Source organism: Priestia veravalensis, assembly GCF_001457055.1.
GTDB lineage: Bacteria > Bacillota > Bacilli > Bacillales > Bacillaceae_H > Priestia > Priestia flexa.
In genome coordinates, this window is sequence record NZ_KQ758656.1 from 1 (window position 1) to 44,374 (window position 44,374).

The 44,374-nt window shown below is 38.0% G+C and carries 64 protein-coding genes and 2 pseudogenes; 53 read left to right on the forward strand and 13 right to left on the reverse strand.

Annotated elements, in window-relative coordinates:
• The 4 genes from AS180_RS12415 to AS180_RS12430 all read right to left on the reverse strand — a co-directional run.
• Window positions 1-197: DUF4372 domain-containing protein (locus AS180_RS12415; RefSeq protein ID WP_139109194.1), on the reverse strand; the 197-nt coding region annotated here is incomplete at its 3' end.
• 148 nt (window positions 198-345) lie between these two features.
• Window positions 346-792, reverse strand: coding sequence for an ASCH domain-containing protein (locus AS180_RS12420; protein WP_025908002.1), 447 nt, complete (start codon window positions 790-792; stop codon window positions 346-348).
• 9 nt (window positions 793-801) lie between these two features.
• A complete protein-coding gene (locus AS180_RS12425) occupies window positions 802-1,563 on the reverse strand; it encodes a GNAT family N-acetyltransferase (RefSeq protein WP_062686875.1) in 762 nt (253 codons plus the stop codon).
• 48 nt (window positions 1,564-1,611) lie between these two features.
• On the reverse strand, window positions 1,612-2,352 hold the full coding sequence (locus AS180_RS12430) for a VOC family protein (protein ID WP_025908000.1): 741 nt from the start codon (window positions 2,350-2,352) through the stop codon (window positions 1,612-1,614).
• A 172-nt stretch (window positions 2,353-2,524) separates the two neighbouring features.
• Here AS180_RS12430 and AS180_RS12435 point away from each other — a divergent pair, with 172 nt between their 5' ends.
• From AS180_RS12435 to AS180_RS12450, 4 genes are read left to right on the forward strand one after another with little or no spacing between them, the layout of a single operon-like run.
• Window positions 2,525-3,001, forward strand: coding sequence for a GNAT family N-acetyltransferase (locus AS180_RS12435; RefSeq protein WP_025907999.1), 477 nt, complete (start codon window positions 2,525-2,527; stop codon window positions 2,999-3,001).
• A gap of 21 nt (window positions 3,002-3,022) precedes the next feature.
• Window positions 3,023-3,442, forward strand: coding sequence for an NUDIX hydrolase (locus AS180_RS12440; protein ID WP_025907998.1), 420 nt, complete (start codon window positions 3,023-3,025; stop codon window positions 3,440-3,442).
• A gap of 15 nt (window positions 3,443-3,457) precedes the next feature.
• Window positions 3,458-3,838 (forward strand): DUF5412 domain-containing protein, encoded by a 381-nt coding sequence (locus tag AS180_RS12445; RefSeq protein WP_025907997.1) that lies wholly within the window; start codon window positions 3,458-3,460, stop codon window positions 3,836-3,838.
• Between the two features lie 52 nt (window positions 3,839-3,890).
• Window positions 3,891-4,436 carry a histidine phosphatase family protein gene (locus AS180_RS12450; protein ID WP_025907996.1) on the forward strand — a complete coding sequence of 182 codons (546 nt, stop codon included), beginning with the start codon at window positions 3,891-3,893 and terminating at the stop codon, window positions 4,434-4,436.
• A 40-nt stretch (window positions 4,437-4,476) separates the two neighbouring features.
• On the opposite strand, the gene AS180_RS12455 is transcribed toward AS180_RS12450, so the two are convergent.
• Window positions 4,477-5,319: an aldo/keto reductase gene (locus AS180_RS12455; RefSeq protein WP_062686876.1), complete on the reverse strand. Its 843-nt coding sequence runs from the start codon at window positions 5,317-5,319 to the stop codon at window positions 4,477-4,479.
• 107 nt (window positions 5,320-5,426) lie between these two features.
• Window positions 5,427-5,846, reverse strand: a complete 420-nt coding sequence (locus AS180_RS12460; RefSeq protein WP_062686877.1) for a hypothetical protein — start codon at window positions 5,844-5,846, stop codon at window positions 5,427-5,429.
• A 224-nt stretch (window positions 5,847-6,070) separates the two neighbouring features.
• Here AS180_RS12460 and AS180_RS12465 point away from each other — a divergent pair, with 224 nt between their 5' ends.
• Together AS180_RS12465 and AS180_RS12470 are read left to right on the forward strand one after the other, a co-directional pair.
• Window positions 6,071-6,955 carry an alpha/beta fold hydrolase gene (locus tag AS180_RS12465; protein ID WP_025907993.1) on the forward strand — a complete coding sequence of 295 codons (885 nt, stop codon included), beginning with the start codon at window positions 6,071-6,073 and terminating at the stop codon, window positions 6,953-6,955.
• Between the two features lie 17 nt (window positions 6,956-6,972).
• Entirely contained in the window at window positions 6,973-7,479 is a 507-nt protein-coding gene (locus AS180_RS12470) for a GNAT family N-acetyltransferase (RefSeq protein WP_025907992.1), read from the forward strand.
• 50 nt (window positions 7,480-7,529) lie between these two features.
• On the opposite strand, the gene AS180_RS12475 is transcribed toward AS180_RS12470, so the two are convergent.
• Together AS180_RS12475 and AS180_RS12480 are read right to left on the reverse strand one after the other, a co-directional pair.
• The gene (locus AS180_RS12475; RefSeq protein ID WP_025907991.1) at window positions 7,530-7,910 is read right to left on the reverse strand and encodes a hypothetical protein; all 381 of its coding nucleotides are present in this window, start codon (window positions 7,908-7,910) and stop codon (window positions 7,530-7,532) included.
• An 87-nt stretch (window positions 7,911-7,997) separates the two neighbouring features.
• Window positions 7,998-8,855, reverse strand: coding sequence for an aminoglycoside 6-adenylyltransferase (locus AS180_RS12480; protein ID WP_062686878.1), 858 nt, complete (start codon window positions 8,853-8,855; stop codon window positions 7,998-8,000).
• Between the two features lie 107 nt (window positions 8,856-8,962).
• Here AS180_RS12480 and AS180_RS12485 point away from each other — a divergent pair, with 107 nt between their 5' ends.
• Window positions 8,963-9,394, forward strand: coding sequence for a GNAT family N-acetyltransferase (locus AS180_RS12485; RefSeq protein ID WP_062686879.1), 432 nt, complete (start codon window positions 8,963-8,965; stop codon window positions 9,392-9,394).
• Here AS180_RS12485 and AS180_RS12490 read toward each other — a convergent pair.
• A complete protein-coding gene (locus AS180_RS12490) occupies window positions 9,391-9,831 on the reverse strand; it encodes a PH domain-containing protein (RefSeq protein ID WP_062686880.1) in 441 nt (146 codons plus the stop codon). The genes AS180_RS12485 and AS180_RS12490 overlap by 4 nt on opposite strands.
• A gap of 135 nt (window positions 9,832-9,966) precedes the next feature.
• On the opposite strand from AS180_RS12490, the gene AS180_RS12495 reads away from it, so the two are divergent.
• From AS180_RS12495 to AS180_RS12570, 17 genes and pseudogenes are all read left to right on the forward strand, one after another.
• On the forward strand, window positions 9,967-10,521 hold the full coding sequence (locus tag AS180_RS12495) for a GNAT family N-acetyltransferase (RefSeq protein WP_062686881.1): 555 nt from the start codon (window positions 9,967-9,969) through the stop codon (window positions 10,519-10,521).
• A 160-nt stretch (window positions 10,522-10,681) separates the two neighbouring features.
• Window positions 10,682-11,107 carry a YwqH-like family protein gene (locus tag AS180_RS12500; protein WP_025907986.1) on the forward strand — a complete coding sequence of 142 codons (426 nt, stop codon included), beginning with the start codon at window positions 10,682-10,684 and terminating at the stop codon, window positions 11,105-11,107.
• Entirely contained in the window at window positions 11,107-11,367 is a 261-nt protein-coding gene (locus AS180_RS12505) for a DUF5344 family protein (protein WP_025907985.1), read from the forward strand. The genes AS180_RS12500 and AS180_RS12505 overlap by 1 nt, the downstream gene beginning before the upstream one ends.
• Before the next feature lie 18 nt (window positions 11,368-11,385).
• Window positions 11,386-13,587, forward strand: a complete 2,202-nt coding sequence (locus AS180_RS12510; RefSeq protein WP_025907984.1) for a polymorphic toxin type 15 domain-containing protein — start codon at window positions 11,386-11,388, stop codon at window positions 13,585-13,587.
• 19 nt (window positions 13,588-13,606) lie between these two features.
• The gene (locus AS180_RS12515; protein WP_025907983.1) at window positions 13,607-14,152 is read left to right on the forward strand and encodes a T6SS immunity protein Tdi1 domain-containing protein; all 546 of its coding nucleotides are present in this window, start codon (window positions 13,607-13,609) and stop codon (window positions 14,150-14,152) included.
• 421 nt (window positions 14,153-14,573) lie between these two features.
• A complete protein-coding gene (locus AS180_RS12520) occupies window positions 14,574-15,350 on the forward strand; it encodes a recombinase family protein (RefSeq protein WP_062686882.1) in 777 nt (258 codons plus the stop codon).
• Window positions 15,351-15,507: 157 nt separating this feature from the next.
• Window positions 15,508-16,743, forward strand: a complete 1,236-nt coding sequence (locus AS180_RS12525) for an IS110 family RNA-guided transposase (protein ID WP_025907981.1) — start codon at window positions 15,508-15,510, stop codon at window positions 16,741-16,743.
• A 279-nt stretch (window positions 16,744-17,022) separates the two neighbouring features.
• Window positions 17,023-17,277 (forward strand): hypothetical protein, encoded by a 255-nt coding sequence (locus AS180_RS23545; RefSeq protein WP_025907980.1) that lies wholly within the window; start codon window positions 17,023-17,025, stop codon window positions 17,275-17,277.
• Window positions 17,278-17,283: 6 nt separating this feature from the next.
• Window positions 17,284-17,976, forward strand: a complete 693-nt coding sequence (locus AS180_RS12535) for an SMI1/KNR4 family protein (protein ID WP_025907979.1) — start codon at window positions 17,284-17,286, stop codon at window positions 17,974-17,976.
• 381 nt (window positions 17,977-18,357) lie between these two features.
• A complete protein-coding gene (locus tag AS180_RS12540; protein ID WP_226372961.1) occupies window positions 18,358-19,143 on the forward strand; it encodes a hypothetical protein in 786 nt (261 codons plus the stop codon).
• 18 nt (window positions 19,144-19,161) lie between these two features.
• Window positions 19,162-19,518 (forward strand): hypothetical protein, encoded by a 357-nt coding sequence (locus AS180_RS12545; RefSeq protein ID WP_000041340.1) that lies wholly within the window; start codon window positions 19,162-19,164, stop codon window positions 19,516-19,518.
• Between the two features lie 335 nt (window positions 19,519-19,853).
• Window positions 19,854-20,933: pseudogene (locus AS180_RS12550) on the forward strand (IS110 family transposase); the annotation flags it as partial.
• A gap of 155 nt (window positions 20,934-21,088) precedes the next feature.
• Window positions 21,089-21,439 carry a hypothetical protein gene (locus tag AS180_RS12555; RefSeq protein ID WP_025907975.1) on the forward strand — a complete coding sequence of 117 codons (351 nt, stop codon included), beginning with the start codon at window positions 21,089-21,091 and terminating at the stop codon, window positions 21,437-21,439.
• A gap of 13 nt (window positions 21,440-21,452) precedes the next feature.
• Window positions 21,453-21,830 (forward strand): immunity 22 family protein, encoded by a 378-nt coding sequence (locus AS180_RS12560; protein ID WP_025907974.1) that lies wholly within the window; start codon window positions 21,453-21,455, stop codon window positions 21,828-21,830.
• 259 nt (window positions 21,831-22,089) lie between these two features.
• Entirely contained in the window at window positions 22,090-23,205 is a 1,116-nt protein-coding gene (locus AS180_RS12565) for an IS4 family transposase (RefSeq protein WP_025907973.1), read from the forward strand.
• Window positions 23,206-23,423: 218 nt separating this feature from the next.
• A complete protein-coding gene (locus tag AS180_RS22575; protein WP_156413483.1) occupies window positions 23,424-23,600 on the forward strand; it encodes a hypothetical protein in 177 nt (58 codons plus the stop codon).
• Window positions 23,587-24,582: an ATP-binding protein gene (locus tag AS180_RS12570; protein WP_081801803.1), complete on the forward strand. Its 996-nt coding sequence runs from the start codon at window positions 23,587-23,589 to the stop codon at window positions 24,580-24,582. The genes AS180_RS22575 and AS180_RS12570 overlap by 14 nt, the downstream gene beginning before the upstream one ends.
• 36 nt (window positions 24,583-24,618) lie before the next feature.
• Here AS180_RS12570 and AS180_RS12575 read toward each other — a convergent pair whose 3' ends face one another.
• The 3 genes from AS180_RS12575 to AS180_RS23550 form a co-directional block, all read right to left on the reverse strand.
• Complete coding sequence (locus AS180_RS12575; protein WP_025907971.1) at window positions 24,619-24,993, reverse strand: putative periplasmic lipoprotein; 375 nt, start codon at window positions 24,991-24,993, stop codon at window positions 24,619-24,621.
• Between the two features lie 74 nt (window positions 24,994-25,067).
• Window positions 25,068-25,727 carry an EamA family transporter gene (locus tag AS180_RS12580; protein WP_258954127.1) on the reverse strand — a complete coding sequence of 220 codons (660 nt, stop codon included), beginning with the start codon at window positions 25,725-25,727 and terminating at the stop codon, window positions 25,068-25,070.
• Complete coding sequence (locus AS180_RS23550; RefSeq protein ID WP_226372962.1) at window positions 25,718-25,951, reverse strand: hypothetical protein; 234 nt, start codon at window positions 25,949-25,951, stop codon at window positions 25,718-25,720. Before AS180_RS23550 ends, AS180_RS12580 begins: the two co-directional genes overlap by 10 nt.
• Window positions 25,952-26,219: 268 nt before the next feature.
• Here AS180_RS23550 and AS180_RS12585 point away from each other — a divergent pair.
• From AS180_RS12585 to AS180_RS12710, 29 genes and pseudogenes are all read left to right on the forward strand, one after another.
• Window positions 26,220-26,737: pseudogene (locus AS180_RS12585) on the forward strand (GTP-binding protein); the annotation flags it as partial.
• A gap of 1 nt (window position 26,738) precedes the next feature.
• Window positions 26,739-26,939 (forward strand): hypothetical protein, encoded by a 201-nt coding sequence (locus tag AS180_RS23555; RefSeq protein ID WP_025907968.1) that lies wholly within the window; start codon window positions 26,739-26,741, stop codon window positions 26,937-26,939.
• 18 nt (window positions 26,940-26,957) lie between these two features.
• Window positions 26,958-27,221, forward strand: a complete 264-nt coding sequence (locus tag AS180_RS12590; RefSeq protein ID WP_139109196.1) for a hypothetical protein — start codon at window positions 26,958-26,960, stop codon at window positions 27,219-27,221.
• 410 nt (window positions 27,222-27,631) lie between these two features.
• Complete coding sequence (locus tag AS180_RS12595; protein WP_025907966.1) at window positions 27,632-27,892, forward strand: metal-sensitive transcriptional regulator; 261 nt, start codon at window positions 27,632-27,634, stop codon at window positions 27,890-27,892.
• Window positions 27,893-27,940: 48 nt separating this feature from the next.
• Complete coding sequence (locus AS180_RS12600) at window positions 27,941-28,168, forward strand: sulfurtransferase TusA family protein (RefSeq protein ID WP_025907965.1); 228 nt, start codon at window positions 27,941-27,943, stop codon at window positions 28,166-28,168.
• A 58-nt stretch (window positions 28,169-28,226) separates the two neighbouring features.
• A complete protein-coding gene (locus AS180_RS12605; protein ID WP_062686883.1) occupies window positions 28,227-28,703 on the forward strand; it encodes a DsrE/DsrF/DrsH-like family protein in 477 nt (158 codons plus the stop codon).
• A 15-nt stretch (window positions 28,704-28,718) separates the two neighbouring features.
• Window positions 28,719-29,006 carry a rhodanese-like domain-containing protein gene (locus AS180_RS12610; RefSeq protein WP_025907963.1) on the forward strand — a complete coding sequence of 96 codons (288 nt, stop codon included), beginning with the start codon at window positions 28,719-28,721 and terminating at the stop codon, window positions 29,004-29,006.
• 39 nt (window positions 29,007-29,045) lie between these two features.
• A complete protein-coding gene (locus tag AS180_RS12615; RefSeq protein WP_062686884.1) occupies window positions 29,046-29,609 on the forward strand; it encodes a sulfurtransferase TusA family protein in 564 nt (187 codons plus the stop codon).
• A 54-nt stretch (window positions 29,610-29,663) separates the two neighbouring features.
• Window positions 29,664-30,776 carry an MBL fold metallo-hydrolase gene (locus AS180_RS12620; RefSeq protein ID WP_175384200.1) on the forward strand — a complete coding sequence of 371 codons (1,113 nt, stop codon included), beginning with the start codon at window positions 29,664-29,666 and terminating at the stop codon, window positions 30,774-30,776.
• Between the two features lie 15 nt (window positions 30,777-30,791).
• On the forward strand, window positions 30,792-31,013 hold the full coding sequence (locus AS180_RS12625) for a sulfurtransferase TusA family protein (RefSeq protein WP_025907960.1): 222 nt from the start codon (window positions 30,792-30,794) through the stop codon (window positions 31,011-31,013).
• Between the two features lie 54 nt (window positions 31,014-31,067).
• A complete protein-coding gene (locus tag AS180_RS12630) occupies window positions 31,068-31,844 on the forward strand; it encodes a sulfite exporter TauE/SafE family protein (protein WP_025907959.1) in 777 nt (258 codons plus the stop codon).
• Window positions 31,845-32,193: 349 nt separating this feature from the next.
• A complete protein-coding gene (gene cyoE / locus AS180_RS12635; protein ID WP_025907958.1) occupies window positions 32,194-33,147 on the forward strand; it encodes a heme o synthase in 954 nt (317 codons plus the stop codon).
• A gap of 119 nt (window positions 33,148-33,266) precedes the next feature.
• Window positions 33,267-33,431 (forward strand): hypothetical protein, encoded by a 165-nt coding sequence (locus AS180_RS22585; RefSeq protein ID WP_156413484.1) that lies wholly within the window; start codon window positions 33,267-33,269, stop codon window positions 33,429-33,431.
• 120 nt (window positions 33,432-33,551) lie between these two features.
• Window positions 33,552-34,325: an SDR family oxidoreductase gene (locus AS180_RS12640; RefSeq protein WP_025907957.1), complete on the forward strand. Its 774-nt coding sequence runs from the start codon at window positions 33,552-33,554 to the stop codon at window positions 34,323-34,325.
• Between the two features lie 30 nt (window positions 34,326-34,355).
• Window positions 34,356-34,928: a TetR/AcrR family transcriptional regulator gene (locus AS180_RS12645; RefSeq protein WP_062686886.1), complete on the forward strand. Its 573-nt coding sequence runs from the start codon at window positions 34,356-34,358 to the stop codon at window positions 34,926-34,928.
• A gap of 4 nt (window positions 34,929-34,932) precedes the next feature.
• The gene (locus tag AS180_RS12650; protein ID WP_025907955.1) at window positions 34,933-35,808 is read left to right on the forward strand and encodes a 3-hydroxyacyl-CoA dehydrogenase family protein; all 876 of its coding nucleotides are present in this window, start codon (window positions 34,933-34,935) and stop codon (window positions 35,806-35,808) included.
• A 33-nt stretch (window positions 35,809-35,841) separates the two neighbouring features.
• Window positions 35,842-36,243 carry an acyl-CoA thioesterase gene (locus tag AS180_RS12655; RefSeq protein ID WP_025907954.1) on the forward strand — a complete coding sequence of 134 codons (402 nt, stop codon included), beginning with the start codon at window positions 35,842-35,844 and terminating at the stop codon, window positions 36,241-36,243.
• 17 nt (window positions 36,244-36,260) lie between these two features.
• On the forward strand, window positions 36,261-37,097 hold the full coding sequence (locus AS180_RS12660) for an acyl-CoA dehydrogenase family protein (RefSeq protein WP_062686887.1): 837 nt from the start codon (window positions 36,261-36,263) through the stop codon (window positions 37,095-37,097).
• Between the two features lie 19 nt (window positions 37,098-37,116).
• Entirely contained in the window at window positions 37,117-38,094 is a 978-nt protein-coding gene (locus AS180_RS12665; protein WP_025907952.1) for a quinone oxidoreductase family protein, read from the forward strand.
• Between the two features lie 155 nt (window positions 38,095-38,249).
• Entirely contained in the window at window positions 38,250-39,215 is a 966-nt protein-coding gene (gene trhO / locus AS180_RS12670; protein ID WP_025907951.1) for an oxygen-dependent tRNA uridine(34) hydroxylase TrhO, read from the forward strand.
• 153 nt (window positions 39,216-39,368) lie between these two features.
• Window positions 39,369-39,890 (forward strand): TcaA NTF2-like domain-containing protein, encoded by a 522-nt coding sequence (locus AS180_RS12675; RefSeq protein ID WP_139109197.1) that lies wholly within the window; start codon window positions 39,369-39,371, stop codon window positions 39,888-39,890.
• A gap of 194 nt (window positions 39,891-40,084) precedes the next feature.
• Window positions 40,085-40,621 (forward strand): helix-turn-helix domain-containing protein, encoded by a 537-nt coding sequence (locus AS180_RS12680; protein WP_025907949.1) that lies wholly within the window; start codon window positions 40,085-40,087, stop codon window positions 40,619-40,621.
• A gap of 1 nt (window position 40,622) precedes the next feature.
• On the forward strand, window positions 40,623-41,552 hold the full coding sequence (locus tag AS180_RS12685) for an alpha/beta hydrolase (RefSeq protein WP_025907948.1): 930 nt from the start codon (window positions 40,623-40,625) through the stop codon (window positions 41,550-41,552).
• On the forward strand, window positions 41,545-41,745 hold the full coding sequence (locus AS180_RS12690) for a hypothetical protein (protein WP_025907947.1): 201 nt from the start codon (window positions 41,545-41,547) through the stop codon (window positions 41,743-41,745). Before AS180_RS12685 ends, AS180_RS12690 begins: the two co-directional genes overlap by 8 nt.
• A complete protein-coding gene (locus tag AS180_RS12695; protein WP_025907946.1) occupies window positions 41,726-42,046 on the forward strand; it encodes a YbjQ family protein in 321 nt (106 codons plus the stop codon). Before AS180_RS12690 ends, AS180_RS12695 begins: the two co-directional genes overlap by 20 nt.
• Window positions 42,047-42,188: 142 nt before the next feature.
• Window positions 42,189-42,878: a hypothetical protein gene (locus AS180_RS12700; protein ID WP_025907945.1), complete on the forward strand. Its 690-nt coding sequence runs from the start codon at window positions 42,189-42,191 to the stop codon at window positions 42,876-42,878.
• 73 nt (window positions 42,879-42,951) lie between these two features.
• Window positions 42,952-43,152, forward strand: a complete 201-nt coding sequence (locus AS180_RS24045; protein ID WP_025907944.1) for a hypothetical protein — start codon at window positions 42,952-42,954, stop codon at window positions 43,150-43,152.
• 61 nt (window positions 43,153-43,213) lie between these two features.
• On the forward strand, window positions 43,214-43,414 hold the full coding sequence (locus AS180_RS24050; protein ID WP_374699994.1) for a hypothetical protein: 201 nt from the start codon (window positions 43,214-43,216) through the stop codon (window positions 43,412-43,414).
• 253 nt (window positions 43,415-43,667) lie between these two features.
• A complete protein-coding gene (locus AS180_RS12710) occupies window positions 43,668-43,865 on the forward strand; it encodes a hypothetical protein (protein WP_025907943.1) in 198 nt (65 codons plus the stop codon).
• Between the two features lie 277 nt (window positions 43,866-44,142).
• Here the strand turns inward: AS180_RS12710 and AS180_RS12715 are convergent.
• The coding region (locus tag AS180_RS12715; protein ID WP_139109198.1) for a transposase at window positions 44,143-44,374 on the reverse strand (232 nt) is incomplete at its 5' end.

Consider the following 44,374-nt stretch of genomic DNA (forward strand, 5'->3'; position numbering starts at 1 on the left):
AATAATGTCTCACTGACTGCACGCAGACTCTCGGTTTCGTTGAGTTGTGCGAATACGAGTAATTTCAAGAATGAAGCAATGTACAGCTTCTTTGTATAGGAATTTAATTGATAGCTTTCAACCAATTCCTCGAGTTTTGTGGAGAAAATCGGTGAAAACCATTGTTCAAATGATGTTTTTCGTGTAAACTTATCCATGCTTATTGTCCTTTATTTTGGATTTGGATGGTTTATTACCACCCAACCATTATAAAGGATTTTTTTGTGCATGAATAATATTGCAGAAAATTCAGATTTATAAAGGGCTTTGAATTATTTTAATGCGACGCTAGTGACTCTGAACATGTTAATAATTTTTTAAGCTCAGGTTTACAAAACGCTCACAAACGACCATTAAATCAGGAGAAAATGTTTTTCCATACGGCTTTAATTCGTTTGTGAAAAATTCTTCGTGAGCGCGCCACCAGAAGTTATAGTCACCTTCACCTTCAGCTAATGCGAATTCTTCTGATACCTCGTTCATCGGCAAAACGTCTACCGATTGAACTTGAATAACGGCAACTGGCTGATTGTTTTCGTCTAGCACAATCGAATAATCTCCTTTTTTTGGTAACTCTTCGTTTTCAAGTTCATAGAAAACATAGCCGGATGTGGTAGCTGTTTTTTTACCTTCAACAACTAAGGAAGCAAGCCAGCCAGAAGACGCGCCGAACTGAAATGCTTCTTTGTACGAGACGTTAGTAAGGTTGTTTTTTTTGCAAAAATCCTGCCAAAATTGATCGATTTCATTCATCTTTTTCACCTATTTCTTCAGAATACGATAATGATGAGAAGATACTGCTTTAAAACCAAGCTTTTCATACAAATCAACTGCTGGCTTATTTTCTTTCACAACCTGCAGGTAAACATAGTCAGCTTCTTGTCTTTGAGCACATTGAACGAGCGCGCTCACCAGCTCTTTGGCAATCCCTTTTCGGCGATGTTTAGCGTGTACAATTATGTTGCTGATGCATCCGTACCCTTGTTCAACTACCACGGATCCTAAACCCACCGTTTCTTTATTGCTTGATAAGCGCAGAAACGTCTTAGAAGCATGAATGCTGGAAAAGATATGAGTATAGGCGTCAAAGCGATCTTTTGAAAAGCCTTCTAACGTCAGAAACTCATCAATCCAAGCAGGAGTTGCTTCGCGTAAATAGTAGGCATCATACTGAATGTCCAGCTTGACATTTTGGAGCGTATCTTCACAGGCTGCCATCATCGTAAAGCATTCATCGCTTTTTTTATAACCTTTTGAACCCAGTGTTTCATCTAACTGTGCTGGTGAAAGCTGAGAGATATGAAAACATGACGCTGTGTTACGGCTTTCGTAAAAATTCTCAACCTTTTGAAGCCAGTTTAAATCAAAAGGAAGTGAGCCAACCGCGTGGACGCTATTGGCGCGCTTTGTATAACCAAACGTATAGCGCATCGTCCAATCACCGAGTTTTTCAGTTGTATGAGCTGGCCAAGCATTGGAAGCCAGTTGTTCAAGTAGGCGTAGTGTATCTGTTGTTGTTTGCATGCTGCGCCTCCTAGTCTATAAATCTTCTATAATTTTACAAGTATACACCTAATAGCAATCAGGTGGCAACCGTAAATCCTGAAGAAAACTGTGCTGGAATTCAGGTGTGTGTACTAAAGAGAATTGATAGCCGCTGTTTATAAAATTTTGCTGATTGGTTAGCGGAAGTGGAGTACCGAGCGTCACCTTTATGTTAGGAGGTAGTGCTTTCATGGCGATAGGAATCCATGGCCGCTTTTCTGAGACGACCACTGCATAAGCTGTTCCACCAATCACAAAGTTAAAGTAGTCATCATCTTCGTCTGTTTTCATGCTGAAAGTTTCTTTTAGCCAGCTTCGAAACTTTCCAACGTCTTTTACTGGAAATCCTACTTCTCTTATATATAATGCATTCAGCTTACCATAGCTCTTTAACTTATTTTCATGAATATAGTCATGTGCAATTAACTCAAGTAAGTTACCGTCACAATCGCGGAAATACACGTTTTTTCGACCGTTATGTTCATCGATAGGATTTCCTTCGTTTTGAGCTAACAAAAACACGCCAGATTTTTTTAAAAGTGTAACAGCATTAGTAAACAACTGATAAGACACTTGAATGGCAAAGTGTGCGGGCTTAATTGGTTCGTAGGATTCCTTGAAACTAAGCGTGCTATATGGAGTCAGTCTGAACTGAATAAACTCAGTTGTTTCGTTTGTTATTTCTAAATGTAGTGCTTTTTCATAAAATTGTTTGACACCTTGAATAGATACCGTAAGCAGTTCGAGATTTGCATAGTGGGTAATCATCATCATTCACTCCTTTACCATTAGTTTATGATGTAGTCCATAAAAACAGCCACGGTACAATGAATGAAAAGGAATACATCTTTAGTCGTAGAAAGGATAGATGTTATTTATTTACTTTTGTTATGTAAAAAAATAGAACAATAGTATAAAATGGGAACAGGGGTGTTGAAAAGTGGAAATTCGCCGCGTTGTTCTTGATGACAGAGAAGAAGTCAGTCGATTCTTAGAAAAGCATTGGGGAAGTACAAAAATGGTTACTTCTGTTGGTGCGTATGACTGTTCCTCTCTGTGTGGGTTTATCTTATATGACGAGCACAATAACATCATTGGGTTAGTCACCTATGAAATACGAGAAAAAGAATGTGAAATAATCTCGTTAGATAGCTTGCAGGAAAACAGCGGATATGGCACGGCCCTCATGAAAGCAGTGGAAGAGAAAGCAAAATCCGTAGGTTGCACGAAGGTAACGCTCATTACAACAAATGATAACGTAAAGGCTCTTCGGTTTTACCAAAGGCGTGGTTATCATTTAGCTTACCTATTTCCAAACGCAGTTCAAGAAGCAAGAAAACAAAAGCCAAGTATTCCTTTGGTTGGTTATGATGAAATTCCAATTCGAGATGAACTGTTGTTAATGAAGAAGCTATAACTGAATGGAGGAGGATTTTGCATGTCAAACTGGAAAGGCGCAGCAGCGATTTGCATCAATGAAAATAACGAATTATTAATGGTGGCGCAAGAAAAGCCAAATCACCCAGAGCTATGGTCTGTTCCGTCAGGTGGGCTAGAAGGCGGTGAAACGTTTGAAGAATGCTGCGTTCGTGAAGTTTTGGAAGAGACGGGATACGAGGTTGAAATCCTAGGTCAAGTCCATGAATACGATACGGTCACATACGGTGTTGATGTGCATATTAAATATTTTGCTGTTCAGTTAGTAGGTGGAGAAAAGAAGCTCCAAGATCCTGATAACCTCATTGTTGATGTAGCATGGAAGCCTGTAGCAAAAATGGATGATTTATTTATGCTGTTTGAAGAAGAGCGGAAAATTTTACTGAGATACATTGAAGATGGAGTTTTAAAAGTGAACTAAAGCGGAGGATGGAAGTTGTTAAAGGTCATTAAAACAAAAGAGAAGCTTACGAAGTGGTTATTAATCGGGTGCTGTGGTTGTATCAGTCTTTTGGGATACGGCATATATCGGACATTTTTTGATATGAGTCGTCTTCCTGAAGGAAAATATCTTACTGAATCCACATCACCCGATGGTGCCTATACGCTAAAAGCATACCTCTCGGACGGAGGCGCAACTACCGGCTATGCTGTTCGAGGGGAGCTTGTTTTTAATAAAGGAAATAAAGAAAAGAATATTTACTGGAACTATAAAGAAAGCAGTGCGGATATTCATTGGCAAGGTAAAGATACGGTCGAGATTAACGGACACTCGCTGCATGTTCCAAATGATGTTTATGATTTTAGGCGAGAGTAATGGACGAATAGTATGAATGTATGTGAGCTTAATAGGTTTTCAGGAGGAGAAAATGAAAACAATCTATTTACTACGGCACTGTAAAGCTGAAGGACAAGATTCTGATGCCCCTTTAACGAAGGAAGGGAAAAAAGATGCCCTATCGCTAGTAGAGTACTTAAAGCCCTTAGGTATTTCAACTATTATATCAAGTCCGTACATAAGAACGATTCATACGGCTGCACCTTTTGCAGCAGAGATTGGCGTTTCCATTAAGCAAGATGAGCGCTTAGCGGAACGTGTTCTAACAGGAAAACCCGTAGACAATTGGTTAGAGCTATTAAAGCAAACATTTCATGATGAAAATCTCCAATTGAAAGGTGGAGAGTCATCAAAAGAAGCAACTCAGCGTGCGCTAGCTGTTGTATATGAAGAGGTGGGTAATCTAAATGAAATCTCATTATTGGTTACGCATGGTAATTTAATGAGCTTGTTGTTACGACACTTTGATGCTAGTTTTGGATTTCAAGAATGGTCTAATTTATCGAATCCAGACTTATATCGAATAGATTTGTTTTCTACAAAAGGAGTTATGAAAAGGGTTTGGAATCAGAGGTAATGAAAAGAGGATAGACAATTTGTCTATCCTCTTTGTTTACTTAAAAATCAAAGTTGTCTGGATCTGGACCTACTCGGTGATTTTGGTTTAGTGCATCAATTTGTTTCATTTCGTCAGACGTTAGCTCGAAATCAAAAATATCAGCATTTTGGATAATACGGTGCTCTTTTGTTGATTTTGGAATCGTGATAACACCGTTTTGAACATCCCAGTGCAAGATTACTTGAGCCGTAGATTTATTGTGCTTAGAAGCAATCGCAGACAGTACATCGTTATCAAGCAGTTCGCCCTGCATAAGCGGAGACCAAGCTTCTAGCTGAATGTTTTGCTGTTCACAATAAGCACGAAGCTCTTTTTGCGTTAAGCGCGGATGATATTCGACTTGGTTGATGACTGGCTTCACCTCAGCATCTTGTAGTAAATCTTCTAAATGATGAATTTGGAAGTTGCTTACGCCAATTGCTTTTACCTTGCCGTCTTTATAAAGCGTTTCTAACGCACGCCATGCGTCCTTATATTTTCTTTCAACTGGCCAATGAATAAGGTAAAGATCTAAATAGTCTAATCCAAGCTTTTGAAGACTAGTTTCGTAGGCTTTAAGCGTTTCTTCATACCCTAAATCACTATTCCATACTTTTGACGTTACGAATAGCTCTTCACGTGAAAGACCCGTCTCTTGTAGACCTTGTCGAATTCCTTCACCAACGCCTTCTTCGTTTTCGTAGATGGCTGCTGTGTCAATACTGAGGTAGCCGTTTTTAATCGCAGCTTTTACAGCTTCAACTAACTCAGGTCCTTCTTCCACTTTAAATACGCCTAAACCAAACCCGGGCATCTTTACGCCGTTATTTAATGTTACTGTATCTTGTAAATGCGTAATCATGTTATCAACCTCCAATAGTAAGTACATGACTTATAATAAGAGAGAGTTAATAAAATGAAAAGTAAGCACTTTAAAGTGATATAGGTACTTCAAAGTGCCTATAGAGCTTATGAATAGACATGTACGTGCTCTTTAATAAAGTCTCTTAAGCTGTCAATCTCAAGCAATTCTTCTTTACAAAGCCGACCAAGATTCGTTAACTTTTCAATTTGCTTACTAGACACACGTTCGTAGTAAGCGTGCTGATGTGGCTTTTCTTGTGCAATTAGGTCATGCGAGACGTAGCCTCTTGCATCCAAATATTGATGATTTGGTAACACGCAGTATGCATGAATAAGCACCACTCTTGGTGCGCTTTCATCTTTAAACTTAAAGTCTGAATTCCACATAAACTCTATAGGATAGCCAAGCTCTTGGTGTAAGGCAATCGCAAATAGGTGAGGGCGAGTAGTTATGTAGTCGAAAAGTTGAAAAGATGTATTTAGAATAGTTGTTTTTAACTGAAGTGTTGTTTCAAAGTGAGACACGCTGCATTACCTACCTTTTCTAGCAATATACCAGTATATTGTAATTTTTTCTTCCTTTTTTCTAGTTTAACTTATTTGACCAATTTAGTGTAAAATGATACCTGGAAGTATAGGGGTATTTTAACAATTTTCTCCTGATCAGAAAAGGAGAAACAGAAGGATAAACGAATATTGAATAGTATTCTTGGCTATCTTGTAAAGAACAGAAAATGGAGGTGAAGCGGTTGGAGCGAATCATTTATCATATGGAAGTAGATGGGCACCTGCTTGAGTATTCAGTTGTTGGAACAGGAACTCCGATCTTACTATTTCACGGGGGGCACTCGAACTGCCGAGAAGAGTTAGGGTATGAACGTCTTGTAAAAAGCGGGTTTTCAATCATAACACCGTCAAGACCAGGATACGGAGCTACTTCAAAAGAACTTGGCGAAACATTCGAACTAGCTTCTCGTTGCTATGCGAAGATGTTAGATCAGTTAGACATTAAAAAAGTACATATCATTGCAGTCTCAGCGGGAGGTCCGAGCGGAATTAGCTTTGCGTCAATGTATCCAAACCGTACAAATAGCTTAATTCTACAAAGTGCCGTCACAAAAGAATGGCTGTCTAAAAAAAGTCTCAATTATAAGGTAGCGAAATTTGCATTTCATCCGCTTACTGAAAAGTGGACGTGGAAGCTCGTGGCTCGTCTGTCAAACCGCAACGTACAGTTTATGTTTAAGAAGTTTGTTCCATCTTTTAGTAAACTTCCGGCAGAAGAAGTCATGAAACAAATGAAAGATTCAGACCTGGAAGCATTTCAGCGTATGAATAATCGCTATCGTTCAGGAGAAGGATTTATCTTAGATCTTCAGCATACGTCCAAGAGGTTTAATCACTTGCTGACGACGGTCCAAAGCCCAACTCTGATTCTGCACAGCCTTAACGACCAAGCTGTCTCCCTGGAGCATGCACATCACGCAAAAAAATCAATTCCAACGTCAACGCTTTGCCTCCTTGATAATTGGGGACATTTGCTGTGGATTGGAAAAGATGCAGAAGATATTCATAATCAAGTTGAAGCGTTTATGAAAAAGCATGACCTTGTGAATGGGCATGTTACTTTATAATTTGGGAGAGAAAATGAATGACTAAAACGATTGATTTACAAGTAGTAGACAACGTAGCCGACTATATATCAAATCTGTCAGAGCTTTTAGTGACGTGCGTGGAAGGAGGGGCATCAATTGGCTTTTTGCCTCCTTTGTCTAACGACCAAGCAAATATGTACTGGAGTGGAGTCAATCAAAATGATACCGTCCTGCTTATCGCAGCTAGTGAAGGCAAAGTAGTGGGCACCGTTCAGCTATATTTAGAAAGAAAAGAAAACGGAAAGCACCGAGCTGAAGTTGGAAAGTTAATGACGCACCCTGGTTTTCGAAGAAAAGGAATTGGCCGCTTATTAATGGAGAAAGTTGAAGCCCAAGCGAAAAAGCATGGCATTTCACTGCTTGTATTAGATACAAGAGAAGGTGATCCATCAAACGAACTATACCAAGCAATGGGGTACACAAAAGCAGGGATAATTCCCAACTATGCATTGTCAGCCAACGGTAATCTGGATGCCACGGTGTTTTATTATAAGCTAGTGTAATAGAAAAGAATGATGAGCATGATAAAAGGAAAGAAGCATAAGTCCGATACCTATGCTTCTTTTTGTTTGACTTTCTTCCATCTTGAATAAATTTCAAACAGAGAAAGAGAGAGAACGCCCCAGAAAATCCAGTTGCTAAAAGAGACACCAGAAGTAGACTCACCGCCTAAAAGCGACAATATTGTCATCACTACAACAATGTAGACAGTAAGAATAAGTTGTCCTATTAAGCCTTCAGCTATTTTTTCTTCCGAGCGGATTCTAATTATGATACTCAGTATAAACAATAACCCAATCACGCTAACGAATAAAACAAAAGCAGCTTGTGGTAGGATTTTTGTAAACATTGGGTTAGGAAAATAATCAAAAACTAAAATAATAGTTAGAATCAGCATAAATAGTAAATCTGGCCACTTTATATATTTCACCAAAAAGCACCGCCACCTTGTTGCTTTATTATATCATTTTAGTAATTATTTTCTATAAAAACCATTGAATAATGTTTACCTGTGTTCTCATCACGCATACACTCTCTTATGTTCACGCGTATAGGTAAGACTATTAGCTACTTCCTGCTCATTGATTTGAAAATCAAGCGCTTTTGCCACTTTCGTAGACTCGCGAATAAACATCGTTTGACTGGCTTGGAGCGCATGCCAAACCTTTTTATTGGTCGATACGTCATAGGTGCTTTGAAGCTCAAGAAACTCGTGTTTTTCCAGGTAGTTTGGAAGGTACTTATTGTTTTTTCCTAAACTAAACGTAAATCCACGCTCAGTACCAATTCGCCAGGACATCATGCGCAGAAGTTCTGTTCTCGCTTGAATAGTCAGATGATCTACTGCATATAAAAATTCATTGCGGCAAAGGCCTTTGACAACGTACGTACAAACCCACCAAAATTCGTTGCAACAGTCTAGAAAGTTAGCTTCGGTTGGCATTCGAAGATGATACTGTTTATCGCTTAGAAGTTGTGGTGCCCTAAATAAATCATCTTTATCTAGCAATATGGTTGAAATACCTTCATCACCACGGTTCCAGTCTTCTTTAAGTGAAAGCGGACAAAGAGTTAAATCAATTCGCGTATAGTCTTGAAACAGCATGAGATAGCTGAACTTTCCTCCTAATGAAGGCGGAAATAACGTTGTTTGTTCCGGCATTTGGGTCAAAAAACGTTCTCCGAAATAGTCAACCCATGTCGGGTCACTTAAGAAGCCTTCCATCTCAGATACAATAAAAACAATATCGTAATCTTGAAAATGGTCACGAGGTGCCTTGGGATTGACACGTGAACCACACATCCCAACTGCTCGTACGCGGCCATCGTTTTTCGCATAGCTCAAAATAAGATTCATTACTTCTTCTTTACTGCGCACGTTCATTCTCCTTTCTTAAAAACGTTTATTTCCCATCCGCTTTTTTGATAAAATGGAATTATTAGGGTTTGGTTTTATTATTTCATAGTGTAAAAGGGAGTGCAAAGATGAAGGTGCGATCTCTACAAGACCATGATGTTAAAGAGCTAATTCCGCTTATGGAACAGCTTGGTTATCCAACGAATTTTGAAGATCTGCAAGTGAGGCTATCCGCTATTCAAGCTTCGTCAGATTATCATACGCTCATCGCAGAGATAGATGGTGAAGTAGCGGGAATGGCTGGCTTATGTAAAAGCTATTTTTATGAATACGATGGCTCTTATACTCGTATTGTTGCATTTGTTGTTCATGAGAAATTTAGAAGAAAAGCCGTCGGGAAAATGTTGATCAAAGAAGCAGAAAGGTGGGCGAAGAGTCAAGGCTGCATGGCAATTGGATTAAACAGCGGCAACCGAGATGAGCGGCTGGCTGCGCATCTTTTTTATCAAAAAATGGGCTACCAGCCGAAAAGCACTGGGTTTATAAAAGAGATACGTTAAAACTTAAAGGAGCTACTGTGGCAGCGTGCTTTCAACTCTGAAAGAAAAAGATCACGCTTAGCCGGTGAGATTTTTACGCTTCCTAAAAGAGAAGATGTATAAAAGATTTCAATAGCATCCTTTGAAGCGAGAACTTTATATCCCGTAAAAACATTACGAGTTGGGGCTACCTTTGTGATTTCTTCATATGGAATACGAATCTTCAATACGCCCCCTTTAACAATAAGATAATCAGAGTGAAGTTCATACGTCACAAAAAAACTAGACCATACCATGACGCCTCCACAAGCTAAAAATAATGCAATAGAAATAATAATATCAAGCAGAGTTGTTTCACTGTCTAAAAAAAGAGGAAGAAAAAATACTACGCCAAGGGTTGCTAAAGAAGTGGTTATTACCATACCAAAAAAGCGGTCGATATGAGATCGGAATTTCAAGAAAGCACCTCCGTTCATTTTTTGAAAACGAGTTAGTACTAGTTTATACGCTTAATGTAAGGAATTGGTTTCGCTTTTTACTAATGCGAAGTGAAAAAATAGATTTAGTATATTAGCTAAGAAAGGAAGAAACATATGAACATACCTACATTGGATACGAAGCGGCTCATTCTCCGTGAGTCAAAAGAAAGTGATGCCGTTCATATGCTAAGGTATTTATCTGACCCTGTAGTAATGAAGCATATGGGGTTAGAGCCTTTTCAAACGATTGATGATGTGAAAAGCGAGCTCAGCTGGTACAGAAATATAGTAAATGAAGGTACCGGGATGAGATGGGGCATTACATTAAAAGAAGAAGGCGTCATAATTGGAAGCTGTGGTTTTTTAGATTATGAATCTAGTCATGAAAGAGCGTCAGTTGGATACGAGCTTCATCAGGAATACTGGAGGCAAGGCATTGCAGCTGAAGCTATGAAAGCAGTCATCGAGTATGGATTTTCAAACTGGAAGCTACATCGCATCCAAGCCCTAATTGAACTAGAAAACATATCATCGCAGAAGCTTGTTGAAAAGCTTGGATTTCATCAAGAAGGATTGCTGAGAGAATATGAGCGCACGTGCGGGAAATTTGATGATTTGTATATGTACAGCTTACTAAAAAGGGAATGGAAAGAAAGAAGAGCCGACTAATGAGCGGCTTTTTTATTTATGATTCTTTATACCTATTATTTTGGCGGATTTAAGGGAACGTTGTCTTACTGTAGAAAAAAGAGAAAAATTTCCTATTTCTCTAATTAAAAGCAACTTTTAAACTATAAATATTGGAAAAAGTGGTAAAGAGGTGAACCTCATGGGATTTGAACAAATGCTTCAAAGTTTTTCAAGCACAATCTCAGGAAACGTTGCGGATGCTGAAGAGAAAATTCAGCGTTTAAAAACCGCAAAAACAGAGATTGAAAACGAAAAGAAACGGTCATTAGTAGAAATAAAAGAAGTAAAGGAACCAGACTTAGGAAATCATTGGAAAGGTGATATATCCACAAACTTTGATGATAACAGAAAGCAAGCATACAACGAAATCAACGATATTATCACGAACGATTATGACGACTATATAAATGCGATTAACCATAAAATCACGTGGTACGAGGCTCAAAAAGGCTTTTATAGCGGTGTTAGCTACCTTGTAAACGAAGCGGAATCTCTTTTAAATAAAGGGGAAGATGCAGTCGCAGATTTAGAGAATAAAATTAGTGAGATTAGGAGAAAGCTATAATGACATCAATCAAGCTCAACTATGAAGACGTCATGCAAAAGCTTGAAGACGTCGAAACAGCCATTCAAAAATTATCGCTCCCAGGAAACTCCGATGTCGGGGATAACAACCTTTCAAGCACAAACGAGTGGAAGTCACAGGAAGAAGAGCTGGGAAAGCTTTTAAAAACGTACATCACAGCCTTAGAAAAAAGCGTACAGGACACGAAAGCTAACGTGAAATTATTAAAAGAACAAGACGAAGCCATTGTGCGTTCATAATGAAAAAGGGTGAATCAAATGGGGAAAATATACGATGCAAAGGGCATTTCAACCTTTTCCAAAGAACGAGAAAAAGCGTATAAAAATCTTGAAGACCAGCTGCAGACCCTCCACAAAGCGCTAGCTGCCGTGTCTAAGCTGGATGATAGCCTTCAAGGAAAAGGTGCCGACAACATTAAGAAGTTCTATGAATACCAAGTTGATAACGCAAAGTGTTGGATTGATTTAGTCCAAATGACCAAGTCATATTTCTCAGCGCTGTACGTAAAAGCAGAAGACGCGAACCTAGCAGGAAACACGGTAGTTGACCTATCGTTTTTAGAGCATGATCTTAAACAGTCCGTAAGCCAAGCGAAAGAACTCGTTGCTCAGCAGCGAGAAGATCTTCAAACGATTTTGCATAAAGTGGACGACTTAGTCTCACTGTCTGCGTTTTCTGCCGAAGATTTTAACGATTCAATCGATAAAGCAGAAAAAAAGCGGGATGAAACGGTTGAAGCAGTTGAAAAATTGGATGCAGAGTGGTTAGAAGGTTATAGGCAAATGGAATCAAATTATTTGCTGACCCAAGCTGCAACCAACAGCTTACACGGAGCTACGACGCAAGGCGGGCAGGCGTATCCAGTTTTATTTGATCAAAAAGCGTATCATGCAAGCGAGTTGTATAAAGTTCAAAAAGAAGCAAGCGAGTACGCAACGAACTACGTGACGTATCATGAAGAAATGAAAAATGTTCACGAGCTGAAAAAAGAAGCGGAGCGCCAAGCGGTTGAAGAAGCTAATAAAAAGTGGTATGAAAAAACGTGGGATACGGTTTCAACCTTTACAGGAGAGGTAACAGGATATTATGATTATAAACGAGCAGCCGAAGGCGTAGATCCCGTTACGGGACGTGAGCTTTCAACATCGGAACGCGTAGCGGCAGGGGCAATGGCAGCGGCTGGATTCATTCCCGTTGTCGGCTGGGCAGGTCGCGCAGCTAAAGGCGGAAAAGCCATCTATGTTACCGCCAAAGGTGTCAACGCTGCTGATCACGCGCTTGATGCGTACAAAACGTCCAAATCGTTTAAAGCGCTCGAACAAGCAGAAAAAGGTCTCTACGGCCTAGTCGCCGCAAACGGCATGTACGAATTCACAACGGGAAAAGACATGTTCGGCAATGCGATTTCTGAAGAACAGCGCCAAAACAGCCTGTTCCAATCGCTCGGCATTGCAGGCGCAGGTGCCCTATCGACGCGCTACGCAGCCAATATGGGTCAAGCCGTGGTGACAAAAGGAACCGAAAAGCTCACGCAAATGCGCAATACGCTTCGCACAAGTGCGGTTGCCAACGTCACCAAACAAGCGTACCAAAGTGTCAAAACCGCGCCCGCATCGTGGACACAGTCATTACATAAAACGTATACGAGTATTTTAGACAGCACCATGCCAAGGCTCATGCCCGAACTAGCGCCAGCCGGTCCAGCGCTTGCCCAGCAGACGGTAAGGGAAACCTTGCAGAATGTGAAGCAGCAAGCGATGCAGATGATCACACCCATCTACAATCCAAAAGTCAAGCGGTACCAAGACCCAGAAACAGGGAGATTTGTGGCGAATCCGAACGTGGAGCGTGTGGAGAAACCCGTTGGAGTGGAGAAGAAGGGTAAAGAGGTTGAGCGCGTTCGGAATGTTGAGAGTGTTCAGGGTGTTTCTAAGGGTACGGGTAATGTAAAGCATTTGGATGATGTACCAAGAATAAAAGAAGTTGAAGTTAATTTTAAAAGAAATGTTAAACATGACTCCGAAGAGTTTGCAAGACAATTAAAAGACCAAGAAAAAGGTATGAATGAATTAACGGTTGACGAGTATCTGAAAAATAGAGACAGATATATTGCTGAAGGTAGAGCAATAGAAGGAAATGCAGCTCAAAAAATGGCTAGACAAGAAGCACTTAAAGATAAAATTGCTGAACTGCGAAAACAAGGACTTTCCAGAGCAGAGGCGACAAAGCAAGCTTCAGAATGGCTGGAAACAAAAGCAGCACTTCATAATCCAGATCAAATAGCTGGAGGAAGAACAGACATTATTGGAGGTATGGGGGATAAAAGAGTAAATTCCTCGATAGGTTCACAATGGAAATATAGAATTGATGTTGTTGATGAGCAAATTAGGGAAATGGCGAAGAATATGTCATCGGAGCAGCTAAAGAATACTTATTTAAATGTGAAATTAACTCAATAATCAATGGAGGGTATGTTAATTGGAAACTATATTTAGCGATTTTATAAAACATGAAACAGTTGATGATGATATTATTTTAAAATATAAGGATAAACTTCCTGAAGAATTAATAGAAACATGGAAAAAATATGGTTTTGGTACTTTCGTAAATGACTTTTTAAAAGTTATTAATCCAGACGATTATTTAGATATTTTAGAGAGAAGTTATCTAAGGTATGAGCAGGCCATTCCTATTTTTACAACCGCAATGGGTGATATTATAGTATGGGAAAAAGATAAGTATGTAAATTTATTAAACTTTAGGAAAGGAGATGTTAATGTTGTTTCATCCGGATTTGAATTCTTTTTTGATGACTTAAAAGATAATGATTTTATGAACGATGAATTAATGTGGCAGCCTTATCCTGAAGCGATTAGTAAATACAGTGCCCCTAACTATGATGAGTGTTTTGGATACACCCCTCTATTAGGTTTAGGTGGCGCGGAAAAAGTTGAGAACCTAAAGAAAGTAAAATTGAAGGAACATATTCTTATTATTACTGAATTTATGGGACCAGTGCAGTAATGTTCAAGACTATGTTAACTATAAGCACTTGATTGCCTTATTAGGCAACAGGTGCTTTTATTTTTTGTTAGAAATTTAAACTTTGTATGACATTGATGATGCTTAATTGAAATTCATAACTCATGAAGGTTGTACCATCATGAAGTATTGTTTTAACACTTTGAGGAACGGAATAAGAACGAGAAATAGGCGAGATGACATTTCACATGGCAGAGATAGTTATGATATGGAATTGCTGACAAACTAACGAGATTCACAAAGCTCGTGGCTTAAAACAAGAGGTAACATTAAAGGAAGTTCTTTTCTGCCTTTGGCCTATAAATTTTATGTTGTATTTTAACTAGAGACGGTCGTATAATACTCGCTATTCGTTTAAAAAGCGTTACATAAATTGTAATTTCCGTAACGGGAGGGTGGAAAGTTGAACGTTGTTGGGTATATACGAGTCTCGACTCAAGGTCAAGCAAGAGATGGATATAGCTTGAGATATCAAGAAGATGAAATTAAAGTATATTGTAAGGAACAAGGCTTAAACTTGATTCATATTTTTAGAGACGAAGGAATTAGTGGCGCAAAACTAAATGAAGAAGCATTAGAAATTGACAGGGTGGGCTTACAGGAAATGTTGGCTCACCTTTCGTCTGTCCAAATTGATTATGTGGTGGTGCTCAATACAAGTCGATTATGGCGGTCAGATATTGTCAAGGTACTGATTCAACGAGAATTAAAGAAATACGGCTGTGATATTAAAAGCATTGAACAGCCATTTTACAGCATTCACAAAAAAGACCCAAACGATTTTTTGGTCAATGGCTTAATGGAGTTATTAGACCAATATCAACGGCTTGAAATAGCGCTGAAGCTAACGAAAGGAAGAAATAAAAAGGCAAAAGAAGGTGGATATGCAGGGGGAAGGGCGACATTTGGCTATACCAAACAAAAGGGTGAAAAGGAACTAAAAATACATAACGGGCATGCAGAAGTAGTGAAACGGTTATTTGAGTTGAAACACTTACATAGTAAATGGTCACTGTCTAGGTTGGCAGAAGCTTTGAATGAAGAAGGGTATCAAACAACCCAGGGGAAAGTATTTACGAAAGTACAAGTGAAGCGAATATTAGACCGAGAAAGTTTTTATCAAGGGATCTATACATACGGACAAATACAAGCAAATGGCAAACATGAAGCAATAATTTAAATGGTTACTTAAAAAAGATACTCATTTTCTTATATATCCCTATGTAAAGGTGAAAATGGATAGGCTTTCGTACCAATGCGCACCAATTGGTGAACGCTCGAACTAAGGTTGCCGGCATTTTCATTCAATAATTGACAACTGAATAGGAGGATGAACGATGCATGAAAAGCAGAAACATATTTATGTGGGTGTAGACTTGCATAAGCAACACCATGTGGCAGTGGTCATTAATTGTTGGCAAGAGAAGCTAAAGGAAATAAAATTTGAAAATAAACCGTCTGCCTTCCCAACTTTTTTATTGGATATTGATAAACTAATAGAAGAAGGAATTACACCTGTATTTGGTTTAGAAGATGTAGGTGGATATGGACGATCGTTAGCACAGTTTTTAACCGATCATGGACAGGTTGTCAAAGAAGTAAACCCAGCTCTTTCATACGCTGAACGAAAAAGCCATATGACCACACAAAAGAGTGATAGCTGGGATGCAGAATGTGTGGCACGCATTTTGTTGAACCAACTGAACCATTTGCCTGACGCGAAACCGAATGATTTATTTTGGTCAATACAACAATTGGTCACTAGAAGAAATGCATTGGTGAAAGCTCAAGGTGCTTTAAAAAACCAACTGCATATTCAATTGAGCCATCATTATCCAAGCTATAAGAAGTTTTTCTCCGAGGTGGATGGGAAAACAGCTTTAGCATTTTGGGAACGATACCCATCACCGTCTTGTTTAGAAGGTGTGAGTATAAAACAATTGACCACCTTCTTATTAGAAGTGAGCCATAATACTTGTTCGGTGAAAAAAGCGAATGAAATATTGAAGCTAGTAATAGAAGATGGGAACACAACAAAAGAACATCAAGAAACGCGAGACTTTCTAGTAAGAAGCATCGTTCGAGACATCACGTTTAAAAAGAAGGAAATGAACTATGTGGAAGGCGAATTAAAAGAGTTAATGAGCTTACTAGACTTTCAACTAGACTCCATGCCAGGCATTGACCTCGTAACAGCTTCTGCTTTAATTGCGGAGATAGGTGACGTAAGACGCTTTCCGAATGCCAACAAATTAGCACGATTTGCGGGGATTGCACCTGTTTACTTTGGTTCTGGTGGGAAAGGTAAGGAACAAAAAAGCAAACAGGGAAATCGGGCGCTGCATGCTTTATTTTACAACTTAGCAGTGCAACAAGTGCAAGTAGCAAAGGGGAGTAAGTTGCCAAGGAACCCAGTATTTTATGCATATTACCAACGAAAGCTTAAGGAAGGCAAAACAAAGGGACAAGCATTGGTTTGTATTATGAGAAGGCTTGTGAATATTATATACGGCATGATGAAGCATAAAACAGCCTATAAATTGCCGATAGTAAGTGAGAAGGAAATAGTTTAATAAGGTTTTAGATAAGTTGTTTTTTTATTAGAAGCTTTTAAGATTACAACATAGGGTACGGGTGAAAATAATATACAAGGTGCAAGATATGGCGAAAGGAAAATTTCCGATGAGACATATGGTAAATTAAGAAGAGCATCACCATCTTCTAAAATACAAAGAGAAGTTAACAAAAATATTGATGATATTATTGGAACTGAGGATTTTGCCTTACCTGGAAAAATAATTGATAAAAAACTGCATGCAGATCATATTGTTTCCCTAGAGAAAATAGCTCGTATGGAAGGTTTTGAGACATTAACTTACAATCAACAGAAGGAAATTGCCAATTTTGTAGAGAATTTTATAGGTCTTAGTGAAGCAGCTAATACATCTAAAGGTTCAAAGTCATTTGCAGATTGGTACATCTACAAAAAAGAAAATATTCCGGTAAACCCTGTATTTAGGGAAAAAATGATATTAAAAGAAAAAGAACTAGAAATTGAGATCCAAAAAATTATAGATGAATTTAATAGGATAAATAAAAAGGAGTGATTTCGGGTGGATAAATTATCTTTTTTAAAACAATATAGAAAAAGTATAGAGTTTGTGTCTAACAGAGACTTACTCAATATTGAAAAGGAAAATATGCCTGAAAAATGGATAGAGATATTTAAAGAAACAGATAAAACTAGAAAGAAAGATAAATTAATAGCTTTATGGAATAGTGTATGTGAAAAAGAATTGAGTAATACTATATCATACTTGAAAGAGAATTTATTAGAATTTGAACTAATTGTAGATAATGGACAATATGCAGTACTATACAGCGTAAAAAGTGAAAATGACGAAATACTTTATTATGAAGGTGGTATACCGACTAATTCTATTCTAGAAATGCAACACGATTGGTCAAATGTTCCAGAATCTATAAAGGAGTTCTATGAAAAATTACACAATGGTTTTTATTATCTGCCAAGTAGAGCTATGGGACTTGTACCAGTAGAACGCATTACTCATTTTGAGGATCATGAATGGGGAATACTTGAAGAATTAGATGGGCCATTAGGAGTTAATATGGCTACAACATATGGTTTTTTTGAAAATGGCATGGGAGGATATGTTGCTATAGATTTAAACAACTGTATAGGTGATGTAGCGACATTGTGGTTTACCAATGATAAGCCTGAATATAATGTGGATTTTTGGGATATTGTAGATGAATGGATTGTAATAGGCCTTCAAGACAATTAAAAAATATATAAATATTTAGAAGCAGCAATGATAGGAGATTAGACATTTTAAACTTATGAAGTATTGTTACAAGGAACAAGCCAAAAAATTACGAAATTAAACTTGCTCGTGGGTTTAAGGATAGAATTAGTAATGAATTACGTTATAAAATTAAAAGAAAGCATTTGATTGTCTATCTAGGCAATCAAGTGCTTTCTTTATGAAGATTTACGAATTAAAATATATATAATCACTTAGGTTCAAATCAACATTTTGCGCACAAGCACCGTTGCCAACGTCACCAAACAAGCGTACCATAGCGTCAAAACCGCGCCGGCATCGTGGACACAGTCATTACATAAAACGTATACGAGTATTTTAGACAGCACCATGCCAAGGCTCATGCCTGAACGAGCGCCAGCCGGTCCAGCGCTTGCCCAGCAGACGGTAAGGGAAACCTTGCAGAACGTGAAGCAGCAAGCGATGCAGATGATTACGCCTATTTACAACCCAAAAGTCAAGCGATACCAAGACCCAGAGACAGGGAGATTTGTGGCGAATTCGAATGTGGAGCGTGTGGAGAAACCCGTTGGAGTGGAGAAGAAGGGTAAAGAGGTTGAGCTGGTTCGGAATGTTGAGAATGTTCAGGATGTTTCTAAGGGTACGGGTGAAGTTCTGGGTAATAAAGAAGTAGCAGTAGGAGAAGAGATTATTGCCCGAAGGGTACTGAAAGCAGAACTTGATTTAACACCAAAACTTACACCATACAAATCTTTAAGTAGGGGTCAGCAGAAAAAAATAAAAGAAAAGATTGAAAATCGTACAGTAACAAAAGAAGAATATAAAAGATATCAATGGGATAAAAGATTTTCAAAAAGAAGAGCTGCAGGGGTTAATGAATTTTGGAAGCAAGAAAAGAAAAGGATTTTAGATGGAGAACCTACAACAAGGGATTGGACTAATGAACAGATACAAGAGATTTTAAGAGGAAAAAAACCTCAATATAATGGGCAATCAATAATTGGACATCATACTTACAATGCTATGAATTACCCACATATATGTAATAGAGGAGAATTAATTTATCCTGTAACTAGCAGGGAACATTTAAGGGGTTGGCATGGCGGAAGCTATAGTAAAAATGCACCTGGTAGACCTGTTAATCCAAATTATTTAGAAGGATTTTAATGGAAAGGAGAATAATAGATGAGTAAAATGGCAATTACAATAAGCTCTAATGGTCCATTTAGTAAATGTGTAGTACCATTAAGAAAGTACACTGGTTTAGGAATTACAGAGATAAAAAATAAAATTGAAAACAAAGATTTTTTTGCCGAAACAGATGCAAATGATATTGATGATATGGAAAATTTAAAGGGATTAGTTGATAACTTGTTGAAGTTAGGTGCGGAAGTGAAAATATTTGATAGTGATGAATACGGTGAAGGGATTTTCGATTACCAAGAAATTTCTTACGGCGAATTTATAAATAATATTGACCGGTTAAAAGAAATTATGGAAGAATTACAGGATTACGATGATGCTTTGTCTGACGAAGTTTAATTGGTCTTAATAATTATTATTTTAAAAATATATGTTAAGAGTTTGTATTAGTAAAGCAACATAAGCGAGTGATAAATCTCATGATTCTAAAACGATAAATACAAAAGCACATAAGAAAAATTGATGAAAAAGAATGTATTTTTGAAGTGGATAGAAAAATATATGGTGTTTGAAAATAGATACTCCATGATGGTTGTACCATCATAGAGTGTTATGTGCAATGATGGAATAGAAAATAAAGTACGAGCTTAGGCGAGATGACATTTTATTGGGTGCTGAATATAAACACATGGAATATATTAAACTAACGAACTCGTAAGTTTTAACGTAGTATATATGTGAGTGCTGGGGTATCAGTTGTATTTGGTTTAGAGGATGTTGGTGGTTATGGAAGAGCGTTAGCGAAATATTTAGTAGATCATGAACAAGTAGTGAAAGAAGTAAATCCAGCTTTATCATTTTTAGAGCGAAAAAGCCATGTGACGACACAAAAAAGTGATAGTTGGGATGCGGAATGCGTAGCCCGTATACTAATAAATAAGTTAAATCAATTACCAGATGCAAAGCCAAACGATTTATTTTGGTCGATACAACAACTAGTTTCAAGAAGGAATGCATTAGTAAAAGCACAAAGTGCATTAAAGAACCAACTACATATTCAATTAAACCATCATTATCCAAGCTATAAAAAGTTTTTCTCAGAGTTAGATGGAAAAACAGCATTAGCATTTTGGCAGCAATATCCGTCACCCTCTTGTTTAGAGGGGGCTAATATAAAGCAATTAACAGCTTTTTTATTAGATGTTAGCAACAATACATGTTCAGTAAAGAAAGCAAGCGACATATTAAAACTTGTAAAAGAAGATGGACATACAATGAAGGAATATCAAGACACACGAGACTTTTTAGTAAGAAGTATTGTACGGGAGATTGAGTTTAAAAAGAAAGAAATGAAACACATCGAAAGAGAATTAAAACAGCTAGTAAATCTACTAGATTATCAATTAGAGACGATGCTGTGAATAGAACTTGTGACGGCATCAGCATTAATAGCTGAGATAGGAGATATAAGACGATTTCTAAATGCCAATAAATTAGCACGATTTGCGGGGATTGCGCCTGTTTACTTTGGGTCTGGTGGGAAAGGTAAGACACATAAAAGCAAACAAGGAAACAGGGCGCTACATGCTTTATTTTATAATTTAGCAGTACAGCAAGTGCAAGTAGCAAAAGGAAGTAAGAAGCCACGGAATCCAGTGTTTCATGCGTACTACCAAAAGAAATTAAAAGAAGGAAAAACAAAAGGACAAGCATTGGTATGTATTATGAGAAGGCTTGTAAACATTGTATATGGCATGATGAAATATAAAATAGCTTATGAGTTGCCGGTAGTGGAAGAAAAAGAAGTAGTTTAATAAGGTTTACATGGTTTGTTTTTTTGTTGTGAGGGTTTAAGATTACAACATAGGGTACGGGTGAAACTAGTATATCTAAATTAACTACAGAAGATATTCCGACTGCAAAAAGTGGTAAATTTAATGATTTCTTTAACTCTCTTTCTACTAATGAATTGAATGAATTATGGCAAGATAAAAAGATTAGAAAGAAAATTGAGCGTCAGCTTAGAGAGCCTGGTGGTTTGCATGAATGGCATTTAGTATCAAGAGCTCCACAATCCAAATTTTGGGATATTAGTGCTGAAAAAATTAAGGATTTAAGAACGGCAATATCTGATGTTAAATTTGTAAATCCTAAAGGCGTTCATGGAGGGTTAGGTTCTACAAAAGCACATAATGAATTATTGGCAATTATTGATACATCAAATGACTATAACACATTTATTAGAAGACTTAATAATTGGGCTTACTATAGATTAGAGGGTGGAATTTCATCATTGCCAGAAGGATTAAGATTAAAATAGGAGTGTGTTATTTATGGAAAAGCAAGGAATGGTTTCAATATGGTTAGGTAATATTAAAACACAAAACCAGTTAGAGAAATACGTCAATTTAATATACGATGAAGACGGAGAGTCTGTACCTTCTAAATTTTTTGTAGATTTCAATATTGATATGGATGAAACAGATGAAGATTTTATTGAAAAAGCTGTATTAGAAGGAAAGAGTGATAATATCTCTGTTTTATTAGAGGGCTGTTCATATGAAGAGATTATACTACCTAAAATTAGAGGATATACTAACTTAAATAAGTTGTATAACGCTGTTATTTTAATTTACAATTTTGAGTACGAGAACATAGTTAATTCTTTTGAGGATTTTGATTATATTACTTCTACTAGTTACCTACAATAGTAATCTCTAGATTGAAATTTGAATAAACTGTTGAATAGCGAAGAGCGCTAACCTTATATTAATTTGAAACCTTGATGGGCTATATGCTTCTCAAGGTTTTTATAATTTATGTTTAAATTCACTAGTGTTGCATTAAAATAATTTCAGTTTTAAAAACACTCAAAATCTTCAATAATCTCGTTTTGCGTAAAGAAAAAGTCCTTTATAATGGATAAAGTCAGGTGGTCACCCGTCCAAATCCATTAAAAAGGACCCACGTATGGACAAGATTACACCAAAAACTTCATTTGGACAATGGTTTTCACCCATCAATCTTCAATTATTTGAAGAAAACGTGAAAACGATGAAAGTAGATTACTATACGAAAAAATTAACGACGGAATCGCTCTTTAAATTACTCCTTTTTGCACAGCTGCAAGAAATTGAAAGTCTGCACGCACTTACAGATTGTCTTTTCGACGAACAGCTTCAAAAAGGGATCGACCTTGATTCCATCAGTATTTCTCAGCTGTCACGCCGGTTAAATGGCATGAATCCAGATCTCTTTCAACGGCTTTTCCTGGATTTAGTGACACAAATTCATGCCAAAACGCACTACACGAAACTCGTGATGCCGTTAAAAATCCTTGATTCAAGTACATTACCACTCAATTTGACCAATCATAGATGGGCAACGTTCCGCAAAACAAAAGCAGGTGTGAAATTACATCTACGTCTTGTCTTTATGGAAAAAGGGACATCGTATCCTGAAAAAGCCGTTGTGACAACGGCAAAAGAACATGATCGCGGTCAACTTGAAGTCATGATCGATGACAAAGAATGCATGTACGTGTTTGACCGTGGCTACCTCGATTACGAGCGATTTGACCGCATGACAGATGATGGCTACTTTTTTCTTTCAAGGCTGCGGAAAAACGCCGTCATACGGGAAGTTTACGACTTCAAACTGCCAAACGATACGACCGTTTTATCAGATCAAATGGTGTTGATTGGCACGACGCAAAATCGAGCAGAAAATTATTTCCGTCTACTAAAAGTTATGGATTCAAAAGGAAATGAGCTCCATTTAATCACGAATCGTTTTGATTTGAGTGCCGAAGAAATGTCTGAGATGTACAAATCGCGCTGGGCAATTGAGTTGTTTTTCAAATGGATTAAACAGCATCTCCGCATCAAAAAGTTTTACGGACAAAGTGAATGGGCGATTCACAACCAAGTGTTGATCGCACTTATCGTCTTTTGTCTGCATGTACTCGTGCAGCTCGAAACAAAAAGTAAGCGAAAACTCCTGCAAATTAGCCGTTATTTAAGGGCTGCTTTGTGGAAGCCAGCACATATCTGGCTTCGAAAAATTAAAGGGGAAGCTGTCCCTTAATGAGCAAATGATCGTTGTCTCTTTTGTCTAATTGTAAATAAAAACCAAATGGATGGAGCCACCTTTGTTTGGATATTCACTTTTTTGGCTCTTCATTAGGAAAGATATAAAACTGAAAATTCAAATAAAATTTATGCAACACTAGTGATTTAAAAAAGACAAAACAACAAATTAATGAGTGGTACGTAAGAGCCCCAAAGAGAACACAAAAAGAGTTTATGATTTGGGTAGAACAAAATGTCCCTCAGCATATTAAGCCATACGTGCGAAGCGAGTATTTAGGCATGGAATATAACTTGCTGAAAAAAGGAAAAGTTGGCTACAAGAAAATGTCAGAGTTAGGGTACGGTGAATTCATTTCAGGAATAAAAGAAGGTGAGTATGATGGAAAATAAGCTCGGGGAATTAATTATGCTAGTAGGTCTTCCTGGAAGCGGGAAATCTACATTAGCTGAAGAAATAGCCCAAACTAAAAAATATGTTCACTTATCTTCTGATAACATCAGACAAGAGCTGACGGGCGATGTGAATAATCAAGACGAAAACAGCAGGATATTTGAAGTGATGAATGAGCGAGCTACGGAGCTGTTAAAAAGCGGTCAGCATGTAATATATGATGCGACAAATGTTCATCGCAAGCGAAGAAAGCATTTGATTACTCAAGTGTTTAAGGCGAATAAAAAAACGGTGTACTATTTAAATGAACATATTGACGAAGTGAAATCGCGTAATCAACAACGTGCTAGAGTAGTGAAAGAAGAGTCGATTAATAGAATGTATAAAAGTGCTCATATTCCAGTTGAAAATGAAGGCTGGGATGAAGTAACGTACATTTCAACTAAGAAGCGTCACTCCATTGAGCATAAAGAGGCTTGCGAAAAACTTTTTACTAAGCACTTACCTCACGATGAGCTATTTTCAGAGCTATCCTGCTATATACCCGACTTTAGCGCGATTATTGACTTACCGCAAGACTCAAAATACCACAGCTTCTCTGTTAGTCGACATACGTATTATGTGTATCTGCATATACAAGAGCACTATCAAGACCCTAATAAGCTGGTTCTTTTGTGGGCAGCGCTGTTTCATGATCTCGGAAAAGGAACGTGCAAGTCGTTTGTGAACTACAAAGGGGAGGAAACAAAATATGCGAGCTTCATCGGACATGACTATGTTTCTTCACAGCTGGCAGCGTATTGGCTAACGATACTTGGGTATGAAGGCGAGTTCGTCAAGCGTGTTTCGGCACTCACTCAGTTTCATATGTATCCGATGAATGCAGGTGATAAGAAGCTAAGGGAATTAAAGGAGCTTCTTGGAGATGAGCTATTTTCAGAGCTAATTATTCTGCATGAAGCAGATCTACAGGCTAAATAGAAATAAGCAGCGAGGGAGGAACCCAGCTGCTTATTTCTATTGACCTTTAATTACGTCAAACGGAGTTTCTTTACCGTTAATCAGCACTTTAAGCGTACTATCAGGCGAATCCCATGTAAGCTTATAGATGAACGGTTTTTTTATCGTGTTTTCAGATTTTGTTTCAGTTAATTTAATTGTGATTACGTCTTCTCTTTGTTCAAGGTTTGCGGATAAAAGCTGAGACGTTTGATAAATAAGATAACCTTCAGTGTTTTTATCTCCTTGAATCAGCTGAAGATCAGCCGCGTCATTCGTTTCTTCTTCAATAGATTTTGGAGCTGTTTTTACTTCGCTGAGGCTGACTTCTGAGCTGTTACAAGCAGAGAGTGTAAGAGCAGCAAGGAATCCTACCGTCATGATTTTTTTCAATGGTGCACCTTCTTTTGTTATTATTTTCTAAATAGTATAACGTAAAAGTCAGAAGTGCGTAAAGACTCTCCTGTTTACAAACGCACTTCATAGCGCTCTTTGCGCTTTAAACTTGGAAAAGCAATGCCAACTAAAATAAGAATAACGCCCATCCATTGAATAGAAGCAACCGATTCATGTAACACAAAAGTGGACATAAACACAGCGGTTGGCAGTTCTGAAGCACTTAAAATAGCACCAAGATTTCCGCCGACTTTTGGCATGCCGGTATTAAACAGAATCGGAGGAAGCAATGACCCGAATAACCCCATTAATAGCCCATACATCCATAAATGTATAGATACGAGTTCTTCCACCATAAACGTCGGTGGCATAACAATAAAGATAAGAAGCGCAGCACCGGTTGTCATGATGGCACTTTTGCGGATTGGGTGAATCGAAATAGACGTGCGTCCGCTAAAAAAGATAAAAAATGAAAACGATACGGCAGCAAGCAGACCAAAGAGTATTCCTAGACCTGAAAAAGCAATCGTACTTTCAGCAACGCCGGATGCTAAGAGTGAGCCTACCATAATAATAGCCGCTGCCACTAGCTGCTTAGAAGTAGGTGCTTTCTTGTCAAACACGTATTGTAAAATCATGCTGATCCATGTGAACTGTAGTAAAAGAATAATGGCAAACGACGCGTTGATGTAGCTAAGCGCGTAGTTATAAAAAATCCCTGTTAGTCCCATTGGCGTCCCGCTGAGCAGTAAAACAGCCCAATTTTTTTCCGAAGAGGACTTTTGGGCACAAAGCTAGCCAGTATCCAAAGCAGAAGTGCACCTAGTAGATACTGACTTCCTGTTAAAGCATTCACACCAAACCCCGCAGCGTATCCAAGCTTCACAAAAGTTGAGACAACACCATACGAGCACCCACCTAAAAAGACAAGGAGAGCATAAAACCATAAATTCATAAAAATCCTCCTTTAAACAATACAAAAGCCACCCATCTTCGAGGAGATGGGTGGCGAAAAATAGCAGTAAAAAATCCACCTGCTGCAGGAATTGCAGCTTTTAAGGTATGTAACTAGCTTTATTATAAAATGATATCATGCAGCTATCAATAGAAATTCGATTAAGAGGTTTATATAAATATATCTCTTGCATTCCACAAAAAAACCATAGTATAGTATAATTTAAATCGTAATCCTTACTATTTAAATTAATGAGGAGGTATTTGATATGAAAAAAATACCGGTAACAGTACTAAGTGGTTATTTAGGATCGGGGAAAACCACGTTATTAAATCACGTGCTCCAGAATCGTGATGGCCTTCGCGTAGCGGTGATAGTAAATGATATGAGTGAAGTAAATATAGCGCAGAGTTGGTGAAGGAAGGTGGAGATTTATCGAGGACAGAGGAAAGGCTCGTTGAAATGTCAAACGGCTGCATTTGCTGCACGCTTCGAGAAGATCTGTTAGTTGAGGTTGAAAAGCTTGCTCAAAGAGGAAACATTGACTACATATTAATTGAATCAACAGGAATTAGTGAGCCGGTTCCAGTTGCTCAAACATTTTCGTATATAGATGAAGAGCTAGGCATTGATTTAACACAATTTTGTACATTAAACACGATGGTAACGGTTGTAGATGCCAATCGCTTTTGGCATGACTTTCAATCTGGAGATTCATTGTTAGACCGTAAAGAAGCGCTCGGTGAAGAGGATGCGCGTGAGATTGCAGATTTATTAATTGATCAAAATGTCACAAGCGGGTCCATCTGTTAGTATTGAACCCGTTTCATATTGGGTAGCGTCGCTTCCAGCCCTTGAACAAGAGCAGATCCAGCCTGCATCTGTTGACTTACGCCTGGGATTTAGCTACTTAAAGGTGAAACAGCATCAAGTTGGACTTATGTCTTTAAATGAAGAAATACAGTATGAGCATTTTGAAAATAGATAGGCTTTAAATTGGTTTTTTATGTTAAAATTAACAATAACAGAAAATCCCAAAAAAGAGGGTGACACGATGAAGGATAAAAAGAAACAAAAAATAATAATGAGCTTAATCATTGCCATTGTTGCGCTATTAGTTACATCATTCATCTTGTTTTTTAAAGGGTATTATGGGGCATCGCTAGGAGTCGGCGGCGTGTTTTTTGTGCTAGCAACAGCTTTGGGTCAGTGGTCTTCAACTAAAAACGAAGACTATGTGTATAGAAAATCAGGAGGTCCATACTTGTGATAAGGCTGTCGATGCTTATTAGATTAACTAGCGTCATAGATCTACTAGTCAAAGCCAAAAAAACAAACCAATCAAGAGGTTTGTTTTTTTATTTGAGCTCCTTAAGAACAACTTATCCTTTTTTCTTTAGCAAAAACATGATAGGGTATTAAGTACTTAGAACTTTTTTAAAGAATGGTTTATTCATTTGATTAGTAACTACTCAAATATAACCTCTTTCTCATGAGGTGAATTTCTGTATCCACTTCAATACTTATATTAGAAATCCTTGATTTTCAGGCTTTGACAGAGGTTTAAATCGTAGGCACATTCATCATTAAAAAAAATTACTAAATGTGTTGACATTTATACCTATAGGGGTATATTATATGAGTAACGAAACACAGCACTTCAAAAAAGGAGGAACGCTGATGGAATATACGACTCAAATTCAAAATCGTGTTAAGCGTATAGAAGGTCAGCTTCGCGGCGTTTTACGCATGATGGAAGAAGGAAAAGACTGCAAGGAAGTTATAACGCAGCTTTCTGCAGCACGATCAGCAATCGATCGCACAATGGGTCTTGTGGTGAGCACAAACTTAGTAGAATGTGCGCTGGAAGCAGAAAGAAACGGCGAATCTGTGGATGAAATGATTCAAGAAGCCGTTGGATTATTAGTAAAAAGCCGCTAATTTTTTTAATATAAAATATACCCCTATAGGTAAATGGAGGAATGGAAAATGAACGTAACAAAACAATTAGACGCAAAAGGTTTAGCATGTCCAATGCCAATTGTACGAACAAAGAAAGCAATGAACGAATTACAAACGGGTGAAGTACTAGAAGTTATTGCGACTGATAAAGGAGCAAAAAGTGACTTAACAGCATGGGCGAAGTCAATGGGACACACAATCGTTAAAGCAGAAGAAACAGATGACGTACTATCATTTTGGATTCAAAAAGGATAATTTTTTTAGCTAACATTATACCCATACGTGTATAAGTAAAAATAAGGAGGAGTTTAACATGGAAAAGAAAAGAACAACAATTGTATTATTCAGCGGTGATTACGATAAAGCCATGGCTGCTTATATTATTGCAAACGGAGCAGCAGCTTACGATCATGAAGTAACCATCTTCCATACGTTCTGGGGATTAAACGCTCTTCGTAAGGAAGCAATGGTGCCAACTAAAAAAGGGTTTATGGAAAAAATGTTTGGTAAAATGATGCCTCGCGGCGCAGATAAAATGGGCCTTTCAAAAATGAATTTTGCAGGAATGGGACCTAAAATGATTAAAAGCGTCATGAAAAAGCACAATGCGGTGCCATTACCAGATTTAATTGAAATGGCAAAAGAGCAAGATGTAAAGCTTGTAGCATGCACAATGACGATGGATTTATTAGGATTACAAAAAGAAGAGTTAGTAGATGGAATCGATTATGCTGGTGTAGCTGCTTATTTAGCAGACGCTGAAGAAGGTAACGTAAACTTATTCATTTAATGAGGAGGACTATTCATGAAAGAGATTCTAGCAAAAGATGTTGAAAAGAAATTAAATCAGTTAACGGTACTGGATGTGCGTGAAGTAGCTGAGGTAGCGGAAGGCAAAATCCCTAACGCTCTTCACATTCCGTTAGGGTTAATCGAATTTCGTATGAATGAGCTGGATAAAAACGTTGAGTACACGGTTGTGTGTCGCTCAGGTGGGCGCAGCTCTCAGGCAGTTCGCTTTTTAGAAAATCAAGGATTTAAGGTTCAGAACATGACGGGCGGTATGCTGGCATGGGAAGGGCCAACAGAATAAAAAAATTTGCAAGTTAATATACCCTAGGAGGTAATAAGGATGAAAGCCAACGTAATTTTAGATGCAAAGGGCCTAGCGTGCCCAATGCCGATTGTAAAAACAAAAAAAGCAATGAATGATGTAGAAGCAGGACAGGTGCTAGAAGTGCAGGCAACGGATAAAGGTTCAAAAGCGGACTTGCAGGCGTGGGCAGAGCGTACAGGTCACCAGTATTTAGGCGTCATTGAAGAAGGCGACGTGTTAAAGCACTTCTTGCGCAAATCATCTAATGAAGAAGGAATTGAAAAGAAACATCCATACCTTGTTAGCAACGATGAACTAGAAGCAAAATTAGCAGCTAACGAATCGATTCTTGTAGTAGATGTGCGAGAAGAAGCAGAATATGGATTCCGCCATATTCCGAATGCAGTTAATATTCCACTAGGAGACCTAGAGGCGCGTATGAATGAGCTTGATAAAGGTAAAGAGGTATTTGTTGTTTGCCGTACAGGAAGCAGAAGTGACTTAGCAGCTCAAAAGCTGAGTGAAAGCGGATTTACAAGCGTAAAAAATGTTGTACCTGGTATGAGTGAATGGTCAGGAGAAACGAAATCATTAACATAAATTTTTTTATCAAAATAAATACCCTGGGAGGTAATTTAGGTGACAGTAAATCAAATGAGTGCTGCTGAGGTAGCAAAAAAAGCAATTAACAAAGAGGCTTTATTTATCTTAGATGTTCGTAACGAAGATGCATTCCAAGATTGGAAAATTGAAAGTGAAAACTTTACGTATTTAAATATTCCGTACTTTGACTTATTGGACGGTGTAGAAGGTATTCTAAATCAACTTCCACAAGATAAAGACATATTAGTTGTCTGTGCAAAAGAAGGCTCATCGATTATGGTAGCAGAAATGCTTTCAGATGAAGGAAAAGACGTATTTTATTTAGCTGGTGGTATGCGCGCTTGGAGTGAGCATTTAGAGCCAGTGAAGTTAGGCGAATTAAAAGACGGCGGAGAGCTATATCAGTTTGTTCGTATTGGTAAAGGTTGTTTATCATACATGGTTGTGTCAAACGGTGAAGCAGCAATTATTGATTCAACACGCATGACGGATACGTATTTACAGTTTGCCGATGAGATAGGAGTGAAAATTACTCACGTATTTGATACGCACCTACACGCAGATCACATTTCAGGTGGACGCATGATTGCGGAAAAAACAGGAGCTGCTTATTGGTTGCCGCCAAAAGACGCAACAGAAGTAACTTTTGCATATGAAGCGCTTGAAGACGGTAACGACGTGACAATCGGAAATACAACGATTCACATTCACGCGCTTTATTCACCAGGTCACACAATTGGATCTACATCTTTCATCGTTGATAATCGCTACTTATTATCAGGAGATATTTTATTTATTGATTCAATTGGTCGTCCTGACTTAGCTGGTATGGCTGAAGATTGGGTAGCTGATCTTCGTGAAAGTCTATACACTCGCTATCGTAACCTATCAGATCAATTAATCGTTCTGCCGGCTCATTTTATGATTATGGATGAGCTAAATGAAGATGGAAGCATAGCAAAACCGCTTCATGAGCTATATGCAAACAATCACGGCTTAAACATTGAGTATGAAGAAGAATTTCGTAAGTTAGTAACGGAGAACCTACCTCCTCAGCCCAATGCATATCAAGAAATTCGTCAAACAAATATGGGGAAAATGACGCCAGATGAAGATAAGCAGCGTGAAATGGAAATTGGACCAAACCGCTGTGCAGTTCGATAAAGAGGAGGAGAAATAATGGGAACTTTTGTAGATGCGACAGGATTAGCATGTCCAATGCCAATCGTAAAAACAAAAAAAGCAATGAATGAGCTAAATTCAGGTGAAATTCTAGAAATTCATACAACAGATAAAGGAGCAAAAAGTGACTTAGCTGCTTGGGCAAAATCAATGGGTCATGTGCTTGTTAAACACGAGGAAGAAGGATCTGTCTTCAAATTTTGGATTCAAAAAGCGTAACAAATAGAGGGGAACCACGCACGGTTCCCTTTTCTAATGAAAGGAGTCTATCACATGGATCTTTGGTTTATAACGGTTATCTTTTTAATTGGGTTTATTGGTTCGTACTTATCTGGAATGCTTGGAATTGGTGGTTCAATTATTAAGTATCCAATGCTTTTATATATTCCTCCGATACTTGGTCTTACAGCTTTTTCAGCACATGAAGTCTCAGGAATTAGCGCTGTCCAAGTGTTCTTTGCGACAATTGGGGGCGTATGGGCGTATCGAAAAGGAGGTTATTTAAACAAAAACCTTATTCTTTATATGGGAGCTAGCATTTTAATCGGAAGCTTTATTGGTGGGTTTGGTTCTCAAATGATGTCAGAAGAAGGTATTAACTTCGTATATGGAATTTTAGCGTTAGTTGCTGCTATTATGATGTTTGTTCCGAAAAAAGGCATTGATGACCTGCCACTTGATCAAGTAACGTTTAATAAATGGTTAGCTGCTGGCTTAGCTTTCATTGTGGGAGTAGGATCTGGTATTGTCGGAGCAGCGGGAGCCTTTTTATTGGTACCGATTATGCTTGTTGTTCTTAAAATTCCAACACGTATGACAATCGCCTCTTCTCTAGCCATTACGTTTATCTCATCAATTGGCGCAACGGTAGGAAAAGTAACGACTGGGCAAGTTGATTACGGTCCAGCTCTTATTATGGTTATTGCAAGCTTAATCGCCTCTCCTCTTGGAGCAAAGGCAGGGAAAAAAATCAATACAAAGGTTTTACAAATCGCTCTTGCACTATTAATTTTAGCAACGGCAATTAAAATATGGATTGATATTTTGTGAGCGTAGAAATTATTCTGCGCTTTTTTCTATTGTGAAAATGTGAACAAAAGTCGAATTTTGTCATTAAATGCTATGAATACCTATCCGAAATGAATATTTTTATGATAAAATAAAAATATTATGTTCGTCTTGCTTCATTAGAACTGCTTTGTGACTAAGGGTTTGTTAACAATTAAAAGAATGGAAAGACCAAAATAGGTTAACACTTGTACAAAAATGTATTTTTTGTGAACTTCTTCTTAGAAGTTAGTCAAATAAATAGTGAGTTGTTATTATTTAAGAAGAGCATGGAGTAGGAGACTACTTAAAACTACTTTTTTACTGCAAAGGCGGTAAAATTGACAAAGGAATGAAACAAACAATCATGCAAAGTACTACAAAAACAAATCATCATGCTGAACAAGCATCGTTACCAAAGCAAACGTTTGTGGCGATTTTATCCCAAACCATTAAAACAGGCATTATTAAATCTAATTTAATACCTATGTTTGCCGGGTTAACCTTAGCTTTGTACACATATGACATGAGTCTGTTTGATAATATTCCTGAAATTATTTTAGCTTTTATCGGCTCTTTCCTTGTGATCGGTGCAGCTGGGGCTTTTAATAACCTCTACGATCGCGACATCGATGCCATTATGGAAAGAACAAAAAGCAGACCGACTGTAACCGGTGAAGTGAAACCAACATTTGTATTAGTACTTGCAAGCAGCATGGCCATTCTCGGAATTGGAGCTCTTGCATTAACGACACCACTCGCTGCCTTGTTAGGATTTCTAGGGCTGTTTTTTTATGTGGTTCCGTATACAATGTGGACAAAGCGCCGCACAATTTATAATACAGAAGTCGGAAGTATTTCAGGGGCAATGCCTCCGTTAATCGGATGGGCAGCTATTTATCCAGACGTGACTCATCCAGCCATTATAGGATTATTCGTTGTAACTGTTATTTGGCAAATGCCACACTTTTATGCCATTGCGATCCGTAAACATGACGAGTACAAAGCAGCTAATGTACCAATGCTTCCGGTAGTTAAAGGGTTTGAGCGCACGTACATTCAAACAAATAGTTACCTCGCAATTTTAGTTGTCATTAGCTTTTTATTCGGAACGTTAAGCATAGGTTTAATGCTCGTTGCCTTGCTATTAAGCGTTGCTTGGTTTGTGCTTAGCATTACGGGGTACCGAAAAATGGATAAAGAAAAATGGGCAAAATCAATGTTTATTTTTTCACTAATTCATATGACGGTGTTATTTTCAACAATTATTATCTATTCATTAATAGGTATTTTCTTTAATATTTAAATCGAAAAGAGGCTGGGACATAAGTAATTCAGCCAATGATAAACCTGAACGATTGAGAGTTTCTCACTTTTAATCGTTCAGGTTTTTTGGTTGATTGTGAAAACAATGTTGGAAACAGGGTGGAATGGAGCGTAGGACACTCGACTCCTGCGGGAAAGAGAGGGAAAACTGAGATCCCGCAGCGCAATGGAACGAAGGTGTTGAGACAAATCAAAGAGATGGGAACAGCTATTGTTTGTCTTTTAGAAGCAATCATTTTGTTATGTCCCAAACTCTTTTTTTAAATAATAACTGTTTAAATTTTCTAAAAAATACTTGCTGTTATAAAATGATTCGGTATATGATAAATATGAAACATACCAACCGGTTAGTAAGTATAGCCAATTCTGCGAGGAGGGGAAAAGATGCATGTGAAAGAGCTCTTTGACCTAACAGGTCAGGTCGCAATCGTAACGGGAGGAGGCCGAGGCCTTGGTGAACAGTTTGCAACCGGATTAGCTGAAGCGGGTGCTCACGTTATCGTTTGCTCTCGAAAGTTGGAATCTTGTGAAAGCGTATCCGAAAAAATAAAAGAACTAGGCGTTGAATCGTTAGCAATACAGTGTGACATCACGAATCAAGAAGATGTTAAAAACGTGGTGGATACGGTCATTGCTCAGTTTGGAAAAATTGACATTGTGGTTAATAACAGCGGAGCAACATGGGGATCAAAGGTGGAAGAGATGCCTTTAGAAGCTTGGCAGAAAGTGCTTCAAACAAACGTAACAGGCACATTTTTAATGGCTCAAGAAGCTGGAAAACATATGATACATGCTAAAAAAGGCAAGATTATCAATATCGCATCGGTCGCTGGATTTGGAGGTTCACATCCAGAATATATGAATTCTATTGGCTATAACACAAGTAAGGGAGCCGTTATTACGTTTACGAAGGATTTAGCCGTAAAGTGGGGACAGCATAACATTCAAGTAAATGCAATTGCTCCAGGATTCTTCCCGACGAAAATGGCGGCTATGACGATGAGAGAAGGAAGAGATTACTTTTTAGAACAAACGCCGCTCAAGCGTTTTGGTACAGACGTTGATTTAAAGGGAGCAGCTGTTTTTTTAGCATCAAGAGCTTCCGATTACGTCACAGGTGATGTTCTAGTTGTAGACGGGGGGTTGCTCGCAACATAACTTATTAAATTTCAAAAGGCGGCGGAGAAAATGAAAGAACGCATCATGGAAACAAGCATTTTACTATTTGCAAAGAAAGGCTTTAAAGAAACGTCCATTCAAGATATTGCAGATGAATTGAACGTGACCAAAGGAACCTTTTATTATTATTTTAAAAGCAAAGAAGAAGTGCTGCTTGATATTCACCGCTCATATATTGAGCACTTAGTTGAAAATCAAGAAACCATTTTGCGTGCCGATGAGTTGTCTTGCGCAGAAAAACTCTATGAGATGATTTTTAAATTAATTTACGATATTAAAAAAGAGGGACTGCGAGCTAAAGTGTTTTTTCGCGAAATGCGCCATTTGAGTGATAACCACCTTTTAAGCATTGTGCCAAAGCGTGATCAGTTTAAAATGAATCTTCAAGATCTAATTGAAGCTGGAATAAAAGCTGGTGAATTTAGAGGGGACTTGCCAGCAGATATCGTAACGCTTGGAATTTTAGGCATCACAAACTGGAGCTATTTTTGGTTTCAGCCAAGCGGAGAACGTTCATCACAAGAAGTAGCAGCGATTTTTTATAACATGCTAGTAGATGGACTACAGTTGAAAGGGGAATAAAAAAATGATCATTAAGCATATAACAGTTGTAGGTGCAGGGCAAATGGGTCATCAAATTGCCATCTTAGCAGCTTTAGGAGGTTATGAAACTACGATTCACGATATGAATGAACATTCACTCAATAGTGCAAGAAATCAGCTTCATACACTGTTAAATCGGTGGATTAATAAAGGGAAATTAACCGTAAAGCAAAAGGATGAAGCGCTTGTTAGGCTATCGTATACTACTGATTTAAAAGAAGCTGTTTCTACTACTGACTTTGTGATTGAAGCGGTTGTTGAAAAGCTTGAAGTAAAGAGAAGCGTATTTGCTCAGCTTGATGAGTATGCGCCAAAGCACGCTATTTTAGCTTCCAATAGCTCGACAATCGTTAATTCTTTACTAGCTTCTGCAACGACTCGACCTGATAAAGTCGTAAATATGCACTTTTTCTTCCCACCGGTAGTCATGGACTGTGTAGAAGTTGTCATGAGTGAGAAAACAAGTCAAGAAACAGCAGCGATTACCATGAATGTATGTAAGCAAATGAATCGTACAGCAGTCTTGCTTCAAAAAGAAATCTCTGGTTTTATCGCTAATCGTATTTTAGGCGCTCTTCATAAAGAAGCGATGTTTCTTTACGAAAACGGTTATGCGGACTTCAAAGATATTGATTTAATTTGTAAAAAAGCGCTTAATCATCCGATTGGACCATTTGAATTAATGGATTTATCCGGTATTGATGTTGGCTACTACGTAATGAATCAGCGCTATGCAGAAACGGGAGATCCAAGCGATTTACCTCCCGAATTCCTAAAAGAAAAAGTAGAAAAAGGAGAGCTTGGGCGCAAGACGGGAAAAGGGTTTTATACGTATGAAAAAGAGCATATCAAAAAATAACGAGCAATCACCAAAGAAGAGGAGAGGTTAAACATGAGCGATACGAAAATTAAAGTGAGATTTTGCGAGACAGATGCACTGGGTCATATTAACAATACAAGCTATTTTATTTATTTAGAAGAAGCGCGAATTGATTTCTTTGAAAAAATGGGTGTGAAAATGGATTCAAGCAAGTGGGCTTATTTAATTGCTTCCACCAAATGTGATTTTATTGCCCAAGGGTATTTTAATCAAACACTTGTTGTTTCCACGTACGTAACGCGCATCGGTCATAAAAGCTTTACGATCGGTCACGAAATTACGGACAGTAAAACGAATAGGTTAATTGCTAGAGGAGAAGCGGTTCTTGTTCACTTCGATTTTGACTTGCAAAAGAGCGTACCGCTTCCAGATGACGTGTGTGCGTTTTTACAGAATTATTTACAAACTGTTTAAGAGAGGGAGTGGAAACAATGTTTCAAGACGTAAAACCATCGTCGTTTGGCGGTACGTTCATAGTGAAGGCTGCGTCTGATGCATGCACTCCAGAAGACTTAACAAGTGAGCAAAAGCTAATCGCGCAAACTGCTAGTCAGTTTGCGATGGAGTGCTCAGTGTGTAAAGTATATAGCTCTGAAGCATTCGACACGGTGGTGGACGAAGCGCTTCAGCTACACGGCGGTGCTGGGTTTATTCAAGATTACGAAATTGAATCAGTTTATCGCGATTCGCGTATTAATCGGATTTTTGAAGGAACAAACGAGATTAATAGACTGGTCTTACCGATGCACTTTCTGCGAAAAGTAAAAAGTGGAGAGCTTGTTTTAAATCAGGAAACACTTGAACAAGCATATGGCGCTATAAAAGAAGAAAATGACCTTCTCCCTCTTGAAAAGAAAGCTGTTCACACAGTGCGCTATCTTCTTCTATTACTTTTAAGTGAAGCATTAAAAGTAGCAAAAGAGCATATAGTCCACGAGCAAGAAGCCTTAATGAAGCTTTCAAACCTTGCTATTGGTTTATATGCAATGGAATCAGCCGTCATCCGAACGGAAAAAGCAGTCAGGAAAAATGGGAAAGAAAACGAACAGCTGAAAGTTGATCTGACAGAGCTAGTAGTGGATTTAACGATGCGCGAGGTAAGAGATGAAGCGACGCAGCTTATTAACGGTATTGCTACTGGTAAAAAGCATCAAGCCCTTCACTATGAACTTCAGACTGTAATGAGCGATTTTCAATACGAAGGCACGTTTACTAAAACGCGAAGAGTGGCAGATTCATTGATTGAAAGCGATCGTTATACGTGTTAACTAAAAAGGAGGAGTAAAAATGAAAGCGATTCAATTCAAACAATACGGTAGTCCAGATGTACTAAGAGTGATTAATTTGGCAAGACCCGTCCCGAAAAAGAAAGACGTTTTGATTAAAGTAGAAGCGATTGGTGTTAATTACGCTGATACGGCTAGAAGAGAAGGAGCATACGTTGTTGATACGCCGCTTCCGTTTATTCCTGGTTCTGAAGTGGCAGGAGAGGTTGTTGAGCTTGGTGAAGAAGTAGAAGGAATAAAAGTTGGAATGAAAGTCGTTACGCTGCTTGGGTCACACCGAGCAACAGGATATGCGGAGTATACGCTTGCCGATTCTAGAGGTCTTATTCCGCTGTCGGACGGAGTTGATCTTAAGCAAGCAGCTGCCTTGCCGCTTCAAGGCTTAACAGCGTATCACATTTTAAAAACGATGGGGCGAATTGAAAAAGGAGAAACTGTTGTGGTACACGCTGCTGCAGGAGGCGTTGGTACGCTTGCTGTGCAGCTTGCGAAAAAGTTTGGTGCTAACGTAATTGCCACAGCGAGCTCAGATGAAAAGCTTGCTATTGCCAAGCGTCTAGGAGCCGATGTTCTCATTAATTATACGGAAGCAGGATGGCAAAACAAAGTGATGGAAGAAACAAAGCACGGAGCGGACGTAATTTTAGAAATGGTTGGAGGGTCCATTTTTTACGATTCTCTGCATTGTCTTGCGCCGTTTGGCCGTCTTGTATTCTACGGAATGGCAAGCGGTCAGCCTGTAAAATTTAATCCAGGAAGGCTGATGGAGAAAAACCAGTCCGTAATGGGGTTCTTTTTACCACAAATGATGGCAAAGCCTAGTTTGTATCAGCAAAGTTTACAAGAGCTGTTAACCTATATGAAAAACGGCGAGCTTGAACTGCTGATTGGTGGAACGTATCCACTTGAAGATGCAGCGCATGTTCATCGTTTATTACAAGGAAGAAAAACGACAGGAAAACTTATTTTAGTACCATAAATTTTCGAACTAAGAACATTTGATTTTACAGATGTTCTTTTTTTTAGTATTATATATAAGGTTACAGATCGTAACGTAAATGTAAGATTTTCAATGTAAAACAACCTATATGCATTATATCTTGCAAATATGAACAGATAGGTGGAAACAAAAAAATGAGTACTAACAAACCTTATAGAGTTCTTCTCTATTACATGTATGTTCCAATTGAAAACGCAGAGGAATTTCGTGATGAGCAGTTTGCGCTATGCGAAGAGCTTGAACTAAAAGGAAGAATTTTAGTAGCTTCTGAAGGAATTAATGGAACAGTTTCAGGAACAGTAGAACAAACAAATCGCTACATGGAAGTAATGAAGCAAGACCCTCGCTTTAGCGAAATGGTCTTCAAAATAGATGAAGCCGATGAGCATGCGTTTAAAAAATTACGCGTTCGCCATCGCCCAGAGCTCGTAACATTACGTCTTGAAAACGACATAAACCCACTTGAAACAACAGGTAACTATTTAAGTCCAAAAGAGTTTTTCGAAGCAATGCAGCAGGAAGATACGGTTGTAATTGATGCGCGAAACGACTATGAGTTTGACTTAGGTCACTTCAGAGGTGCAGTACGCCCAGATATCCGTAATTTCCGCGAGCTGCCAAACTGGATTCGTGAAAACAAAGAAATGTTTGAAGATAAAAAAGTCTTAACATACTGCACGGGCGGTATCCGCTGCGAGAAGTTCTCAGGCTGGTTAAAAGAAGAAGGCTTTGAGGATGTAAGTCAGCTTCACGGCGGAATTGTAACATACGGTAAAGACCCAGAAGTGCAAGGTGAATTATGGGACGGGCAGTGCTACGTGTTTGATGAGCGTATCAGCGTTCCTGTAAACCAAAAAGAACACGTAATTGTTGGTAAAGACCACTTTGACGGACAGCCTTGTGAGCGCTACGTAAACTGCGCAAATCCAGCGTGTAACCGTAAGATTTTAGCTTCTGAAGAAAACGAGCACAAATATTTACGCAGCTGCTCTCACGAGTGTCGCGTAAATCCTCGTAACCGCTATGTAAAAGAGCACGGTTTAACGGACGAGGAATTTGCACAGAGAGTAAAAGAAGTACAAGAACTAGCAACAACATAAAAAAACAGCATTCATTTAAGGCTCAAATCTCACACGATTTGGGCTTTTTTGGTTTGAATGAGTTACATACAAACCATTTATTTTTTTACAGGTAAAGCAGGAATGAAAGAGATATGAATGGAAAATAATGAAAAAGAAAGGAGTGTGGAAAGAATGAAGCATTTTATAGGTATCTTCACTCTAGCAGCTGTATTGACCGGATGCCAAGATCAGGCAGACGAGAAAAAGCAAGTTCCACCCACAAATCCCAAGGAAGAAGTTGAAGAAACGGTGACTACGCCGAAACCATCACAACCGATTAAGCAGCCTCCAGTTCAAGCAGTGGATGAAAATATCCACTTGTATATTAAGAAATATGCAGAGGCTTATGCAAAAGCCGTTACAGCAGGGTCAATTAAAGAAATCAGTCCGTTTTTGAAAAAAGGTAGTGTTCTATACAACGCGGAGCTTGCAAAAATCAATGAGCTAAACTCAAAGAAGATCTCGTATAAACTTTTGAACGTGAAGCTAATGGGCCTTCAAAAAACGGATGATGGGTACGTCATTAAAGTAGAAGAGTCCTTTGAACAAGCGGAACCTGGGAAAGGTTCACAAACAGTAATGTTTAACAAATTGTATACTACAAGCTACAAAGATGGTAAATTGATGATTGTAGATATAAAAGAGGAAGCGTAAACCAGTTAGCTAATCGTGCAACTGGTTTCTTTTTAGAGTATATTTATAAATAAAACTATGTTCTAAATAATCATTATAAAGAAAAACAGCGGATTAACGAATTAAAATGTTATCAAAAATGATAATAATAAATTGATTTCTATTATAGGTGTGCTATTATTATCATATATGATAATAATGAAAGGAAGGTCTTGATGAGTTCATCAAAAGCAGACGCAATCTTACATCCAATCCGAATGCGGATTATACAGGAGTTAGCAAGCAAACCTTGTACAGTACAAGAGCTACTTCAGTGCCTTCAAGATGTTCCTCAAGCAACGTTGTATCGCCACTTAAATACGCTAAAAAAAGCGGAAGTTATTGAGGCAATTAAAGCACAAAAGATTAGGGGAACGGTTGAAAAAACGTACGCGTTAGCACAGGCTAGTGCTATTTTATCAGGAGAAGAAGTTCAACATTTATCTAAAACAGAACACTTGCAGCATTTTATGAACTTTTACACGATGCTCGCCAAAGAGTTTGAAGCATATCTAGAGGGAGACGTTAATTTTGAGAAAGATGGATTTGGGTACCACCAGCTTCCCCTTCATTTAAGTGAGAGTGAGCAGCAGGCGTTTTTAGAAGACTATAAAAAGCTGATAGATAAATATCAGCTTAAGCCACGAGAAGATCGCCGTATGCGTACGATGGCCGTCTCATTTATTCCAGAACGTCAAAGAGGAGAGAACTAAGATGCGGGAAAAAGAACTTCAGCTTACAGCTGTTAAGGCCATGCTAACAATTCCTGATGAGAAATCAGGTAAGAAGCCGGCTGTATTAATAATTAGCGGGAGTGGTCCAGTAGATTATAACGGAAACACCAAAAAGTTTGCGAGCAACGTTTATCGTGATTTAGCAGCGGTCTTTACAGAAATGGGATATGTCACACTTCGTTATGACAAGCGAAATCTCGACGCGTTTTACAAAACGACGTTAACAGACCTCATTCAAGATGCAAAAGAAGCTTTTCACGCTTTGCAAAATCAGCCTGAAGTAGATGATAAGCAACTATTTATTGCGGGACATAGCGAAGGGGCAATGATTGCTACAATGATTGCGGAAGAACTTCATGCTACAGGCTTAATTTTGCTAGCTGGTGCAGGACAAAACCTCATCGAAGCAACTGAGTATCAGCGAGAACGAGCTTATAAAGAAATCTCGGCTCAAGGTGGGTTTAAAGGTTGGTTATTCCAAAAGCTAAAGGTTATTGAAAAAGATCGACAAAAAGCTGATAATCTTTTCAAGCGTTTTAAAGAAGCAGAAGAAGACGTTGTGCGCGTGCAGCTTGTTCGTATGAATGCAGCATGGTGGAGAGAGCATATGGTGGTAAATATGCATCACTATTATGAAAAATTATCGATACCCATTTTAGCTATAACGGGATCAAAGGATGTGCAGGCAGATCCTAACGCACTTCAAACTCTAAAACCGTATCCTACAATTGAAACAGTAATCATTAAAGATATGAATCACGTATTAAAAATACAAACAGAAGAGCCTTCCATGATGAAGCTGCTGAAGCAATATAAGCAGACGTTTTCACAGCCGATTGCACCAGAGCTATGTGACGTAATGGGAAGCTGGCTTACGAAACAAATACAAGGAAGGAAGTCTCATGAATAAACTGATTTTAATTATATTTACTATTGCTGTTATTGCACAGCTGACGGGGATTGTTCTTTTATTTATAAATGCCAAGCTCGCCCTTCAGGTTTTTCTCTACTATGTGGCGGCAATTATTCTATTAGTTCCTTTATTAATCATAAAAAAACGGAAAACAAAAGAGGAGGATCCAAATGATTATCGTGACTACTGATAATGTATCAAACTATCAAGTAACAGAAACAATTGGGTATGTAAAAGGAAGCACGGTGCAGTCTAAAAACATCGGTCGTGATATTTTAGCGGGCTTAAAGAATATTGTAGGAGGAGAAATTAAAGAATATACGGAAATGATGGACGATGCTCGAAAAATCGCAGTTGCGCGCATGGTTAGAGATGCTGAAGAAAAGGGAGCAAATGCCATTGTCGGCTTCCGTTTAGTCAGTTCAGCTATTGCCAGTAACGCTTCTGAAATTGTGGCGTATGGAACGGGTGTGAAGGTAGTTAACAGTTAAGAATAGCCCCCCTCTTAACACGCTTATGAAAATATATCTATGCTAAAAGTTTTAATTCTATTGTAAAAATATATTTACATAGAAATATTTACAAAGTATAATGGTTCACTGTAAAAAGTTTATGTAGGGGGCAATATACGTAATGAGTAAGTTTTTTAAAGTACTAACATCAAGTTTAGTTGTAGGAGTGTTACTGGCTGGTTGTGGTAGCAACTCTGATAGTTCTAATGGTGCAGAAGAAACAAAAGAAGAGCCAAAAGCAGCGGAACAAAAACCATTAAAGAATGATGTTCCAAAACCAGAGAAAGATGAAAGTGGAAATTACATACTGAACGTTCCTGGTCAAAAGGTAAAAGATGATGGTGCTACGGCAGAACTCTTAAAAATAAAAGAAGTAAATGAAACAGTCGATATTTCACCATTAAAAGTGACAATTGAAGATATTAAAGTAATTAAATTAACAGATCTAGACGAAGAGTTTGCTGAAGGTCTAGAGTGGATGGCTGACACAAAAATTAACCCAGAGGAAACTTCTTATGTTCAGGTTAATTACACTGCAGAAAACACATCTGACAGCAATATTGAATGGTACGATATTATGAATGTTGTTACCGATAAGGGTGAACAAATCGACGGACAACTTAAAGATTTTATTTCTGATGACGGAGATTCAGATTCACAATTCATTGGTAAAGTTAAAAAAGAATATACAGATGGTTTTGTTGTAAAAAATGAAGATATCAACTCTGTTAAGCTAGTTTTTGGTTATACTGAAGACGAAGACTATAACGAAATTACACCTGAACAAACGGTTGAATACACGTTTGAATAAGAAAAACTGCCGAAGGGAATTCCTATCGGCAGTTTTTATACTTTTATCTTAAAATGAAAGGGAGAAACAAGAAGTGAAATATGTAATTGAAAAAATGACAGTGAACGATATTCACTCTGTACAACAAGTAGCCACAGATAGTTGGAATCATACATATAAAGGCATTATCCCTTTGGACGTACAAAACAATTTCTTACGAGCTGCATACAGTACAGAAATGTTGAAAAAAACGGATGGAAGAGTCGGAGTTGTGGGTAGCCCTCGTAGAAACTAAAGTAGCGGGCTTTGCAAACTTTACACCAGTTAATGAAAAATAGGAAAGTGAGCTGCTAGCGATTTACTTACTGCCAGATTATCAAAGAAAAGGAATTGGTACAGCACTTTTTGCAAAAGGAAGCCGTCATGTCAAAAAAGTGATTGTCCATGTTGAGCGCGAAAACCAAAGTGGCATGTCCTTTATCGTACACAAGGGTTTACAGTTACAGATGATTTTGATGAGGATTTTGACGGGCATCTCCTACAAACCGTTCAAATGACTCTTCAAATAAAGTAAAAGAATCAGTGAGTTAATACTGATTCTTTTTACGAACTCATTTTTTATTAAACTATGTTCTAAATAAACAACAATATTAAAAACCTCAGTACTTAAAACCTTTTTACAATATCATAATTTATTCATAATAACTACCCTTTTCATAAAAATAAAAATGCCTTTCTTTCTTAAAACGAGGTTGCTTTTCTTTTATAGAAAGCTTACACTAGTAAAGCATATTAAAAGGATGGTGTTTTATGAAAAAAAGAGATAATGTGATTCCTTTTACTCCTAAGAAAAACCCTTCGCATTATTCCCCAGCTTCCGTTAAGTTAGATAAGAAGTTAGTGGAGTTTCTCGAAATCATGGACTTTGATGATCGTAATGATTTTTTAAACGAAATGATTGATTCATTCTTTCAATATGTAAAGAGTGAAGAAGACGAAGTGCAATAAACGATAGGAAAACATCTTAACCAAACAGATGTTTTTTTGTTTGGTTTTATTTGTCTCCCCGACAAATGAGTTTTACTAGTATCTTCTTAGTAAAAGGCACAGGATATACGAATATATAGATGAATACATTCATTTTCACACATAATCTTCTCAACATATTTTCTTATTCCTAAAGTAAAAAGAGGCTGGGACATAACTAGCCAAAAATAATGAAAAAGGGTTCTCATCATCGCATTTTGATGATGAGAACCCTTTTTTGTTGATCTGTTTGATTGGTCTATGCACATTTTACGCTGGAGGCGATGTACTTTCGTACATTCACCGCCATGAACGCAAACCCTAATTCGTTTTTCACGTTCTCTTTGCCTCTTACGGACATCCGAGTGAAACGCAAATTAGCTTTCAGATATCCAAAAACTAGTTCTACGTCAATCTTACGTTTTCCGTAGATTTTACCCGTTTTTTCTTCTGAAAGCAGCTGTTGAATGCTTTTCTTTTGTTGTTCCCAC

What these genes read in the sequence shown, in the direction of transcription:
- AS180_RS12420 (WP_025908002.1), bottom strand. Translation starts at nt 792, where the DNA reads ATGAATGAAATCGATCAATTTTGGCAGGATTTTTGCAAAAAAAACAAC.
- AS180_RS12425 (WP_062686875.1), bottom strand. Translation starts at nt 1,563, where the DNA reads ATGCAAACAACAACAGATACACTACGCCTACTTGAACAACTGGCTTCC.
- AS180_RS12430 (WP_025908000.1), bottom strand. Translation starts at nt 2,352, where the DNA reads ATGATTACCCACTATGCAAATCTCGAACTGCTTACGGTATCTATTCAA.
- AS180_RS12440 (WP_025907998.1), top strand. Translation starts at nt 3,023, where the DNA reads ATGTCAAACTGGAAAGGCGCAGCAGCGATTTGCATCAATGAAAATAAC.
- AS180_RS12450 (WP_025907996.1), top strand. Translation starts at nt 3,891, where the DNA reads ATGAAAACAATCTATTTACTACGGCACTGTAAAGCTGAAGGACAAGAT.
- AS180_RS12455 (WP_062686876.1), bottom strand. Translation starts at nt 5,319, where the DNA reads ATGATTACGCATTTACAAGATACAGTAACATTAAATAACGGCGTAAAG.
- AS180_RS12470 (WP_025907992.1), top strand. Translation starts at nt 6,973, where the DNA reads ATGACTAAAACGATTGATTTACAAGTAGTAGACAACGTAGCCGACTAT.
- AS180_RS12485 (WP_062686879.1), top strand. Translation starts at nt 8,963, where the DNA reads ATGAAGGTGCGATCTCTACAAGACCATGATGTTAAAGAGCTAATTCCG.
- AS180_RS12495 (WP_062686881.1), top strand. Translation starts at nt 9,967, where the DNA reads ATGAACATACCTACATTGGATACGAAGCGGCTCATTCTCCGTGAGTCA.
- AS180_RS12500 (WP_025907986.1), top strand. Translation starts at nt 10,682, where the DNA reads ATGGGATTTGAACAAATGCTTCAAAGTTTTTCAAGCACAATCTCAGGA.
- AS180_RS12505 (WP_025907985.1), top strand. Translation starts at nt 11,107, where the DNA reads ATGACATCAATCAAGCTCAACTATGAAGACGTCATGCAAAAGCTTGAA.
- AS180_RS12510 (WP_025907984.1), top strand. Translation starts at nt 11,386, where the DNA reads ATGGGGAAAATATACGATGCAAAGGGCATTTCAACCTTTTCCAAAGAA.
- AS180_RS12525 (WP_025907981.1), top strand. Translation starts at nt 15,508, where the DNA reads ATGCATGAAAAGCAGAAACATATTTATGTGGGTGTAGACTTGCATAAG.
- AS180_RS23545 (WP_025907980.1), top strand. Translation starts at nt 17,023, where the DNA reads ATGGAAGGTTTTGAGACATTAACTTACAATCAACAGAAGGAAATTGCC.
- AS180_RS12540 (WP_226372961.1), top strand. Translation starts at nt 18,358, where the DNA reads ATGCCTGAACGAGCGCCAGCCGGTCCAGCGCTTGCCCAGCAGACGGTA.
- AS180_RS12545 (WP_000041340.1), top strand. Translation starts at nt 19,162, where the DNA reads ATGAGTAAAATGGCAATTACAATAAGCTCTAATGGTCCATTTAGTAAA.
- AS180_RS12560 (WP_025907974.1), top strand. Translation starts at nt 21,453, where the DNA reads ATGGAAAAGCAAGGAATGGTTTCAATATGGTTAGGTAATATTAAAACA.
- AS180_RS12565 (WP_025907973.1), top strand. Translation starts at nt 22,090, where the DNA reads ATGGACAAGATTACACCAAAAACTTCATTTGGACAATGGTTTTCACCC.
- AS180_RS22575 (WP_156413483.1), top strand. Translation starts at nt 23,424, where the DNA reads ATGATTTGGGTAGAACAAAATGTCCCTCAGCATATTAAGCCATACGTG.
- AS180_RS12570 (WP_081801803.1), top strand. Translation starts at nt 23,587, where the DNA reads ATGATGGAAAATAAGCTCGGGGAATTAATTATGCTAGTAGGTCTTCCT.
- AS180_RS12580 (WP_258954127.1), bottom strand. Translation starts at nt 25,727, where the DNA reads ATGGGACTAACAGGGATTTTTTATAACTACGCGCTTAGCTACATCAAC.
- AS180_RS23550 (WP_226372962.1), bottom strand. Translation starts at nt 25,951, where the DNA reads ATGAATTTATGGTTTTATGCTCTCCTTGTCTTTTTAGGTGGGTGCTCG.
- AS180_RS23555 (WP_025907968.1), top strand. Translation starts at nt 26,739, where the DNA reads ATGTCACAAGCGGGTCCATCTGTTAGTATTGAACCCGTTTCATATTGG.
- AS180_RS12590 (WP_139109196.1), top strand. Translation starts at nt 26,958, where the DNA reads ATGTTAAAATTAACAATAACAGAAAATCCCAAAAAAGAGGGTGACACG.
- AS180_RS12595 (WP_025907966.1), top strand. Translation starts at nt 27,632, where the DNA reads ATGGAATATACGACTCAAATTCAAAATCGTGTTAAGCGTATAGAAGGT.
- AS180_RS12600 (WP_025907965.1), top strand. Translation starts at nt 27,941, where the DNA reads ATGAACGTAACAAAACAATTAGACGCAAAAGGTTTAGCATGTCCAATG.
- AS180_RS12605 (WP_062686883.1), top strand. Translation starts at nt 28,227, where the DNA reads ATGGAAAAGAAAAGAACAACAATTGTATTATTCAGCGGTGATTACGAT.
- AS180_RS12610 (WP_025907963.1), top strand. Translation starts at nt 28,719, where the DNA reads ATGAAAGAGATTCTAGCAAAAGATGTTGAAAAGAAATTAAATCAGTTA.
- AS180_RS12615 (WP_062686884.1), top strand. Translation starts at nt 29,046, where the DNA reads ATGAAAGCCAACGTAATTTTAGATGCAAAGGGCCTAGCGTGCCCAATG.
- AS180_RS12620 (WP_175384200.1), top strand. Translation starts at nt 29,664, where the DNA reads ATGAGTGCTGCTGAGGTAGCAAAAAAAGCAATTAACAAAGAGGCTTTA.
- AS180_RS12625 (WP_025907960.1), top strand. Translation starts at nt 30,792, where the DNA reads ATGGGAACTTTTGTAGATGCGACAGGATTAGCATGTCCAATGCCAATC.
- AS180_RS12630 (WP_025907959.1), top strand. Translation starts at nt 31,068, where the DNA reads ATGGATCTTTGGTTTATAACGGTTATCTTTTTAATTGGGTTTATTGGT.
- cyoE (WP_025907958.1), top strand. Translation starts at nt 32,194, where the DNA reads ATGAAACAAACAATCATGCAAAGTACTACAAAAACAAATCATCATGCT.
- AS180_RS12640 (WP_025907957.1), top strand. Translation starts at nt 33,552, where the DNA reads ATGCATGTGAAAGAGCTCTTTGACCTAACAGGTCAGGTCGCAATCGTA.
- AS180_RS12645 (WP_062686886.1), top strand. Translation starts at nt 34,356, where the DNA reads ATGAAAGAACGCATCATGGAAACAAGCATTTTACTATTTGCAAAGAAA.
- AS180_RS12650 (WP_025907955.1), top strand. Translation starts at nt 34,933, where the DNA reads ATGATCATTAAGCATATAACAGTTGTAGGTGCAGGGCAAATGGGTCAT.
- AS180_RS12655 (WP_025907954.1), top strand. Translation starts at nt 35,842, where the DNA reads ATGAGCGATACGAAAATTAAAGTGAGATTTTGCGAGACAGATGCACTG.
- AS180_RS12660 (WP_062686887.1), top strand. Translation starts at nt 36,261, where the DNA reads ATGTTTCAAGACGTAAAACCATCGTCGTTTGGCGGTACGTTCATAGTG.
- AS180_RS12665 (WP_025907952.1), top strand. Translation starts at nt 37,117, where the DNA reads ATGAAAGCGATTCAATTCAAACAATACGGTAGTCCAGATGTACTAAGA.
- trhO (WP_025907951.1), top strand. Translation starts at nt 38,250, where the DNA reads ATGAGTACTAACAAACCTTATAGAGTTCTTCTCTATTACATGTATGTT.
- AS180_RS12675 (WP_139109197.1), top strand. Translation starts at nt 39,369, where the DNA reads ATGAAGCATTTTATAGGTATCTTCACTCTAGCAGCTGTATTGACCGGA.
- AS180_RS12680 (WP_025907949.1), top strand. Translation starts at nt 40,085, where the DNA reads ATGAGTTCATCAAAAGCAGACGCAATCTTACATCCAATCCGAATGCGG.
- AS180_RS12685 (WP_025907948.1), top strand. Translation starts at nt 40,623, where the DNA reads ATGCGGGAAAAAGAACTTCAGCTTACAGCTGTTAAGGCCATGCTAACA.
- AS180_RS12690 (WP_025907947.1), top strand. Translation starts at nt 41,545, where the DNA reads ATGAATAAACTGATTTTAATTATATTTACTATTGCTGTTATTGCACAG.
- AS180_RS12695 (WP_025907946.1), top strand. Translation starts at nt 41,726, where the DNA reads ATGATTATCGTGACTACTGATAATGTATCAAACTATCAAGTAACAGAA.
- AS180_RS12700 (WP_025907945.1), top strand. Translation starts at nt 42,189, where the DNA reads ATGAGTAAGTTTTTTAAAGTACTAACATCAAGTTTAGTTGTAGGAGTG.
- AS180_RS12710 (WP_025907943.1), top strand. Translation starts at nt 43,668, where the DNA reads ATGAAAAAAAGAGATAATGTGATTCCTTTTACTCCTAAGAAAAACCCT.